Raw genomic sequence first — 56,913 nt, forward strand, 5'->3', positions numbered from 1 at the left:
ATCGAAAGCGCCGTCGACCAGGCCAGCCGTCAGGATCTGATAGTTTGTCGAAAGGCCATAAGTGCCGCTTGCTGCACGCAATTCGACCACACCGCCCTGCAGACGCGCCGTGCCGGAGACATTGAGACGATCGGAGCGACCGGTGGCATCGATATCGACATCATAAATGGCCCCCGCCTGAAAGGTTGCATCGCCGCTGACAGTCATCGTCGCGATGCCGGGTCCCGGCGCGAGCACCCCGCCAGCGCGAACCAGCAGACCGCCCGACACACCGGTACCGCTCAACAGACCGCCATCGAAGATGTCCACGGTGCCGGAAATCGTGCCGTCGTTTGTGATTTCGCCTCCTGTGATGGCGGCCTGACCGGCGATGGTCCCTGTGTTGGTGAAGCGCCCGGCGGCGTTGGTGAGAGATGCGACCGTGCCGTCATTCGTCGCCGCTCCTTCATTCACGACGGCATCCACTGTCGCACCGAGGTTGTTGATGAAGCTGCCACCTGCTCGGTTCTGAACATTCCCGAGCCTGTCGTTATTGACCACGGTACCGCCACTGATCGTCGTCGCCCCAGTCACCGTTCCACCCGTATTGTTGGTGAAGAGCCCGGCCTGATTGTCGAGTGAGGCGACCGTCCCGGCGTTGGTGGTCGCGCCCCGGTTGGAAACGGCCCCGGCGGAGGCTCCGGTATTGTTGACGAAGGCGGCGGCGGCCGCAACATCGACATCCGTGACGACGAAATTGTTGGTAACCGTGCCTCCCGCAACCGTGGTCGTGCCGGTGATCCTGCCGCCTGCATTGTTGGTGGTCGTCCCAGCGTCGTTCCGTAGCGAGGAGATCGTTCCGGCATTGGTGACGGAACCGGAATTGCGAACATTACCAGCCGTCGCGCCGGCATTGTTGGCAAAGGCCGCCGCCGCTGCAACATCGACATCCGTCACCACGAAGTTGTTGGTGACCGTCCCGCCAGCAATCGTCGTCTGGCCGTTGATCCTGCCGTCCACATTGTTGGTAAAGCTTCCGCCATCATTTTGAAGCGAGGCCACAGTGCCGGCGTTGGCGACAGTGCCTGAGTTGCGGACATTGCCAGCCGTTGCGCCAACATTGTTGGTAAAGGCCGCGGCGGCTGCGACATCCACATCCGTCACCACGAAATTGTTGGTAACGCTGCCGCCCGATACCGTCGTCTTGCCAAGGACTTCGCCGCCGGCATTGTTGGTGAAATTGCCGTCGGTGTTTTGCAGCGTTCCGACACGACCCGCATTCGATGCCGTACCGGCGTTGTTCAGGGTAGAGAGTGTCGCGCCGCCATTGTTGGTGAAGGTGCCGCCTGAGGCGACGGAAGCGCCTGTCATCGTGCCGTTGTTGGAAAGCGAGGTTCCGTTTCCGACGACGGCATCCCGGAGCGTACCATTCACAGTCACGCTGCCATTTTGTAGCGAGAGCTTGCCGTCCAGAGTACCATCGACAGCAAGGCTGCCGCCGACAAGGTCGACGTCCGATGTCAAAAGGCCACCAGAGTTAATGGTGACGCTGCCCGACGTCATCGTGGTACCGCTGGTAACGGATAGTGCGCCGGTGTTGGTGACGGTGACGTTGCCACCGCCAACGTTCAGCCGATCGATTGTCTCACCTGTCGATACTTGCGGCGAGCCGGTGCTGACCGTGGCGCTATCGCTTGCGGCGGGCGCGCCCGGCGTCCAGTTCGCGTCATTCTCGAAGGCATTGTCCGCCGTGCCCGTCCATACCGATTGTGCAGCCGCATAGGTTGCCATAAGGGCGACGGGCGCAGTTGCGGCAAGCAAGGCTAAAAATCTGGGTGCTACGAAGAGCTGGTGGCGAACCATAAGCATACCGACAGTCGTCACGTCGCATCATGCCGACGTTGTCGCCCACCCTATCGAGGTTATGGTTAATCAACGATTAAACCCGATCGGAGAGAGGCACGTGTCCCCTATCAAAACCATGTATATTAGCCGCTTGTCAGGGTGATGCAGGCGGGGCGAAACAGGAAAAGCTTTCGATCGCCAAGCAGATTCTACATTTGGGAAAGGCATGGCCGGACGTCGTCCGGTCGCAACGCAGGCTCCTGATTTCAGAGGGAAATCCGCTCTGCTTGCCGGAGAGATCAACCTTGCCAAAATTTCATCTTTGGACCGCTTGACTATGACGCGGTTCAGGCGCACCACACACATCACGTGCAGGGGTTCGACAGCCTCCTGGCACGGATATCCACGGAGCATCGTTTGATGTCTAGCGACAGTAGTAGTCGATTGCCTTTGCCGAGACCGGCGAGACGTGCTCTGATCTGACTCCTGTCGGCTCACCACGGCCCGCCGAGATCGGCGGATCGACTCGAAGGTGAGCAATCATGAACTTTCACACCCTCTCCCAGAGAGCCAGCAAGGCCGCACGTCTTTTTCGCAGCGGTGATGCAGGTCTTTCCACCATTGCAGAACGTGTCGAGCAACTGAACGCACTCGACGTCAACGACGCCGTCGACGCTCTGCTGAAAATGCCGCAGCCCAAAGCCGTTGCCATTCTGGACCGTCCGGAACTGCACCACGCTGCCGATATCATTGCCGCCATTCCACTGGAACAGGCCACTCGCTTCGTCAACCTGATGTCGGACGACCGCGTGGCGGACGTCATGGCCGAGATGGACGAGGCGCACCGCACCAAGCTCTTCTCGCGTCTGGACCGGGCAACGGCTGCCGCCATTCAGCATCTGATGACCTATCCGCCGCGCACGGCCGGCTCCATCATGACGACGGAGTTCGTCAGCGTGCCGGACAACTGGACGGTGGAACAGACCCTTTCGCACATTCGCGTCGTCGAGCGTTCGCGTGAAACGGTCTATGCCATCTATGTGCTGGCCGAAGACGGCACCTTGAGCAAAGTGGTGACGCTGCGCCGCCTCGTGACCGCCGATCCCCAGGCATCGATCCTGTCCGCCGCATCGCGCGAAAGCGTCGTCTATGCCGATCCTCAGATGTCGCAGGAGGATGTCGCCCGCCTCATCCGCAAGCACGATCTTCTCGCCATCCCAGTGGTGGATGAGCATGCCCGCATTCTCGGCATCGTCACCGTCGATGACGTGATCGACACGATGATTGCAGACACGACGGAAGATGCCCACAAGTTCGGCGGTATGGAAGCGCTCGGCAAGCCTTACATGGCCATGGGCTTCATGGACATGATCCGCAAACGCGCCGGCTGGCTGTCTGCCCTCTTCCTGGGTGAAATGCTGACGGCAAGCGCCATGCAGCATTTCGAAGGGGAACTGGAAAAGGCCGTCGTGCTGACGCTCTTCATTCCGCTGATCATGTCGTCTGGCGGTAACTCGGGCTCTCAGGCTACGTCGCTCATCATCCGTGCTCTGGCGCTCGGTGAGCTGAAGCTTTCCGACTGGTGGCGCGTGCTGCTGCGCGAACTCCCAAGCGGCCTCGCCCTCGGTGCAATCCTCGGCGCCATCGGCTTCCTGCGGCTCACCATCTGGCAGCAGGCAGGGTTTTATGACTACGGCGAACACTGGCTGCTGGTTGGCTTCACCGTCTTTGCGGCGCTGATCGGCATTGTCACCTTCGGCTCGGTCTGCGGCTCGATGCTGCCCTTCATTCTCCAGCGCCTGCGTCTGGACCCGGCAAGCGCATCGGCCCCGTTCGTCGCGACGCTGGTGGATGTCAGTGGTCTCGTCATCTACTTCTCGGTGGCGCTGGTCATCCTCAGCGGCACGTTGCTCTAAACCCGCCACCAGTCCGGCCGCCTCCGGCGGCTGGGCTCCACCATCGCGCGACATCATTGCGCAGGCTTTTCAACTGCTTGTAGACTTGCTCTCGTTTTCTGATTCAGGATGATGAGGCTTCACATGCAGATATCGAACCTTCGCCACCAGCCATCCTTCGCCGATACGATCGCCCATCGCGGCTGGAATGCCTGGTGGACGGAAAGCGGCGTACCGCTTGAAGATTATCGAGCCCATCTCGATCCGATGCTTATAACGGATGCCATCCCATTCGCGCTCGTAGCGCATGACGGTGAGACCTATGTCGGCTCCGTACTCGTCATCGACAACGATCTCGACGCGCGACCAGACTATGCGCCCTGGATTGCCGCGCTCTGGGTCGATCCCGATTATCGAAAGCGCGGTGTTGCCGCAGCTTTGATGACACAGGCCCGCCAGCATATTGCGACGCTTGGCCATGGCACATGCTATCTCTGTGCCACCGCCGAAAAGCGACCCTACTATCTGAAGCAGGGGTTCACCCTGCTGGAAGAGAACGTTACCGGTCTCGATGTATTTTCAATCGAGACGCGGTAGGTGTCACGACGCTCACAGCGGAGGTCCGAAAATCGGAGTCGATTTTCGGACAGCACAATGCGTAGATCAAAGAAGATAGAGCTTCCTTTGTGCGTCCGATAGGACGCGTGGCGGTCTAAAGCGTGTCGCGATCTTCCAGATTCGCTCCATATGCTTTAAGTCCTTGTTTTGTCGCATGTCGTTATCGCAAAACCGGTGACCACTTTTGCGCGACATGCTTTAAAGAGCGCGTAACGCTCCGGCGACCTTGTGGATGTGGGCAGCACCGATACCGCAGCATCCGCCAATCATCGTCGCACCGGCGTCAGCCCATGTGCAGGCAAAGCGGGAATAGATATCGTCGGTCAGGTCGGCGCGGGTGCTGTGGAGCCCCTCGTTGGCGGCTGTCTCCCCCTGCTCTCCTTCGAAGGCATTGGCATAGACGCCAATCTCGAGCGAGGCGTCCTTTTCCTTGAAGGTGGTGGCGGCGGTCTCGACGGCAGCCTTCATCACCTCGGGCTTGCTGCAGTTGAACAGCAGAGCGGCAGCACCCGAACCGGCAGCCCATTCGGCAGCAGCACGCACGGCCTCACCGGAGCGCAGCTTCGGCTCGGCGCCGCTTACCTGCGCCGTGTCGTCATCCAAGGTGAAGGAAATCCAGAACGGCTTGCCGGTCTTTGCCACCGCCTGGCGCACTGCTTCACCTTCGGCGATCAGGCTCAGCGTTTCACCAAGCCAGACGTCGACGAAGGGATCGAGATTTTCGACGAGCACGCCGAGATAATCCTGAACGCGGGACGCGTCGAAATTCTGCGGCTCGTAGGAGCCGAAAATCGGCGGCAGCGATCCGGCCACCGTAACCTTGCGGCCAGACGCATCTGCTGCTTCACGCGCCAGGCGTCCTGAGAGTGCGATCAGCGACGCGCCCTCTTTGCGAAACCGGTCTTCGCCGATGTGGAAGGGCACCAGCGCGTAAGAGTTGGTGGTGACGACATCGGCACCGGCCTCGATGAATTCGGCATGAACCTGACGGACAATGTCCGGCGCGTTGATCAGCGCTAGTGCGGACCATTCAGGCTGTTTCAGTTCCGCGCCCAGCCGCTGCAATTCGCGGCTCATGCCGCCGTCGAGAATGCGAATATTGCCCATGAAGAAACTCCTTGAATTGGCGAAGCTGAACGGGCGTCGCCCGTTTAGCGTCGTACTGGCACCTGTGCTTCGATGATGCCGAAGCAGCGGGCAATGATGGCTGTGAGAATGAGATAGAAGACGGTGACGACCAGAAGCGGCTCGTAGACCAGAAGCGTGTCCTGACGGACCTTGTAAGCGACGGCATAGAGATCCATGACCGTGACGGTGAAGGCCAGCGGCGTGGCTTTCAACTGCATGACGACCTCACCTGCGATGGTGGGAAGCGCATTGCGAATGGCGCGCGGCAACCAGATGCGGCGGGCAAGCTTGAACGGGCTCATGCCGAAGGCTCGCGCGGCCTCCAACTCACCCTTCGGGACGCCGAGCAGCGCACCGCGCAGCACTTCCGCCTCATAGGCCGCGTAGTTCAACGTGAAGCTGACCGCGGCGAAGAAGAAGCCTTCCCTGAGGATTGGCCAGAGAAAACTCTGCCGCAGACCGGGGATCATCGGCAGAAACGAACCGACGCCGTAATAGAGAAGCCAAAGCTGGATCAGCAGCGGCGTGCCGCGAAAGAAGGTGCAATAGCCCCGCGCCAAAAGCCGCGTCACTCTGCCACCACTGACCTGAGCAAAGGCAAGGCCGATTGCCAGAATGAAGCCGAGACTGACGGAGATGACGAGCAAGGCGACGGTCTGCCATGCTCCAGTGAGGAGAAGCGGCCAGTATTTTTCAATCCAGGAAAACGTCATCGCCCCTCCTCACGCCAGCGACGGCTGGCCACGGCGCACGCGCCGTTCGAGCAACCGGAAGAGAAAGTTGGAGACAAGGGTGATCGCCAGATAAATCAGCGCGGCGGCCATGAAGAACAGGAAATAATGCTTGGTGCTGGCGCCAGCGAGACGCGTGGCAAGCGCCAGTTCCTGATAGCCGACGACCGCCACCAGGGCGCTATCCTTGGTGACGGACAGCCAGAGATTCGAGAGCCCCGGCAGCGCATTCGGCAGGAGAGCGGGAAGGACGACGCGGCGAAAGCGCAAGAATGGCGACATGCCGAAGGCCTTGGCGGCCTCGATCTGGCCGTTCGGGATCGCAAGGATCGCGCCGCGCAGCACTTCCGTCATATAGGCGCCCTGCACGAAACCAAGCACGGCGACTGCGGCGACGAAGCCGTTGACTTCGAGCGGCGGCAGGCCCGCCATCTGCAACAGACGGTTAAGGCCGTCCGTTCCGGCATAATAGAGGCCAACGATCAGGATGAGTTCAGGCACCGAGCGGATCAGCGTCGTGTAAAGATTGAGGACGACGCCGAGGACCCGATTGTCGGAAAGCTTGCCGAGGGCACCGGCCATGCCAATGACGATACCAATCAGGTAGGCACCGGCAGAAATGGCAAGCGTTGCGGCGGCACCAGACAGCAGCGTGCCGCCCCATCCCGGAGGATAGGGAGACAAAAGCTCCAGGATGCTGTCAGGCGTTGCCATCTGCGATAAGAGCCCGGCTTACTTTGCGCCGTAGATATCGAAGCTGAAGTATTTCTTGGTGATCTCGTCATACTTGCCGTTGGCGCGAACGGCAGCGATCGCAGCATTCAACTTCTGCTTCAGTTCCTGATCGTCCTTGCGCACGCCACCGGAAACACCAAGGCCCATGATCTCAGGGTCGTCGGCAACATTGCCGGCATCGGCGCAGCAATCTTTGCCGGTGTCGGTCTTGAGGAAATCGTCGAGTACCAGCGAGTCGCCGAAGACATAATCGATGCGGCCGGCGGCCAGATCCTGAAAGGCTTCGTCCAGCGTCTGGTAGGTCTTCTCGTCGGCCACATCCTTGAAGTACTTGGCGTAGTAATTGGACTGGATGGTAGCGACCTGGATACCGATCGTCTTGCCCTTCACGTCTTCTGCTGTGGCACCCGGCTTACCGTCTTTCGCGCCGATCAGCTTGCTTGGCGTGTTGTAGTATTTGTTGGTGAAGTCGATGACCTTCTGGCGTTCTGCCGTATTGGACATGGACGACCAGATCACGTCGAATTTCTTGCTTTCGAGTGCCGGAATCAGGCCATCCCAGGAGAGTGCGACGATGGAGCATTTCTCCTTCATTTCCGCGCAAACGGCATCCATGAGATCGATTTCCCAGCCGTGCCACTTGCCACTGGCATCCTGTGCGAAAAAGGGCGGGTAGCTTTCATTCATCACACCGAAACGAACTTCGGCGCTGGCGGTGAAGGCCGATAATGCGAAAGCCGTACCGGCGAGCAGAGATGCAACAAATTTCATATCAAACTCCTGTGAGATTATCAGTTGGCGAGCGCGCCGGTAAATTCTCGGGTCCGCGCGCTCACGGGATTGTTGAAGACCTGCTGTGGAGACCCCTCCTCCTCCACCCGGCCCTGATGTAGAAACATGACGTGGCTCGACACGTCGCGGGCAAAGCGCATCTCGTGGGTGACGAGGAGCATGGTGCGGCCCTCTTCGGCCAGATCGCGGATCACCTTCAGCACCTCGCCGACGAGTTCCGGGTCGAGCGCCGATGTCGGCTCGTCGAACAACATCACGGCAGGCTCAACGCAAAGCGCGCGGGCAATGGCGGCACGCTGCTGCTGTCCGCCCGACAGGAACGCCGGATAGGCATCCTTCTTCTCATAGAGGCCGACTTTTTGCAGCAGGGCCTCTGCCTTTTCGACCGCTTCCGCGCGCTTGACACCCATGACATGCACGGGCGCTTCGATGACATTTTCCAGAACCGTGAGGTGAGCCCAGAGATTGAAACTCTGAAAGACCATGCCGAGGCCGGTGCGCAGGCGTTCCACCTGACGCCAGCTTTGCGGGGCAGACTTGCCATCACGCCCACGTTTGACCGCCACCTCTTCGCCATTGACAGTGACGCGGCCGGTGTCTGGTGTTTCCAGGAAGTTGATGCACCGCAGAAAGGTGCTCTTTCCAGAGCCGGAAGAACCGATGATGGAGATGACGTCGCCCTTCTTTGCCGTCAGCGAAATGCCCTTCAGAACCTCGTGATTGCCGAAGCTCTTGTGGATGTCCTCCACAGCAAGGGCGCAAGGAACGTCGGCGGTCATTCATTCTTCCTGACAGGATCGAGGGGTCACAACAGCCTAAGCGGAGGTGATGTTGCAGCGGAAATAACCGCTCTGTCACATTATCGAAAGGAAAATCATTCTACGCGGGACAAAAGACATAAAAATAATCCGGCACGGAGGACCGTGCCGGATGAAACCGCTCGCCGATCTCACGCTGGACGCGTCAGATCGGATTGATGACACCGGTAAAGAGCAGGCCCAGCAACGCGACGCCAATGACGATTCGATACCAGACGAAGGGCATGTAGCTCTTCGTCGAAACCAGCTTGAGGAAGACGACGATGACGGCATATCCGACGACAAAGGATATCAGCGTCGCCAATGCCGTCTGGCCCCAACCGACCGGGTTCTGCTGTCCGATGCTCTTGAAGAGCTGGTAGAAACCCGAGCCGAAAACGGCTGGAACGGCCAGGAGGAAGGAGTAACGGGCAGCTGCTTCGCGGGTGTATCCAAGCAGCAAGCCTGCGGTGATCGTTCCGCCGGATCGCGACACGCCGGGGATCAGCGCCATCGCCTGGGCGAAACCGAAGATGATGGCATCACGCCAGATCAGCTTCTTGATCGGATACTTCTTTTTGCCGATGCGATCGGCAAAACCCAGAATGATACCGAAGACGATCAGCATGACGGCGGTGATGTAGAGATTGCGCAGCGAATGCTCGATGGCGTCCTTGAAAAGGAGCCCGAGCAGCACGATTGGTACCGAACCGACGATGATCATCCAGCCGAGGCGGACATCCGCCGGATCATATTGTCCGCCGAGCCGCAAATGATGGCGAAGCCAGGCAAGGGCGATCCGCATGATGTCGGACCAGAAATAGACCAGGACGGCCAATTCCGTGCCGATCTGAATAATTGCAGTGAAGGCGGCGCCAGGATCTTCCCCTGTCCCTAGAAACTCGCCCGCGATTCTCAAATGTGCGCTGGAGGAAATTGGCAAAAATTCCGTAAGCCCTTGAATAAAGCCGAGGATCGCGGCTTCTATCCAACCAATACCCATGCTGGTCCGTCCCTGAACTGACAATCACTGCGCGCGAAATTATGAACCAATCCGGGCAGTTCGATGTTGCGGTGCAAAAAAATGTGAATGATGAAGAGCCGGCGAATGCCGCGGCAAAATCCTTCCTCCTAAATTGTGCGAAAATCAAGGGTGCATCCGCAAATGGAATGGGCCAAATAGTAAGCAGAAAATTCAGGCCTGCAGTTAATCTGCGATCCCTAAAGTAAGACCCTAATAATATTGGCATCTTTGTCATAAGCGTCTTCAAAGTAGTGCGGTTTAATCAAGCATTTTATCCATTAGACATTTAAAGGCAGGATGCCTATATCTTCCAGATATTGCCGTTGTCGCAGACACATGGCCTTCTTTTTCGGGATGGACTGGGCCGTTGATAAACACGCTGTCGGTAACGTCGGATCTTCTCACGGCAGAGCGGGATATTCTGTCACGCGTCGCACTTGGCGGCCCGCTGAAAGATGTGTTGCGTGATATCGTGCTTCTCGTGGAAAAGCCTGCGGGCGGCGAGTTGCTGGCGTCCGTCCTGCTCACGACGGAGGATGGCAAGCATCTGACCCAGGGGGCGGCACCGAGCCTGCCCTGCGATTACAACGACGCGATCGAGGGCATCGCCGTCGGTCTCGGTATCGGATCCTGCGGCACCTCGGCCCATACGGGCAGCCCCGTCATCGTCAGCGATATTGCAACGGACCCACTTTGGGCAGATTTTCGCAAACTCGCCCTCTCCCACAATCTCCATTCTTGTTGGTCGATGCCGATCCGGGCAGCGGATGGCCGTGTTCTTGGGACCTTCGCCAATTATTACCGGGAGCCGCGCAAGCCCTCCGAACGCGATCTCGAGGTCATCGGCATGGTCTCACGGACAGCGGCCATCGCGATCGAGCGTTCGCAGAACGAGAAGGCGCGCGATCGGGCCGAAGAGCAGCGTATGCTTCTTTTGCGAGAATTAAACCACCGGGTGAAAAACGTCTTCGCGCTGGCCGATTCGATGCTGGCCATGACCGCGCGAACGGCAACGAGCGCGGAACAGCTCTCCTCCACCGTCCGAGGCCGTCTGCGCGCCCTGGGGCGTGCGCATGATCTCGTTCAGCCGACGTTTTCGGCCGAACATGTGGCCTATGCGCCTGACGTTCCCTTGCGCCAGATCATCGGCGACATTCTGGCGCCCTATACGGATGCGGCGACCGACCGGGTCGCCTTCGTCGGCACCGATGACGTGCGCATCCGGGCCGATCACATTACCAGCGTCGCCCTCGTCTTGCATGAGCTTGCCACCAACGCAGCCAAGTACGGATCGCTCAGCAGCGAAGAAGGCCGGCTCGTGGTCGCCTGCACGACGGGTGAAACGATGCAGATCATGTGGAGCGAGCGCGGCGGACCCGTTGTCCGCGCTCCGACCAGCAAAGGCTTCGGCTCGACCCTCATCCAGCGCACGATCACCGGCATGCGCGGAGAGATTTGCTATACTTGGTCGCCGGATGGGCTGGACATCACCATCTGCCTGCCCATCAACACGATCTCCGCCTCGCCTGATCGCACCTCCTTATCGTAGCAGGTGATCAAGCCCGGCTTTGACCATCCGTCCGAAAGGTGGGCGTAGAAGGCTTGGCACGCTGAAACGTCCTCGCGAAAACACGCCCTTGGCATGGCTCATGCGGCGAAAGCCTTCTATACCGTGATAGGCGCCCATGCCGCTAGGCCCCACCCCGCCGAAGGGCAGGTCATCCTGCGCAACATGCAACACCGTGTTGTTGATGCCGACATTGCCCGACGTCGTGCGGGACAGGATCGCTTTGCAGTCGTCGCCACCCGCCTCTCCGAAGACATAGAGCGCCAGTGGCCTTGGCCTCTCGTTGATATAGCCAATCACCTGCGAAACATCGCGGTAGCTCAGCACCGGCAGGATCGGCCCAAAAATCTCCTCCTGCATCACGGCCATGTCGTCGGTTGGGTTGATGACGAGCGTCGGTGGAAAAACGCGGGTTCTCGTTGCCGCGTCCGTCTCTATTCCGACTCGCCGCAACGTCGCGCCTTTGCTGACCGCATCGTCAAGAAGCCCATTGAGGCGAGAGAAATGCCTGTCGCTGATGATCGAAGCGTAATCGCGGCTTGCTACCCCATCTGGATAGAATTGCGCGACTGCCTTGTCGAAGGCATCGACAAAGGCATCGACCTCCGTTTCGTGGACAAAGACGTAGTCCGGGGCAACGCAGGTTTGGCCGGCATTGGCGAGCTTGCCGAACACGATGGAGGTCACGTTCCTGGGAATGACGTGACCGGGCAAGATAATCGTCGGGCTCTTGCCGCCAAGTTCCAACGTGACAGGAACGAGGTTTTCACTCGCAGCCTTCATGACCTTGCGCCCCACGTCAGTGCTGCCGGTGAAAAACAGATGATCGAAGGGTGAGCCGCTGAACTCGGTGCCAATGCTGGCATCGCCGAGAACCACCGCAACCTTTTCCTCCGGGAAGGCCTCGGCCAGCATTGTCTTCATCAATGCGCTGGTTTCCGGGGTGAGTTCGGAGGGCTTCAGCATGGCCCGGTTGCCTGCTGCGAGTGCTGTGGCAAGTGGCACCATGGCCAGCAGAAACGGATAGTTCCAAGGCGACAGAATGCCGATCACGCCGAGCGGCTGATACTCCACCCAGGCCCTTCCGCGTTGTGAGAGCGCTTCAACTTTTCGTCGCTCCGGCTTCATGAAATGTTTCAGATTTCGGTCGAGGTAATCAATGGCGTTGACGACGCCGACCAAGTCGAGAAGCGCCGTCTCATTCGGCGAACGTCCACCGAAATCCGCATCGACCGCCTGTTCGATCCTGCCTCTACGAGATGTGACAGCTTTGCGCAAGGCCTTGAGATCGGCTCTTCGCTGGTCCAGCGACGGCGGTCCATCCTGGAGAAAGGCATGACGCTGCCTTCCCAAAAGATCATCGATGGTGCTCATTCGGCGGCGGCGAGCGTTGTGACACGATCCGCAGGCACAGCGAGCGTCTTCACCCCGTCCTTGCAAACCACATGGGCTTCGCCCCAGGATTTAAGCGCCGATATGACCGGCGCCATGCTCTGGCCCAGTGCCGTCAGGCTGTAATCAACCCTTGGCGGCACGACGGGAAAGACGGTGCGGGAAATCAGGCCGGCATCTTCCAGCTCGCGAAGCTGCTTCGTCAGCATCCGCTGCGTGACGCTTGGAATGTGGCGACGCAGTGCATTGAAGCGCAGCGTTCCCTCGTTCAGCAGATGATAGAGGATCACGCCTTTCCATTTGCCATCGAGATAACAGAGTGTCGATTCCACCGGGCAGCCGGGAAAATTATCCTTCAGTTTGGCGCGAGGACGGGACATGAAAAGCTCCGTTTTTCAGGATCTGCAGGCGGCCACAGTATCCTTTTTGTCGGTATAGACACAAAATGTGCATTCTTGCAGCCTTAGCTCATAGCTATCAAATAGACGCCGAAGCAACAAGCGAAGGAGAATGAACATGCGCGCTGTCGGTTACAAGAGCTGCAAGCCCGTGACGGAAGCAGACGCTTTGGTGGATTTTGAACTTCCTGCACCAGAGGCAAAAGGCCTCGATCTTCTGGTGGACGTGAAGGCAGTCTCGGTCAATCCGGTCGATACCAAGGTCCGTCGCAATCAGGCACCTGAGGCAGGTCAAACTCGGGTTCTTGGCTTTGACGCCGCAGGTATCGTCAAGGCGGTAGGTGAGAAGGTCAGCCTGTTCAAGCCCGGTGACGAAGTCTTCTACGCCGGCGCCATCAACCGCCCCGGCACCAATAGCGAGTTTCATCTCGTGGATGAGCGCATCGTTGGAAGGAAGCCGAAAAGCTTGAGCTTCGAGGAAGCTGCCGCCCTGCCATTAACCGCCATCACTGCCTATGAAGCGCTGTTCGATCGCCTCAAGGTAAAGGACCCGGTTGCGGGCGGCGCCAATGCCATCGTCATCATCGGTGGGGCTGGCGGCGTCGGTTCGATCGCGATCCAACTTGCGCGGCACCTGACGGATCTTACCGTCATTGCGACAGCATCGCGGCCGGAAACAAAGGAATGGGTCGAGCAGTTCGGTGCGCATCATGTGCTCGACCACAGCAAGCCGCTTGCGCCGCAGGTGGAAGCGCTAGGTCTTGGTGCGCCAAGCTTCGTCTTTTCCACCACCCATAGCGATCTCCACCGCGCCGACAGCATAGAGTTGATTGCGCCGCAGGGGCGCTACTGCCTGATCGACGATCCAGAGGGTGGTTTCGATATTCTGCCTTTCAAGCGCAAGGCCATTTCCGTTCACTGGGAGATGATGTTTGCCCGTCCGGTCTTCGAGACCGCCGATATTCTGGAACAGCACAAGCTGCTGAACCATGTGTCAGAGCTGATTGACCAGGGCAAAATCAGAACGACGCTGACGGAGACGTTCGGCACGATCAATGCCGCAAACCTTATCAAGGCACATGCGCTGATCGAAAGCGGCAAAGCCAAGGGCAAGATCGTTTTGTCAGGCTTTTAAGCCAAGAGCTTAGACTGCCCTGTGACAGACCAGTCGGACCATTGTCCGGCTGGTCTTCTTGGTCAATCATCTTCCGGATCGGCGGGACAAGGCCAGGTGGCCGGCTTGGTCAAGCCTTGTGGCAGCTTGGTCTTGTCGTCGCCGCAGGCAATATCGATCTGTTTTTGACCGAGCCCGGTGGCGGCGGATAAGTCCAGCCCTTCAATGCGGGCAAGCAGCAGGAACGAGTCGGAGAAATCGATCGGCCCGGTGAACTTGGCGCCGGTGAAGCTGGCGCGAGAGAGGTTGGCCTTGGTGAATTTGGTGCCCGTCAACACCGCGCCATTGAAATCCGCCCGCCCGAGTTCCGCCTTGGAGAAATCGGCATTGACGAGCTTGGCGTTCTCAAAGTTGGCGCGCTGCATTTCAGCGCTATTGAACTTGGCGTTTTCGGCATTGGCATCGCTGAAATCGCTGCGATAGGCCTCGATCTTGATCAGATTGGCGCCCTCAAGCTGGGAGGACGCAAGCGAAGTGCGGATCAGCTTGGCCTTCTCCAAATTGGCCTTATTGAAGGAGGAGCCGCGCAGATCGGTATAGGTAAAGTCCGTCCCGTGCAGATCAGCACCATCCAAGACGCTGCCGCCCAGCATCAGGAGACGCTTGTTGCATTCGCTCCAGTCGATGCCAGCCGATGCATCGGCGCGGCAGCTTGCCGCCATCGCGGGTTGGCCGCTCGTCGATATCGTGCCGATCACTGCTGCAACCGCGGCCAGCAGATGATGGCTGCGCAAAGCCGAGACCATTCCGGCAAGTTTCCTCATTGGCTCACTCCCAACCCCTTCAGGGGTACATTGATCCTCTTGATCTAAGAGGGACCCTCTTAACATATAGGGGCTCCGTTACTTTTAAATGATCCAGCCTGCGACTGTAAACGCCTCCCTGATGACCATCATTGGCAGCCTAACCCCACAGGTTGCAGGTTGTTCACTCGCAATATCTCCCTGGACAGTCAGATGACCTCATATGCTCTTCAACATCGCCACGCGACGCTCTGGATCAAGACCAGAATCGATCTGAGCCTTCAGCCTTCTGCGGAGAAAGGCCGGGGTCTCCGCAGCCTCCAGGATGCGAAAGCCGAGCCGTGTGTAAAAGGGTGCGTTGAAAGGCACGTATCGATCCGTGGTGAGAGCGACCTTAGCAAAGCCTCTTTCACGTCCGCGATCCAGCATAGCCAAGATCAGCGAAGTGCCGACGCCCCTACCCTGTGCCGCACGCTCCACATCGACCTCGACAATATAGAGGGTATCTCCCTCACTCAGCCCAAGCGTGAAGCCGACGACACGTCCCACTTCCTCAGCCACCAGAAGCAGCTCCTCGTGCAGGCTCTGTTCAAGGAGGAATACCGGCGCGGAGACAGGCTCCTGCGTCACCCCGCAGGCTTCTGCCCAGACAACAAACGCATCCAGCTCGATTTCCGCAAGACGCGGAAAGTCTTCCCTCTGTCCGGCGCGGATCGTGACCAAGTGGGCATTCCCTCTGTCTGCTTTGCCGTCTCATTCTCCATGAGACAGCGGGCCTCGCCAATATTACATATTGGCGTAGACGGGCCCTTCACCGAGCATCCTTGCTGACGGCGGTCCGTGCGGGCCGCGCCAATATTACATATTGGCGTAAACCGGCCCTTCGCCGCCTTGTGGCGGTACCCAGTTGATGTTCTGGTTCGGGTCCTTGATATCGCAGGTCTTGCAGTGGACGCAGTTCTGCGCGTTGATGACGAAGGTCGGTTCGCCTTCCTTCTCCACCCACTCATAGACCCCGGCGGGACAGTAACGCTGCGATGGGCCGGCATAGACATCATGCTCGGAGCGCTTCTGCAGCTCCATGTCCTTCACCTGAAGATGGACCGGCTGGTCCTCTTCGTGATTGGTGGAGGAAAGGTAGACGGACGACAGACGGTCAAAGGTCAGCACGCCATCCGGCTTTGGATAGGCAATCGGCTTGTGGTTTGCTGCTGGCTCCAGGCTTTCCGCATCCGTCTTGCCATGCTTCAGCGTACCGAAGATGGAGAAGCCGAAGAGCTGATTGGTCCACATGTCGAGACCGCCAAGGCCGACGCCAATCGCCGTGCCGAACTTCGACCAAAGCGGCTTGACGTTGCGGACCCGCTTCAGGTCCTTGCCGATATCGGTGCCACGCCATTCGTTCTCGATCTCGATCACTTCATCGTTTGCGCGACCAGATTCGAGAGCTGCTGCAATCTTGTCTGCCGCCAGCATGCCGGAGAGAACCGCGTTGTGGCTGCCCTTGATGCGCGGAACGTTGACGAGACCGGCCGAACAGCCGATCAGCGCGCCACCCGGGAAGGTGAGCTTCGGCACAGACTGGTAGCCGCCTTCGGTGATGGCTCGCGCACCGTAAGAGACGCGCTTTCCGCCTTCGAAAGTTGGGGCGATCGCCGGGTGCGTCTTGAAGCGCTGGAACTCTTCGAACGGATAGAGGTACGGATTCTTGTAGTTCAGGTGGACCACGAAGCCGACGGCAACGAGATTGTCTTCCAGATGATAGAGGAACGAGCCACCGCCCGTTTTCATGCCGAGCGGCCAGCCGAAGGAATGCTGCACGAGGCCTTGGCGGTGGTTCTCAGGCTTGACCTGCCACAGTTCCTTGATGCCGATGCCGAACTTCTGAACGTCGCTGTTCTTCGACAGATCGAATTTCTTGATGAGCTGCTTGGCAAGCGAGCCGCGCACGCCTTCGCCGATCAGCACATATTTGCCATGCAGTTCCATGCCGCGGGTGAAGGCAGGGCCGGGCTCGCCATTCTTCTCGATGCCCATGTCACCGGTGGCAACACCGATGACGGCGCCTTCGTCATTATAGAGGACTTCGGTTGCGGCAAAACCCGGGTAAATTTCAACGCCAAGCGCCTCCGCCTTCTCCGCCAGCCAGCGACAGACGAGACCGAGCGAGACGATATAGTTGCCGTGATTGTTCATCAGCGGCGGCATCAGGAAGTTCGGCAGGCGAATCGAGCCGGCAGGTCCCAGGAACAGAAACTGGTCATCCTTGACTTCGGTCTTGAAGGGATGCCCCTCTTCTTCGCGCCAGCCGGGCAACAGACGGTCAATACCGATGGGATCGACAACTGCGCCGGAGAGGATATGCGCACCCACTTCCGAGCCCTTTTCCAGCACCACAACGGACAGATCCGGATTGACCTGTTTTAGCCGAATAGCTGCAGAGAGGCCAGCAGGTCCCGCGCCGACGATAACGACGTCGAACTCCATCGATTCACGTTCCGGCAATTCCATTTCTTCCGTCATAAGATCCTCGTCAGTACGCCGGTCCCGTCCGGCTTTTCGTTATCCTGCCCTACACCATCACGCAGCCAAAGACGTGTGAAAAAACGTCGTCGCAACAAGCAGTTCGCGTCATCTGTCTTGGCAAAGGACAAGCGCTTTGTCGAGACCAATAGCAAGCAAGCGCGGTCGCAGCCATCGAATTGTCTGACAACCTGATGACAACCGCTTACTTTTACGTGCACGTAACAAGAAGAATAGGATTGGTTGATGAGATGGTCAAGAGAAGAAGGTGGGCTGAGGAGTTGCTTTAGGCATCGCGTCTACAGGTAGCGAATCTCGCTGATTGCGAAGCTGCTTTGGAGGCATCCAACAGTCGAAGACAATTTGCTGACCGGAACGCTTGGCAGTTCCAGGAGAGACTATTAAACCTGTTCCCGTGAATGGCATGACAAAACGGCAGTGGAGATAATGGACGTACCGACGCTTACGACGCAGCGCTTTACTATGCGGGGCTTGATTGAAAGCGATGCAAAAGCTTTGTTCCCAACTTTTTCAAGTGCCGACCAGTGCCGATTTATGTCTCAGCCTCACTTTGAAGATATCGCGACATTTTCCGATTGGCTGAACGATAAAGAGTGGCCCGGACAAACCTGGATCGCCATTGACCGCGTGACCGAGGAGGTTGCAGGTCGCTACGTCGCTTTTCCTGGTCGCGACGACGCCGTTCTCGAGCTTGGATATATCACAGCCACTGAGCGGCAGAGACAAGGAGTGGCGCGCGAATGTATGACCGCGCTCATCGCCCATATCTTTACCATGGGCCGATATCGCAAACTTTACATGGAGATCGACGCCGAAAACCGCTCCTCCATTGCTCTGGCGGAAAGTTTGGGCTTCCTGCGCGAGGCGTACCTTCGCCAGCACGAAACAACCCATAACGGCGTCTGCGATCTGCTTGTCTATGGTCTACTCATCCGCGAGTGGCGCCAGCGGCAGGGAGAAGCAAGCTAGAGCGTTCCCCGCTCAAATTTCCAGAAGCGTCGATGGGCTTAGCCCGGTTAAAGCCTGTCGAACACGGAACCTGCCCCTGGTGAAAAGAGGCGCTCATAGGTCCTGATGAGATACCCATCCGTCATTCCGGCAACGAAATCGCAGATGATGCGCAAATCCCCGCCGGATTTTTCATAGAGCGGGAAGACATCCTCCGGCAGCAGCCGTTCGGGATCGGACTGGAGCGCTTCGAAGACGGCAACGACCATCCCCTGCCCTTTGAACTCCATGTGCTGGACGCGCGGGCTTTTGATAACATGTTTGCGCACGACATCCTGAAACGCCTTCAGCAATCGCACTCTGTCGTCCCCAAGTCTCACCCGGTGACGCAAGAGCGGCGTTTCAAACCGGTCGTCGTCCACGTAGCGAGCATCCGTGATGAAATAACCGACCAGCATGCTGATGAACATTTTGCGATCACCGCTAGGGCCGAAGAGCCCATCCACGATTTCGCGATGGACATCGTTGCCGCGCTTATCCTTGTGGTTCTTGTTGAGCATGGCGATAAAGCTCTCGCAATCCCCCGCCGTCACCTCCTTCTCGAAGGCATCTCGGGTGATGAGTTGCATGGCGATTGCGTCCTCGAGATCGTGGACCCCGTAGGAGATATCATCTGCAACATCCATGATCGTGCAATCGAGCGATTTGTAGAGCGACTTCGCGTGCTTGCCGTCTTCACCCGTCACCGTCTGGAAAAGATCGCGGTCGGACTGCGGCAGAGGATGAAGGATCCAGTCCACCACATCCGTCTCGCAATCCATGTAACATTTTGGCGGCTTGGAAGCCTGCGTATCGATAACGCGCAGCGTCGAAGGTCCGTCGTGCAATTTTGGCACGCGCGCGGGATGGGCGGCTTTCGAATAGGCTACGGGGTATTTCAGGATACCAAGCAGGGTGCGCCGCGTGAGATTGGCGCCATGGGCTTTTGAAAATGCCTCAAGGCGACTGAGAATGCGTAAGGTCTGGCCGTTTCCTTCGAAGCCCGCCTTGGCGATGTCGGTAATAACGCCATTGCCGTTTCGCCCTGCTTCATTCGGATTTGCCGCCACGCGCATGCAGTAATTCAGCGCGACTTCGCCACCGTGACCGAAGGGCGGATGGCCGAGATCGTGGGCGCTGCCGATCGCCTGGATGAGGCTATGCTCTGGCAGTTCAGCCGTCACCGGATGATTGGGAAAGGACTTGCGCAAGTGCTTGACCAGACCCGCGGCGATCTGCGCCACTTCGAGAGAATGCGTGAGGCGGGTGCGGTAGAAATCGCTGTCGCCGAGATTGAGGATTTGCGTCTTGCTCTGCAGGCGCCGAAAAGAGGTGGAGTGAATGATCCGCCCATAATCGATGTCGCTTTCGCTGCGGGCGTCGTCACTTTTGCGGTTTTCGACTTTTTGACGCTCGTTCCACACGTTCAAGCCCGTCCTTTCCAAACACAAATTCACGGGGCTGTCTTACCGAGGCGCAACAGGGCGCGCAAGCAAACGGGTCAATGCCCAGCCGATGAACACTTTTCAGGGCCGGACGCAGACGCTACAAGCGTGGGCAATCGTCATGAGCATGAAAGGACACCGTCATGGATTTGGGTATTTCCGGCAAGCGCGCATTGGTTCTGGCCTCATCTCGCGGCCTGGGTCTCGGCATAGCGACCGCGCTTGCGAAAGAGGGTGTCAACGTGCTGATGGTGGGCCGTAGCGGCGAAAAGCTGGACGCCAATGCCAAGACGATCAACGCGCTCGGCAAGGGCAAGGCAGAATGGGTCTGGGGCGACCTTGGCGAAGAGACCTTCGTGCCGTCCATGATCGAGGCGGTGAAGACGAAGCTCGGCGGTATCGATATTCTCGTCAACAACACGGGCGGCCCCACACCAGGGCTGGCGCAGGACATCACCACTGACAAGCTTGATACGTTCTTTCAATCCATGGTGCTCCGCGTCATCACCCTGACCAACGCGCTTGTCCCGCAGATGAAGGAGCAAGGCTGGGGCCGTATTCTGACCGTTGCTTCCTCCGGCGTGTTCGAGCCCATTCCAAATCTCGCGCTCTCCAACACGCTGCGCGGCGCACTTGTTGGCTTTAACAAGACGCTGTCCAGTGAAGTCGCAGGCTTCGGTATCACCGCCAATATGCTGCTGCCCGGTCGCATCCACACCGATCGTATCGATGAACTGGATGGCGCAAACGCCAAGCGCCTTGGCAAGAGCATGGAAGAGGTTCGTGAAGCCTCCGTCAAGAGCATCCCCGCCGGCAGGCTTGGAACGGTGGAAGAATTCGCCGCCGCAGGTGCATTCCTCTGCTCGCAGCCAGCGAGCTACATCACCGGCACCATGCTTCACGTGGATGGTGGAGCGGCAAAGTCGATCTGATCATGCCGATCGCCTATAGGTAACGCTTTGAATTGGAAGCCTTTCCGGATAACATTCGGAAAGGCTTTGCTTTTGGGAGACGATCATGCAGGCACTTCGCACGATTTTAAGCATACTGGGTGTTCTGATCGTGCTGATGGGCCTGGTCTGGATCGGACAGGGCAGCGGCTATTTCCCCTACCCCGCCTCCAGTTTCATGATCAATCAAAGCCCGTGGATGCTACGCGGCGCGCTGACTGCCGTGGCAGGCATTATCCTCATCGTAGTTGCGCGCAGGGCGCTTCGCTGATCGTCATTTGATGCGTTTGGGTAGATCGGCAATCAAAGCGTCGCGGGTTGCAAAGCTGATCGGCTCTTTACTCTTCCAATCATCGATATTCAGGCTGGCAAACACGACCTTGCGTTCGCCCTTCTGCGCCCAACCCACAAACCAGCCGAGCCACCAGTTGCCATCATAGGTGTTGGCCTTGGTGCGCATGCGCCCGGATCCCGTCTTGCCGTAAACCTGCCATCCATCCGCGGCTGAAAACTGCGGAATGATCACCTCCGTTTTCGCGATCGCCTCCTTCGATACGGGCAGATTTCCGGTGACGAAGCGACGGACGAAATCTGCCTGCTGATCGGCGGAGATTTTCAAAGAGGACATCAACCAGGACTCGGTCAGGCCATCCGTCTGCCCTGGAACTCCGCGGACATCCGTATTGCCATAACCGAAGCGCTGCACATAGTCAGCAAACTTGGCCTTGCCCAATCGCCGGGTGATTTCCTGCGAATACCAGACGATCGAATCCCGCTCCCATATGGTCGGATCGACAGATTTCTGTTCGCGCTTGGGTCGTTTCCATTCAAGCTTGTAGTTCCAGCGCGGGTTCGTAGCGTCCTTCAGGATCCCGGCGTCATATCCCATGATGGCGAGAGGAAGCTTGAAGCTGGATTGTGGGGCGAAAGCTTTATCGCACGTCCCGTCGCGGTAGAGAGCTGTGCCACTTTCGGCGTCCAGAACGACCGTACAATGCAGCTTTTCGGCTGCTTTGGTTTCCATCGAAGCAAGGCTCGCAACGGCCAGCGTCACGACGAAAGCCGCTGTTCTTCGCTTCTTCATTACCATTGGACGATGCATGACTATCTCCTCTATGCGTCAACGCGAAAGTTTCGATGAGAGAGACTTACGGTGGTTTGCGCGGGCGGCACAAATGATGATATCTGGCTTGAGCCATGAATTAAACTTGGCCTTCATCCCTCTGGAGCTGATCTTTCATGGTTCGCCCTCACCTTCCGCTGAATGCACTGCGCGCCTTTGAGGCCGCTGCCCGGCACCTGAGCTTCACCCGTGCGGCCATCGAGCTTTGCGTGACGCAGACTGCGATCAGCCACCAGGTCAAACTGCTGGAAGAGCGTGTTGGCGCGACGCTGTTCAAGCGTCTGCCACGCGGCCTGATGATCACCGATGAGGGCCTGGCGCTTCTGCCAACGCTTCGCGATTCCTTCGACCGCATGGCCGATATTCTCCAGCGTTTCGAGGACGGGCACCTGCAGGAGGTGTTGAGCGTCGGCGCTGTCGGAACCTTTGCCGTGGGCTGGCTCCTGCCCCTGCTCGCTGAGTTCCAAGACCTCTATCCCTTCATCGATATTCGCCTCTCCACCAACAATAACCGCGTCGATATCGCTGCCGAAGGGCTCGACTTTGCAATCCGCTTCGGCAACGGCGCCTGGCACGACACCGAGGCTGAGGAATTGTTTTCCGCACCGCTCTCGGCGCTCTGCATTTCAACGATGGCCGCGCAACTCAAGAGCCCCCATGACGTGGCGCAACAGACGTTGCTGCGCTCCTATCGCGCCGATGAATGGCCGGACTGGTTTTCCGAGGCTGGCGTTGCCTCGCCAAGGATCAAGGGCATCGTCTTCGACTCATCGGTTCCCATGGTGGAGGCGGCCCTGCAGGGATCTGGCGTCGCGCTTGCGCCACCCTTGATGTTCCAGCGCCACCTCTCCGCAGGCGATCTCGTCCAGCCCTTCCCGGTCTACGTGTCGAAGGGCTGCTATTGGCTGACACGGCTCAAGTCGCGACCTGTCACCAGTGCTATGACAACATTTGCTGCATGGCTGAAAGAGAAGGCTGCCGCGATGCCACAGCACGCCTGAAAAATCTGCACCCGCGCGCTTGCCATTCACAATTCGCTGTGCCATCACGCGCCCTCTTCAAAACAGGCGGGCGCGGTTGCGCCTTTTATTGCCCGGATGCCTGCATTCCGGGAATGCTCTCTCGTTGACTGACAAGGATCCTCTCCATGGCACGGACACTCGGGCTCGATTTTGGCACGACCAACACAGTTATGGCGCTTTCGGACACCGGCAGCAGCAGCCACTCCATGCGCTTCACCTCCAGTGCCGGAACGACGGACAGCATGCGCACCGCGCTGTCTTTCATGAAGGACAAAGGACTTGGTGCAGCAGCGCTGCATGTCGAGGCAGGCCAGGCAGCGATCCAGCAATTCATCGAGAACGCCGGGGAATGCCGCTTCCTGCAATCGATCAAGACGTTCGCTGCCTCGCCTTTGTTTCAAGGCACGCTGGTCTACGCCAAGCGTCAGAGCTTCGAAGATCTGATGGAGGTGTTTTTGCGCAAGCTGAAGACCTATGCAGGCGACGAATGGAAAAACGATGTGTCGACCGTGATTGCCGGTCGCCCCGTGCGTTTTGCCGGCTCCAACCCGGATGAGGCTCTGGCGCTTACCCGCTACAATGAAGCCCTGACGCGTGCCGGCTTTCCCGAAATCCATTATGTCTATGAGCCGGTGGCAGCCGCCTATTACTTCGCCCAGAGCTTGAAGAAGGATGCCAATGTTCTGGTGGCGGATTTCGGCGGCGGCACCACCGACTACTCGCTGATCCGCTTCGAGACGCATGCCGGCAAGCTCTCCGCCACTCCGATCGGCCATTCGGGCGTCGGCGTTGCGGGCGATCACTTCGATTTCCGCATGATCGACAATCTGGTGTCGCCGGAAATCGGCAAAGGCAGCAAGTTCAAAAGCTTCGACAAGGTTCTGGATGTGCCATCCGGTTACTACGTTAATTTCGGTCGCTGGAACCAGTTGTCCATCTTCAAGACGTCCAGAGAGTTTTCCGATCTGAAGTCCTTGCTGCGCTCGGCGCTTGAGCCGGAAAAGCTCGAGCTCTTCGTCGAACTGGTCGAACATGATGAGGGCTACCCGCTCTACCAGGCAATCTCTGCCACCAAGATGGCGCTATCCTCACAGGAAGAGGCGGAGTTCAACTTCTCGCCGCTTGGCGCCGCAGGCAAGAAGATGGTGAAGCGGTCGGACTTCGACCAATGGATTGCCGACGATCTCGCCAAGATCGAAGAGGCTCTGGACGAGGTCCTGACCAAGACGAACACCGCGCCGCAGACCATCGACAAGGTCTTCCTCACCGGCGGGACCTCCTTCGTTCCTGCTGTGCGACAGCTCTTTACCCGCCGGTTCGACGCCGACAAGATCGAAAGCGGCGGCGAACTTCTTTCGATCGCCCATGGTCTGGCGATGATCGGCGAAAGCGGCGACGTTGCGCGCTGGACGGCGTGAGAAACGTTTTGCAATAGCAGGCTTCGACAGATCGAAGGGCGTTTGGCGAGTGGCCTATCCAAAGCTACGGTCGAGCATGTCGGCTTTAAGCCCGGCAGAAACATGCCTGGCGGAACTGCTTCCATTTCATAAGGAAACGCTCTAGTTTGCGGGTCATGATCTCGGCACAAGACCTCTCCCCGGCAGAACTGGCGGCGCTTCTGCATTTCCATGCGGATGCTGGCGTCGACTGGCTGCTGGAAGACGAGCCGATGGATCGATTTGCCGAATTTGCGGCAGGGCGTCAGGCGCGTGCTCCACAGAGAAGCAGCGAGCCGCAACAGCCGGAGATACGAAGCGCACCGCAGCAGGCCGCCCCCTCTCCCCAGCAAGCTGCCCGTGCGCCTGCATCTGCGCCCCCCGCGCCGGTCAACGTTGCACTGCCGGACGATCAGGCGATCGCTTCGGCACGCTTCGCGGCCGAGAGCGCGCGATCGCTTCTCGAACTGAAAACCGCGCTCGAAAGCTTCAACGGCTGCAATCTCAAAAACAGTGCCCGCAACACGGTGTTTGCCGAAGGTGATCCTTCATCCGGCATCATGATCGTCGGCCCTATGCCTGATGCGGATGACGATCGGGAAGGCCTTCCCTTTACCGGCAAGACTGGATTGCTTCTCGACCGCATGCTGGCGGCGATCGGTCTTGATCGCGGCAAGCTGATGCTCACCAATGTCGTTCCCTGGCGCCCGCCGGGCAACCGTTCGCCGTCGGGTCCGGAGATGGAAATCTGCCGCCCGTTCATCGAGCGACAAATCGCTTTGGCCGAGCCGAAAGTACTGTTGCTTCTCGGCAACTTCACAGCGCGTTTTTTCTTTGGCGGCTCCGGCACGATCCATACGATGCGCGGACAGTGGCGTGATGTCGCAGTTGGCCCCAGCACAGCGCCTGCCATTGCAACCCTGCATCCACAGGAGCTTTTGAATGCTCCGGCGAGTAAGTCATTGGCCTGGAACGATTTATTGGCATTTCAGGCGCGCTTGCGCGATTTATGAATGCTTCCTTTTTGATCATTGTAAATAGATTATGAAAAAAGCCATGCAAATGGCGCATAACAGCGACGCATTCGGTCGGATTGCCGAATCTATGCCGCACTGCAATAAGAAACCCGTCTTGGGAGGAAAAGGTTTAAGGAACCAAGGCAATGACCACGCGCTACCGTCCGGTTCATTCCGGCTTTGAAACGCTTCGACTGGCGGGCCTCGGCCCACGCTCCAGTCAGGGCTACCACCGTTTCGGTGTTACAAACGAACAGCTGACCGCTCGTGCTTCGACGCAGCAGGTCCGCACAACCCGTCCTTCGGCGGTTTTTGCAGACTTTCGCGAACGCTGAGACGATCTTTGTGCGGTCACGTCCGCACATGCTGCATGCGTTGCCATGCTGATGAGGCGCCTTTCATGTGGAAGGCGCTTTTGCATTTTCAGACGGTGAGTTTACGCAGCAGCCCTGCCCAATGGAGCAATAGACCCGATTATTCGTGGGCGCTAACCCGTTTCTCGGGCGGAGAATGCTTCTCGAGCCGTCGCGCTTCACCGTGCCACGTTCACTTGGTCCCGTAGCAGTGATTTCGCTTCGAAGAACGCGTCTTCCACGTGCGTGAACTTCCTCGCTTGCCAGCCACAATACTCGCTAAGATAGTCGCGCGACAGCCACATGGGGCTGCGTGGTGTATCATCCACCCAGCCGACGCTGCCTTGGTCGGCGGCTTTGTTCAGAAGCCTTTGCAAATGCGTGCGCGACATCATGAATGTTGAGGCCATCGCCCGAACATCGACATAGCCGATATCGATCTGCTCGTTCTCGGTGTCTCGAACACGACTGACGATCTCGTCCATCACCAAGCCGCCCGCTTCCACCCACTGGAATTGTCCGACGCGCTTTGGCGGCTCGACCCAATGCGGGTCAGCAAGGCAAGCGCGCGCTGCGGCGGGTTGCGCATGCACGACGATCTCGGGATATGCCATCAGAGTTGCAGCGCGGTTTCCATTGTCCATGCCGTCGATGGCGGAGAGGTTTGCAAGGTACCAGTTGAATATTCCCTGCTCGCTGATCTGCGTGGCGCGGTACCGCTTAGGTCTCGTCGCCGCAGAGCGGTTTGCCTTCTCGAGATAGCGATAGATCTCAAGCTGATCCAAATAGTTCTGCACCGTGTTGCGGCTGGCAACACCAGTAGAGGTGACGACATCGCGCAGTTGCGCGACGGTGAAACCCTGAGCCCGCTGTTCGGCGCTGAGGCCCATCGCCATTTGTGTTAGCAGCCATTTCTGATGGGCGGAGAGCAAGCGCGCAAGACGGGGATTTTCATCGAAACGTCCGCGCAACGTGCGCGCCAGGTGTTGAATCGCACCTAGAAGACCTGGATGAGCAATGAAGTCGTTATAGGAGAAGCTCATCGGCGCGTCTCCGGACTCGATGAGCCTGCGACACTTCTTTCAAACGGGAAAAGAGGGCGCATGACATTTTTCCCGCCCCTTTGATTGATTTTCCTTGGCTTGAAATCCCAACGCAAGATGCATCACCCAAAACCCACAACCTAGAAGGTACATACCACATTTTTGCGTGTGACTATGATTTTTTCTTAAAATTCACAGGTGTTTATTCATAGTCGGACAGGGTCAACCGGATGGTGTCGAGGCCTTGCGTGCAGCCTTACGCTGAAGCCCCAGCTGATGCTCGCGGAAGATGATGAAGATGCCTGCGCAAACGACAATGCTGGTTCCGATCAGCATGGTGAGGGTCGGCACATCGCCGAAGAGAATGTAGGAAACGCCGATACCGAGAAGGATCGAGCTATATTCGAAGGGCGCGATGGTCGACACTTCCGCGTGACGATAGCTTTCTGTCAGCAGGATTTGGGCTATCCCGCCGGCAATGCCTGCAGAAATCAAGAGAACGGCCTGCTGCATATCCAACCATTCCCAGCCGAACGGCATGCTGAAGGCGGAAATGAGCGTGCCGGTCAGTGAGAAGTAAAGCACGATCGTCGGGGTACGTTCGGTCACAACCAGTTGGCGCACCTGCACCATCGCCAGTCCACCGAGGACGGCACCAAAAAGAACGGCGAGAGCCCCAATGCTTTCGCTCGCCTCAAGGCCGCCATTCTGCAACAGCGTCATCTTTGGCCACAGGATGATGACGACGCCCATCATGCCGACGACAACCGCCGACCAGCGGTAGATGCGCACCGTTTCGCCCAGCATCACGGCGGCGAAGACGACAGACATCAGCGGCGAGGCATAACCGATTGCAATGAATTCCGGAAGCGGCAGCAAGGTGAGGCCGTAAAATCCGCACATCATCGACAGAATGCCAAGAAAACCGCGCTTGAAATGGCCAAACAGATTGCTTGTGTGAAAGGCTCGCGTGAGCCTGCGGAGCCATGCCAGATAAAGGATGATGGGAAGGATGGCGAAAGCCGAGCGGAAGAAGGTGATCTGTCCCGCAGGAACATCCGGCCCGGCTGCCTTGATGCAGGTCTGCATGACAAGAAAGAAAGCGACGGAGGTGAGTTTGAGGACAATACCCCGGACGGGATTGTACGTATCTGCACTCATGGGAATTTGCGATCGGGATTTGCAGACGAGATGCCCGCAGATTGGAGTTTGACCCGAGCGCACAGCACAGCAGATCGACTTTCATGTTCATTAGATCATGCTGGCCAACGGAGGTAAACCGATTCGGCGGCCCCTGCCGGCCGGTCCCATCGTCTACAGCATCGTCCCGAACATCGGAATCGATTTTCGCAAAGCACCATCCGTGGATCAAAGACGATAGAGCGTTCCTTGTGCGTTCAATAGGACGAACGGCGCTCCAGGGTGGCTGTGGCTGCGCGGAGCGAGGCTCATTTTCAGCATATTCTCTTTCTGCGTGTCCACAGCTTCAGTAATCGTTCAACATTTCATGAAATCATGCATCGATCAGAAATGCTCAGACGCGGGTTAAAACTTCTGTCTGGTAGTATTTTAGGGACGCATGTGCCCCGCCTCTCCATGATGGTGACGCGTGTCGACAAGTTTACTTTCACCCATCATGCCCGCATGATGGTCAGGCAGCGGCAGAAGCAAGGTTCATTCGGGAATAGTTATGCGAACAGATACGGGTCAGATTGTTCAGTTGGCGGATTATCGCCCAACGGATTTCGTGCTTGAACGGGTTGACCTCACATTTGAACTGGACCCACAAAACACGAAGGTGGAAGCGCGACTGATCTTCCATCGCCGCGAGGGCGCCGACAAGGCAGCACCGCTCATTCTCGACGGCGACGAACTGACGCTTTCGAGCCTGCTTCTCGACCAGATTGAGATGCCGACGGCACAATATGACGTGACGCCAGAGCGACTGACGATCCGCGATCTTCCTGAAGAGATCCCCTTCGAAATCTGCGTCACCAATTACATCAATCCGGAAAGCAATACCCAGCTGATGGGTCTCTATCGCACCAATGGCGTCTATTGCACGCAGTGCGAGGCAGAAGGCTTCCGCCGCATCACCTATTTCCCGGACCGGCCGGATGTGCTGGCGCCTTACACGATCACCATCATCGCGGCCAAGGAAGGCAATCCCCTCCTCCTGTCGAACGGTAATTTCCTAGGCGGCGGCAATTACGACGAAGGCCGCCATTTCGCTGCCTGGTTCGATCCTCATCCGAAGCCGAGCTACCTTTTCGCACTGGTCGCTGGCGATCTTGGCGTTGTCGAAGACAGCTTCACGACCATGTCGGGCCGCGAAGTCGCGCTGAAGATCTATGTCGAGCATGGCAAGGAGCCGCGCGCGACCTACGCCATGGATGCGCTGAAACGCTCCATGAAATGGGATGAAGAGCGCTTCGGCCGCGAATACGACCTCGACATCTTCATGATCGTCGCCGTATCCGACTTCAACATGGGCGCGATGGAGAATAAGGGCCTCAACGTCTTCAACGACAAATATGTTCTGGCCGATCCGGAAACCGCGACCGATGCCGACTACGCCAATATCGAGCGCATCATCGCACATGAATATTTTCACAACTGGACCGGCAACCGCATCACCTGCCGTGACTGGTTCCAGCTTTGCCTGAAGGAAGGTCTGACCGTCTATCGCGATCAGGAATTTTCCTCCGACATGCGCTCGCGCGCGGTCAAGCGTATCGCAGACGTTCGCCACTTGAAGTCGGAACAGTTCCCCGAAGATGGCGGCCCGCTGGCGCATCCACCCCGTCCGGATAAATATCGCGAAATCAACAACTTCTACACGACCACCGTCTATGAGAAGGGCGCCGAAATCACCGGTATGATCGCAACGATCCTGGGAGAAGACGGCTTCCGCAAAGGAACCGACCTCTACTTCGAGCGTCACGACGGTGACGCTGCGACGGTTGAGGATTTCGTCAAGTGCTTCGAGGATGCGACCGGACGCGATCTGACGCAGTTCTTCCGCTGGTATATCCAGGCCGGAACGCCGCTTGTCAGCGCCTCCACCGCTTATGATTCGGCGTCCGCGACCTTCACCTTGTCGCTGGAGCAGACGGTTGCACCGACGCCCGGCCAGAGCCGCAAGGAGCCGCTGCACATTCCGCTCTCGACGGCGCTCATTCTGGGTAACGGTCAGATCGCCACGCCGATCAAGGTTGAAGGCGGTGAGTTCAAGGACGGTGTCCTGCATCTGACAGAACGCAGTCAGCGCTTCACCTTCACAGGCATTTCGTCGCGACCGGTTTTGTCGATCAACCGCAGTTTCTCTGCCCCGATCAACCTGCACATGGAGCAATCGTCGGACGACCTCATCCAGATCGCCCGTCACGAGACAGACCTCTTCTCGCGCTGGCAGGCACTGACGGCCCTTGCCTTGCCGAACCTGATTGCGGCAACGCAGGCCGTGCGGTCGGGCAACGAGGTGAGCGTCGATCCAGCCTTCATCTCGACCCTGATCGAGATCGCTGGCAATGATGAGTTCGAACCGGCCTTCCGCGCTCAGGCGCTGACACTGCCGAGCGAGGCGGATGTGGCGCGCGAGATGGGCAAGGACAATGATCCCGACGCCATCCACAAAGCGCGCAATGCCGTCATGCGTGCGGTCGCCAAAGCCGGTATCGAAACCTTCAAGAGCCTCTTCTCAGGCTTCGAAGAGAAAGACGACTATTCGCCGGATGCGGCAAGTGCCGGACGCCGTTCGCTGCGCAATATTGCCATGAGCTATCTGTCCTATGCGGAAGAGACACCCGAGCGGGCTGCCCAGGCCTTTGCCAACGCCTCCAACATGACCGACATGGCGTATTCGCTTAGTGTCCTGACACAGCGTTTCCCTGACTCGGCCGAGGCATCCGACGCGCTGGCGACATTCGAGACGCGCTTTGCCGACAATGCACTGGTGATGGACAAGTGGTTTACGCTTCAGGCTGCCATCCCAGGTGATGGCGCATTGGCACGCATAACGTCTTTGATGGCGTCCAAGCACTTTATCGCCACCAACCCGAACCGTGTGCGTTCGCTGATCGGCACCTTTGCCTTCGGCAATCCCACCGGCTTCAATCGTGCAGATGGCAAGGCCTACGACTTCCTGGCCGAGCAGATCATCGCCATCGACAAGCGCAATCCGCAACTGGCAGCCCGCATTTTGACATCCATGCGCTCCTGGCGGTCGCTAGAGGCAGTGCGCGCCGATCACGCGCGCGAGGCCCTCACCACGATCGAGCGCAGCGCTGGGCTCTCCACCGATGTTCGCGACATTGTCGAGCGTATGCTCAAGGGCTGAGAGGCTCCCCTCCTCTATGTGAAAAGGCCGGACGTCCGGCCTTTTCTTGTTTTAGATCAAGAACAGCATCGCCCTCTCCTCGTAGATTTGCCTGATCGATCGGCATAGAGGAGACGTGACATGACCATCAGCCCAGCATTCCAGAGTTTTGCCAAGCAAGCGCCTGCCCACCACGCAGCCTGGCTACAGGCCGTGGCCGGGCTTGGCACCGCGTCAGCGCTTGACGGCAAAACCCAGAGTCTCGTCTATATTGGCATGCTGGCAGCCGCGCGGCTGGAGAGCGGCCTTGCCTTTCACGTTCAGGAAGCCAAGGTGCATGGCGCCTCGCGAGACGAGATTATCAGCGCCGTTCTTGCCGGCCTCCCGGCCGTCGGAAACTGCGTCGTGCAAGCCCTGCCCATCGCGCTTGACGCCTTCGACCACAACTGACGTAAGGGCAGTCAAAACCGTCTTTTCGGACGTTCGAAAAAAAGCGCGAGTCGGTTCAAAGGGTTAAAAATCTTTTAACTTTCAGCTCTGGACAAGGCGAATCAGCTTTGATTCATTAGGCGCAGATTCGAGCAGCGGCGCTTCGAATTTACACGAGGGACATCAAGGCGGGACAATGACGAACGTGCGGCGGGCGACTGCGGGCGATGAGCGACCGTATGCCAGATTTGCTGAAATGGCGGCGTTGGTTCACAGAACGGCGGAGAGCTTCTCCTCAGCCGGAAATCTGCTCGCAAGGTTGTGGCAGGTCCGCAGGCTTGAGACACTGCTCAAGCGTCTCATCCCCATTCTCATTCTGGCATTTCTGGTCGTCATCGCAGCATCGCGCATGTTCGGCATTACCGCGGAATATGGCCGCATGGAGAATGCCGCCCGGCAGACGACGGCGCTTTCCGCGCTGACCGCGCGTGCAGCCCTTTCCGGCGTTGAGACCCTGGCAGCCACGCAGGACCGGGCAGCCGTAGAGCGCCGCCTCAATCAATCCTTTCCCGCCGGCAGCATGGATGACGACACCGTGGTGTTGGTGGCCGGCATAAATGGCCGCGTCTTCGGTGGCGTCGGCCTGCATGCCGCATCCTATGTCGGCACGTCGCTGACTGCCCTCCTTCCTGAAATCGCGATCGTTCGCAGATTCCCCGGTGCGCCAGGAACGATCGAGACGAATATTGACAACACCCCGCATTACGCCACGATGCTGCCGCTTGGTTCCGATGGCGGCATGATCATCACGGCGCGGTCTTTGGAGCCGATGCGCGCGTTCTGGCGCAGCGAAGTGGCGATGAATGTCACACTCTTCGCCGGCATCTCCTCCATCCTGCTCGTCATTCTCTATGCCTACTACATGCAGGTGAAGCGGGCGCGCACCGCCGACGAAGTCTTTGTTGAATCCAACCTTCGCGTCGAGACGGCCCTGTCTCGCGGCCGTTGCGGCCTGTGGGACTTCGATCTTTCCACGCGCCGCATGTTCTGGTCCACCTCGCTTTACGAAATCCTCGGTCTTCCGCCGCGTACCGAACCGCTCTCCTTCAGCGATGCGGCGCGCATGATGCATTCCGAAGACGGAAACCTCTATGAGTTGGCACGCTCGGTCGGCTGCGGTGATCTGCGCCAGATCGATCAGATTTTCCGCATGCGCCACACCCATGGTCATTATGTCTGGCTGCGCGCCCGTGCGCAGGTGATCCACACGGCAAACGGCCCGCGCGTCATCGGCATCGCCATGGACGTGACCGAGCAGCACCGTTTGGCACAGCGTTATGCCGAGGCCGATCAGCGCCTTGCCGACGCCATCGAATGCACGTCCGAAGCCTTTGTCCTGTGGGACAAGAACGACCGCCTCGTGATGTGCAACACGCACTTCCAGCAGGCCTATGGTCTTCCCGACAGCGCACTTGTGCCCGGCACGGAACGCTCCGTCGTCTATAGTGCTGCAGCCCGCCCGATCGTCGAGCGCCGCGTGGCGGACTCCGATCAGTCGGGATTGTCGCGCACCACGGAAGTGCAGCTTGCGGATGAGCGCTGGCTGCAGATCACCGAACGCCGCACCCGCGACGGCGGTCTCGTCTCCGTCGGTACGGACATTACGCTTCTGAAGCGCCATCAGGATCGCCTGCGCGAATCCGAGCGCCGCCTGATGGCAACGATCGGCGATCTCTCCGCCTCCCGCCACAAGCTCGAGCGGCAGAAGACCGAGCTTTCGGACGCGAACGCGCTCTATCAGGCGGAAAAGGAACGCGCGGAAGCCGCCAACAAGGCGAAGTCCGAATTCCTCGCCAATATGAGCCATGAGCTGCGCACCCCGCTCAACGCCATTCTCGGCTTTTCCGAAATTCTCGTCGCCGAAATGTTCGGCCCGGTCGGCTCGCCGAAATACAGCGAATATGCCCGCGACATCCATGATAGCGGCCAACATCTACTGAACGTCATCAATGACATTCTCGACATGTCGAAGATCGAAGCAGGCCATATGCGCATCAACCGCGAGAAGGTCGATCTTGCGCCCTTGGTGGAAGAGACACTGCGCCTGACTGCCATTCAGGCAGCGCAGAAGAACATCACCATCCAGCAGCGGCTATGCAGGAATATGTATATGAGCGGCGACCGCCGTGCCATGAAGCAAATCATGCTCAACCTGCTGTCCAACGCCGTCAAGTTCACCGACGAGGGTGGCCGCGTCGAGCTTCGCACCCATGTGCACGAGAACGGCTTGATGATGACGATTGCCGATACCGGCATCGGTATTCCGACAGCAGCCATCAACAAGATCGGTCAGCCATTCGAGCAGGTGCAGAGCCAGTATGCCAAGAGCAAAGGCGGCTCGGGCCTTGGTCTTGCCATTTCCCGCTCGCTGGTCAGGCTCCACGGCGGCAAGATGAAGATCCGCTCCTGCGAGGGGAAGGGAACGGTGGTCACCATCCTCATCCCGCATGTGCATGTTGCCAAGGATATGCCCTATCTCGCCTATCAGGCGAGAAACAAGCTGGAGCTCCTGCGCTCGCACAAGCTGAACTGACGGCTTTCGCTTGACCCGTTTGGGATCGCAAAGCCGCCGAACGGCTTAGCGCGACCGCAAAGTGATCCTGGTCAGTTCGGAGGGAATGCCGAGCCGCAGCGCAAAGCCTGGCCAGAGCGCCGTGCCGTTGTTGACGTAAAGCTTCATGCCCCCGACATCGTAGAAACCGGAGACGAAGCCGTTATTGGGCCGTGCCACCATGCGATCGAGCCCAACGACCATGCCCCCATGCGTATGGCCGGAAAGCTGGACCGCGACACCCAGTGCTGCATTGGCTGCCGCCTGACCGGGCTGGTGATCCAGCAGGATCACAGGTGCACCGGCAGGCGCGCCTCTGAGCGCCGCCGCCGTGTCATGCGCGGGAAACGCCGTTCTCGTGGATGAAAGATCGGTGACGCCTGCGATTACAAGCTTGGCGTTGCCGCGCTCGATGACAGCGTTGCTGTTGGCAAGTGTCGTCATGTTGAGGCCCTGATAATAGGCCATCCACTCCTTGTAGCCGAAGAAGTATTCGTGGTTTCCGGGAATGGTGTAGACGCCATCGCGAGCCTTCAGCTCTGCCAAGGGCGCTATGTCGCTGCTTCTCGCTTCAACCTTGCCGTCGATGAGGTCACCAGTGATGACGATCAGGTCGGCATTGAGGGCATTGGTCTTTTCGACCACAGCCCGCGTCCAGGAGGCGGGAAAGAGGCGACTGATATGCAGGTCCGTCAACTGCACGATCTGATAGCCATCGAAAGCCGGATCAAGCCCCGGAACAGCGATCTCGATGTCCTTCAGCGGCGGCACACGGATCGCCTGGCTGACGGCAAAGGCGGAGAGAGCCAGAGCAACAGCGGCCATTCCATAGCGGACACCGGCAGGCACCAGCGGGAAGTGCCCCTTGAACAGCATCAAGACCAAAGACACCACATCCAGTGCAATCTGGAAGACGGCAAGCAGCAGCATGAAGCCGAAGAGAAGGTTGAAGCAGATGATCAGCGGTCTTGGAAATTCAGGCGAGAACACCGAACCAGACGAGAGGCGACTGAAGAGGTGATATTGCGAAGCGACGAGAAGCAGCAGCGCTAGGGCGAGCTTCAACGGCCAAACCCAGGGCAGTGGCTGAATGAAGCGCACAGCGACCACGAGCCATGGAATTCCGAAAATAAGGTGAAACATCAAGACGCTTTCGTTTTAGCTTTCGCCATAGGTGGGGATGCCGCCTTCATCAATCCAGCCCGGCAAAATCCGTTCCACTGCACAGAGAACGGATTATCTCCTTGCGCCCAATGATCATGCGGTGGCTTCACAAATCCCCTTTTGAGGACACCAATGCCAAGAATGCCTTCCGGACGGCTTTCGACAGGCGCTTTACCTCGCCCTCCAGCGTCGCAATATCGGGGCAGTCCCCTGCTCTGCAAACGAGATCGATCAAGCCTGCAGGCGCCTGTTTCGGATCGAAATCCGTATCGATGCACAGCCTTATGATCTGCGACAGTTCGGTGAAGAGCCGCATTGCTTCGATGCAATCGTCATGTGTCTGGGGCTCCATCGCCTCTGAGGCCATGCGTTTGAGCGCATCGGACGTGCTCTCTCCCGGCTCATGCAGAGGCAGACCCTTTGCCGGCGCGACAAGTGTCAGATATTGCGCAATGAATTCCAGATCGACCAGTCCGCCGGGGATGAGCTTGAAATCCCAGAGGCTTTCGGCAGGCTTTTCCTTGTCGATCAGCTGGCGCATCTCGCGAACGTCGGCGGCGACCTTGGCGACGTCTCGCTTTTGCGACAGGACCGAGGCAATGATCCGATCGGCATCTGCAATCAAGGTTGCCTCACCGCAGATCAGTCGGGCTCTGGAGAGTGCGAGATGCTCCCACGTCCAGGCTTCTTCGCGCTGGTATTTTTCGAAGGTCGAGATGCGGGTCGCCACCGGTCCTTTGTTGCCGGATGGTCTGAGGCGCATGTCAACCTCATAGAGCACGCCTTCGGCCGTTGGGGCGGAAAGAGCCGCGATCAATCGCTGGGTGACACGGGTGAAGTAGCGAACCGCATCGAGCGGCTTGGCGCCGTCGGATTCGGCAGCCTCGTCGTCGTAATCATAAAGCAGAATGAGATCGACGTCGGAGCCGGCGGTCAGCTCGAAGGAGCCGAGCTTACCCATGCCGATGACGGCGACGCGCCCGCCCGGATAGGCGCCATGCGTCGTCGCCATTTCGACCAGGACGGCATTCAAAGCCGCTTCGATCACGAGATCGGCAAGGTGAGTGAAGGCGCGGCCCGCCACCTCGCCGGTAATCGCACCGGTCAAGAGCCGAACGCCGATCAGGAAGCGCTGCTCGGCAGCAAAAATGCGCAGCCGGTCGAGAATGTCCTCGTAATGCCGCGCAGGCGAGAGGAAGCCCTTCATGCGCTGGGAAAGATAATCACGTGTCGGGATCTCGGTCATCAGCGCCGGGTCGAGCATGCCGTCGAAGACATGCGGTCGTGCCGCGATGATTTCGGCAAGTCTCGGGGCGGACGACATGATCGTGACCAGCAGCGACAGGAGCGCCGGATTGTTACCGAGGAGGGAGAAGAGCTGGATGCCCGCCGGCAGCCCGGAAAGGAAGTTGTCGAAGCGGAGCAGCGCCTCGTCGGCGCGTTTGCTCTCGCCGAAGGCCTTCAGCAGGTCCGGCGTCAACTCGGTCAGCCTTTCGCGCGCCTCGACCGATTGTGTCGCGCGGTAGCGGCCATTGTGCCAGGTGCGGATCACCCGTGACATGTCTTCAGGACGTTCAAAGCCGAGCCGCTCCAGCGTCTTCAATGTGTCGGGGTCATCCTTTTGACCGGTGAAGACAAGGTTGCCGCTCTCGCCAGACAGCTTCGTTTCCTGCTCGAACAGAGCGGAATATTGGCGCTCTACCAGCCGCAGCACGTCCTCCAGTTTTTCGGAGAATGCTTTGGTGTCGGCAAAGCCGAGCATGAAAGCGATACGCTTCAATTCGGTTTCCGTATCCGGCAGGATATGCGTCTGCTCGTCGCGAACCATCTGGATGCGATGCTCGACCTCGCGCAGGAACCAATAGGCTTCGGTCAGACTGTCACGCGTCTCCGCATCGATCCATTTGGCATCCGTCAGCGCCGCAAGCGCTTCTTCGGTCGAGCGGACACGCAAGGGTGCCATACGCCCGCCTGCGATCAATTGCTGCGTCTGGGCGAAGAATTCGATCTCACGAATGCCGCCGCGTCCAAGCTTGACGTTATGTCCCTTTACCGCGATCGCCCCGTGGCCCTTATGCGCATGAATTTGTCGCTTGATGGAATGGATATCGGCAATTGCAGCGTAATCGAGATATTTGCGGAAGACGAAGGGCGTCAGTTCCCGCAGGAAGCCCGCGCCCGCCTTGATGTCACCTGCCACAGGTCGCGCCTTGATATAGGCCGCCCGCTCCCAGTTCTGCCCCCTGCCCTCATAGTAAAGCAGCGCCGCATCGACCGGTATGGCAAGCGGTGTGGAGCCAGGGTCGGGGCGAAGACGAAGGTCGGTTCGAAACACATAGCCGTCGGCGGTACGCTCCTGCATGATCCGGATCAGCCGCCGCATCATCCGCCCAAAGATCTCGAGCGCATCTAGCGGATCGGGCACGATGCCAGCCATGGGTTCGAAGAACACGACAGCATCGATATCGGAGGAATAATTGAGCTCGCGCGCGCCGAGCTTGCCCATGCCGAGCACGATGAGACCCGAGCCTTCGCTCGGTGCCTGCGGATCTTTGAGCGTAAGCCTGCCGCTATTATGGTTGGCGAGAAGCAGATGATCGATTGCGGCCGACAGCGCTGCGTCGGCCATGTCGCTCAGCCATCGTGTCGTATCGCGGGCGGTAAAGATGCGGCCGAGATCGGCCAAGGCTGCGACGAAGGACAGGCGGCGTTTGGCGACGCGTAGCGTCGTCATCACCTCCGCCTCCGTCGGAATGGCGCCATCCTCACCCGGTCGCCAGCAATTGCGGGCCTGTTCGACCAGTCTGCCGAGCGATGTCTCGACCGGCTCAGAAACAGCGAGCGTCAGCAGCCCCTCGTCGGCGTTAGCTGCGTCGCGAAGATAGGGAGACAAGGTGAAGGCGTTGGCAACGAAATCCTTGAGCGGGCTGTCGCCCGCCATCATTTCGGCGATTCCGGGTTCGCGCTTGGCAATGTCTTTCAGAGACGAGAGAACGGATTTCAGTTCGGTTTGGGTGAGTGCACGGATCGTTCCTGGTTGCACTTCATCAAGCCTTGTTGCTGCGGATACCGCACCTGTCATGGTCTCTCCTCCTGCATGTCACCCTGTTGGACGGGCTTTTTCTCTCCCTGCATCGCTGTGCGTGCCACAGGCTTCAGGGAAAGAGACATAACCTTACGGCTTGGACGCCGGAAAGACCATGGACACGGTGAGACCAGGCGACGCTGGATTGCCCGGATCGGTATCCGAGAGACGCAGTTCACCGCTATGAAGCTCCATCACCGCCTCCACCAGCGAGAGACCGAGGCCCGTTCCGGGCTTGGAGCGGCTCTCATCCAGTCGTACGAAGCGTTTGATCACCTCGGCGCGCTTTTCAGCTGGAACGCCTGGGCCGGTATCGGCAACCGAAAGGATGACGCCTTCTTCGCTTCGACCAAGCTTTACGACGAGCCGCTTTTCACCGTCATGCCCAGCCGAATATTTGATGGCGTTGTCGATGAGATTGGTCAGTGCCTGACCGATCAGCTCGCGATTGCCCTGTACGACCAGTCCCGGCTCGATGGCCGCAGTCAGCGTCAACCCTTCCTCATCGGCCACGGGTTCGTAAAGTTCGGCGCTGTCATCCGCAATGGCGGAGATATCCACGTCGGTCATCTCCGCGGCAATCGAGCCGGCCTCGACGCGCGAGATCATCAAAAGCGCATTGAAGGTGCGGATCAATTGGTCGGATTCGGCGATGATGCCTTCGAGCGCCGCGCGCCGCTTGTTGTCGTCGGGATCATCAAGCGCATCAGCCGCCCTGTTGCGCAGTCGCGTCAGCGGTGTCTTCAGGTCATGGGCAATGTTGTCGGAGACCTGACGTAAGCCCTCATTCAGCTTTTCGATGCGGCCGAGCATAGCATTCAGCGAACCGGAAAGCCGATCGAATTCATCGCCGGACCTGCCCTCGGGAAGCCGTTGCGAGAGATCGCCCGCCATGATTTTCTTCGTTGCGGCCGACATGCGATCAAGGCGCTTCAACGCATTTTGCCCGATGGCAAACCAGATGATGAGCGCACCGCCGCCCATGATCGCCAGCGCCACCATGAGCGCGCTGCGCACCAGCAACCGGAACTTCGTGGGCTCGCCCAAATCGCGGCCGACGAGAATGCGCAGGCCATTATCAAGGACGAAGATATTGGCGGTCGCCAGGTGTTTTACGCTGTCGCCGCTTTCGGAGTAGCGCTCATAGGTGAAAGGAAATTCGGTCCAGCCTTCATTGTCAAACACGCCGGGCTGTACCGAGGCGACGTTACCGCCGAGGATTTCACCATTGGGTCCGGCGATGACGTAAAGGCTTGCACCCGGCTGGCGGGCGCGTCGTTCCATCATCCGCAAAAGCGGATTGATCCCGCCACGCTCATAGACACGCTGAACGTCGTTGACCTCCTGCAGCACGGCGTCGCGCGTTTGCTGGTTGAGCAGACGCTCCGAAAGTGCGGTGACGTAGAAGACGAGAAACGCCGCGCAAAGCGCAAACAACAGAATGTAGAGCGCGGAAAGACGGACAGCAGTGGAGCTGAAAAGAAGGCGCAAGCGCGAAGGCATCGTTTAGCCTTCGTCCTTCATCATATAACCAGCACCGCGGATCGTCTTCAGCAAAGGCTTGTCGAAATCCTTTTCGATCTTGGAGCGCAGACGCGAGACGTGAACGTCGATGACATTGGTCTGGGGATCGAAATGATAATCCCAGACATTTTCCAAGAGCATGGTGCGGGTCACCACCTGGCCGGCATTCTTCATCAGATATTCCAGCAGGCGGAACTCACGCGGCTGCAGCAGGATCTCCTTGCCGTTACGGCGCACGTCGTGTGAAAGCCGGTCGAGTTCGAGATCGCCGACGCGATAGATCATGTCCTGCTCGGGCTTGCCCTTGCGGCGACCAAGCACCTCGATCCGGGCAAGAAGCTCGTTGAAGGCATAGGGCTTGGGAAGATAATCGTCGCCACCGGCGCGAAGGCCGGTTACGCGGTCATCCACCTGACCAAGTGCCGAGAGAATGAGCACGGGCGTCTCGACGCCCTTCCTGCGCAATTCTGAAATAACGGAAAGGCCGTCACGACGCGGCAACATGCGGTCAACGACCATAACGTCGTAAACATTTTCGCAGCCCATAAAAAGGCCGCTTTCGCCATCACTGGCGTGGTCGACAACAATACCAGCTTCACGGAATGCCTTCGTCATATAAGCGGCGGCTTCCAAATCATCTTCAATAACAAGTATTTTCATGTGGGGAACATTAACGTCGATATCATCCAGCGCACAACTGGAAAGAGGTTCGCCCGCAGCATTATGCAGATGACTTTCCACGGATTGGCTGATGTGTTCTGCCATGATGATGTCTCCTGTCTGCCTGGCCTGCCACCCTCGCAATAAACGGCGTGCCGCTTCGGGTAACTTAGGCCTTGGATGGCCGAGAGCCGGCCACCGGATTGTCGATCGCAAAACACGAGGCCGCCGCAGATATCCTTGGCTTCCTTGCTGTTCTACGGCTTTAAAAAAAAGAGAGGGGCAAAGCGCCCCTCTCGTATCTCCTCCCTATCAACCCTGATCGATGTCGAGGGCGATGAAGCGGCTGCCCTGCTCGGTTTCGATCTGGAACAGGGCCTTGGTGCGGCCGTCCTTCTTGGCCTGATTGATCACCTTCTCGACATCGGCAGCGGATGCGACCTGCTGATTGTTCACCGAGGTGATCTTTTCGCCCGTCTTGAGCCCGCGGGTTGCGGCGTCGGAGTCCGGATCGACATCAGTGATGGCAAGACCCTTGCCATCTTCAGCAGGAGCAACCGTCAGGCCGAGGCTCGAAAGAGCCTTCTCGCTGGAGGACTGACCGCCGCGATCATTGTCGTTTTGACCCTGCGCACCTGCGGACGCGTCATCATTTGCCAAATCACCCAAGGTGACACTGACCGACTGCGACTTGCCATCGCGCCAAAGCGACAGTTCGACCTTGGTGTTGGGCGCCAGCGCGCCAATGCGACGGGACAGTTCGCGTGCATCCTTGATCGGATCGCCGTTGACCGCGGTGATAATATCACCCTGCTTGATGCCGGCCTTGTCACCGGGAGAACCCGGCTGCGGAGCCACGACGAGCGCACCCTTGGCTTCGGAGAGGCCGAGCGATTCAGCAATATCCTTGCTGACGGGCTGGATCTGCACGCCAAGCCAGCCGCGCTCGACCTTACCGTCCTGCATCAGATCCTGAACGACATCCTTGGCAACGGATGCGGGGATCGCGAACGCGATACCGACATTGCCGCCGGAAGGCGAGAAGATCGCGGTGTTGATGCCGACGACTTCCCCATTGAGGTTGAAGGCGGGGCCACCGGAGTTACCGCGGTTCACGGCCGCATCGATCTGCAGATAGTCGTCATAAGGACCGGAGCCGATATCACGGCCGCGGGCAGACACGATACCGGAGGTGACCGTGCCGCCAAGACCGAAGGGGTTACCGACAGCGACGACCCAGTCACCGACGCGGATTTTGCTGTCATCGGCAAATTGCACGTAGGTGAACTTGCGGTTCACATCGACCTTCAGCACAGCCAGGTCGGTGCGCCGATCGCGGCCGATAAGCTTGGCGTCGTATTCGGTGCCGTCGTTGAGCACCACTGTGTAGGCGGAGCCGTCATCGACGACGTGGTTGTTGGTGACGATGTAACCGTCTTCCGAGATGAAGAAGCCGGAGCCCTGAGCGACGGGGCGCAGCGGGCCTTTACCTTCGCGGTGGCGATTGGGGCCACGCTTGTCTTCGTTTGCGCCGGGGCCACCGAATTCCTTGAAAAAGCGCTTCAGCGGATGGTCGTCAGGAAGCTGATCCAGACCGCGACCGCCGAAGGAAAAACCGCTGCTGTCGTCAGAAACCGGCTCGACATTGGATTTGACGCGGACCGAAACGACTGCGGGAGAAACGGCATCAACGACGCTGGCAAAGCTCGGTACCTGGGGTGCATTCACCTCGACAGGTGCTGCAAAGGAACGGGCGATTGGGCCAGCGACGCCGGTGGTCAGCATCAGCGCGGCAAGACCGCCGACGGCCGAAGACTTCAGAACTGTCTTCAACGAAGAGCGTCCGTTTTGCATTTGAGACATTTGATTTCCTTCTTTCTTCATCTGACTGGAGCCTCCGAGGAGGATCGGAGCAGCGGTGGATGACAAAAGATATAGGAACTCCCACCTTACAGCGAAGTGTCTGCCTTATGAAAAATTAGTAATATTGCCGCATTGAACGATATGGCGGCGCAAACCTCAGCGTTCCAGCAAGTCGCGGATCCTGGCTTCTTCATCCGCCGTCAATTTCTGGCCTTCCGAGAGCGCGGCACGGCGACGGGAAAAGACGAACACCGCCACTCCGCCGATCACAAGAAGACCGATCGGCGCCCCCCATAGAGCCAGAGTCCTTGCGCTGAAGCGCGGTTTCAACAGCACGAACTCGCCATAGCGCGAGACGACATAGTTGATCACCGCATCGTCGCTGTCGCCCTTGACCAAACGATCGCGCACCAGAAGACGCAGATCGCGGGCAAGCTCCGCATTGCTGTCATCGATCGACTGGTTCTGGCACACCATGCAACGCAATTGGGCCGTAAGGTTGCGCGCGCGTGCTTCGAGCGCAGGATCGGCAAGGACCTCGTCCGGGTTGAAAGCGAAGGCGGGAAAGGCGCTGAGCGCCAGAATGATGAGCAGCGATAATCTTGCGAGCATCGCTCTCATTCCGCCGGCTCCAGGCTTGCAGCTTTCGCAGGCTTTGACTTGCGGCTTGGCGCGCCCACACGCAGGCGGCGGTCGGAGAGCGAGATAAAGCCGCCCAGCATCATGAACAGCGTACCGCCCCAGATGCAGAGGATGAAGGGTTTCCACCAGATGCGCACGACGATACCGCCATCCTGCATCGGATCGCCGAGGGACACATAAAGTTGTGAGAGACCGAAGGTCATGATGCCGGCTTCTGTCGTCGGCATGCGGCGCGCGGTATAGAGGCGCTTTGAGGACCAGACATCGCCCACCTCCACGCCCGCCTTGCGGGCGGTGAAGTGGCCGCGATCTTCGGTGTAATTCGGGCCGACGTAATGACGGATGCCATCAAAGGTCAGGCTATAGCCGCCCGCCTCGACCACCATGCCCTGCTTCATCTCGACCACGGTTTCCGTCTCGAATGTGGTGACGGTGACGATGCCAAGTACCGTGATGCCGAGGCCGATATGCGCAAGCGCCGTGCCGAACGCCGAACGAGGCAGACCTTTCAGGCGGCGAAACGCAACGCCAAGCGTCAACTTGCCGAAATTGGCACGGTACCAGAGATCGGCAAGCGCGCCGAAGATCAGCCAGAAGCCTGCAGCTATGCCAAGCGCTGCCAATACCGGTCCGCCATTTTGGATGTACCAGAGCGCCAGTCCTGCGAGAGCCGCAAGAGCCGCGGCCACGTAGAGCCGCTGGAAGGCCCCTAGCAGATCGCCACGCTTCCAGGCAAGCATCGGCCCGAAGGGAGTGACGATCAGGATCGGGATCATCAACAGGCCGAAGGTGATGTTGAAGAAGGGCGCGCCGACAGAGATCTTTTCACCGGTCAGGGTTTCAAGAACCAGCGGATAGAGCGTGCCGATCAACACCGTGGCGGTGGACACCGTCAGGATCAGGTTGTTGAGAACCAATGCGCCCTCACGCGAAATCGGCGCAAACAGACCGCCTGCCTTCAGCGTCGGGGCGCGCCAGGCAAAAAGCGAAAAGGCGCCGCCGATGAAGATCATCAGGATGCAGAGAATGAAGATACCGCGGCTCGGATCGGTGGCAAAGGCGTGGACCGAGGTCAGCACGCCGGAGCGGACGAGGAAGGTGCCGAGCAAGGACAGCGAAAAGGTCATGATCGCCAAAAGCACGGTCCAGATCTTCAGTGCCTCGCGCTTCTCCATGACGAGCGCCGAATGCAAAAGTGCCGTTCCTGCAAGCCAGGGCATGAAGGAGGCATTTTCGACCGGGTCCCAGAACCACCAGCCTCCCCAGCCGAGTTCGTAATAGGCCCAGTAGGAGCCCATGGAGATGCCCGCCGTCAGGAAGGTCCAGGCAGCCAGTGTCCATGGACGCACCCAGCGCGCCCAGGCGGCATCAATGCGGCCTTCCATGAGGGCGGCAACGGCGAAGGAAAAACAGACGGAAAAGCCGACATAGCCGAGGTAAAGCAGCGGCGGATGAATGGCGAGACCGAAATCCTGGAGGATGGGGTTCAGATCCTGTCCCTCAGCCGGCACAGGGTCGAGCCGCAGAAACGGATTGGAGGTCAACAGAATGAACAGCAGGAAGGCCGTGCTGATCCAGGCCTGGACCGAGAGCACATTGGCTTTCAACGTATCGGGCAGATTGCGGCCATAGACGGAAACCAGCGCACTGAAAAACACCAGGATCAGCAGCCACAGAAGCATAGAGCCTTCATGGTTGCCCCAGACACCGGTCAGTTTGTAGATCATCGGCATCAAAGAATGCGAGTTCTCGAAGACGTTCTTCAACGAGAAGTCGGACACCGCATAGGCGTGCGTCAACGCACCGAAGCTGAGACCAACCAGGAGAAACATCAGAAGAGAGCCGGTGGACGCGACATCCATCAGCCCGCGATCGTGACGACGAACGCCGATAACCGGCAGGATGGAGACGACCACGGAAACCGCGAGCGCAAGGATGAGACAGTAGTGACCGATTTCACTGATCATTTGGTCGCCCCGGTCTTGTTGCCATCTTGCGTCTGCTGCCAAAGCCCCTTGTCTTTCAGCCGGTCGGCCACTTCCTTCGGCATGTAGTTCTCGTCATGCTTGGCAAGCACACTGTCTGCCATGAAGGCATGGGTTGCGGCATCGAAGACACCTTCCGTCACCACGCCTTGTCCCTCGCGAAACAGATCCGGCAGGATGCCGGTGTAGCTGACTGGAACGCTTCCAGAGCCGTCCGTCACGGTGAAGCTGACGGTGCGGCCTTCCCCACGCTTGACCGATCCTTCGGCTACCAGGCCGCCGAGGCGGATGCGCGTTCCTGGCGCAACGGAGGTCTTTTCGAGATCAACCGGCATATAGAAGTAAGCGATGGACTGGCCGAAGGCGAACATCACCAGAAAGACAGCCAGCATGATGAAACTCACGCCACCGCCGATGATCGCCAATCGCTTCTGTTTGCGCGTCATTGCGTCACTCCGTCGGCGGAAATTCCAAGTTGCTGCGCCAGGGCGAGCAGTTTCTTGCCCTGCTCGCCGTCCGGCGGAAAGGCCTTCAGCCCGTTTTGCAGTGCTTCCTTCGCCTTACCGTCATTGTTCAGCATGGCATAGGAGCGCACGAGCCGCATCCAGCCCTCAAAATTGTCGGGTTGCTCGCGAAGCTTGCCGTCCAGACTTTCGACCATACCGGCAATCATCGCCTGGCGATCCTCTGGGGCCATGGCGTTGGCAGCCTCTATATCCTCAGCCGTCGGATTGCCGGGTGCTTCGGGTTTTGGCACGGCAGCAAGCGCCGCATCGCCGCCGGTTGCCTCAAGATGTGCCTGAACGAGCGGTATCCAGGGCGCGCCGGCTGGAGAGGCCTTCAAGATCGCCGCGAATGCGTCGCGCGCCTCATCCTTCTTGCCAGCCTGCTCCAGCGCAAGCGCCAGATAGAAGCGCGCTCGCGGATTGCCGGGCCGCAATTTCTCCGCATCAGCGAAGGCGGATTGAGCTTCCTGCGTGACGATGCCCTGATTGGCTGTGACAAGTGTTTCAGCCAATCCGGTCAAGCGCTCGGGACTATCGCCCAGCAAGCGGATGGCGTTTCGGTAGGCCATTTCGGCATCGCCAAAGCGCATCGTCTTGAAGTAGATCGGCGCCAGCACATCCCATCCCGCGCCGTCCGCAGGGTTCTGCGCCAGATGGCGTTCCGCCTTGGCGATCAAAAGGTTCATATCGCTGCCGGGATTTTCCAGACGTGCTTCCAGCGGCATGTCCGGATGATTGGGGCTTCCCATGAACAAGTAAAGACAGAGACCTGTGATCGGTAAAGCCGCCGTTACAAGGCTTGCGATCACACTATGTCGGCGAGCGGTCAAGGCAGTGTCCTGCTCACTCTTTCCCGACGCCGCAGCCAGAAGGCGTCGCCCGATCTCGGCGCGCGCATATTCCGCTTCCGTTTCTCCGATCAGGCCGGATGCACGTTCGCGCTCAAGCTCTGAAAGCTGATCGCGATAGACGGCAACCTCTCCTTCTCCATCGACAATGGCAGATTGCTTGCTGCGCATCAGAGGATGGGTGAGAATAATGGCGACAGCCGCCGTCAATATGGCAACGAGAATCCAGAACATTCCCACTCAACTACTCGAATGCGCGCTGCTTTGAAACAAGCCGCAACGGGATGACACGAATTTGAGGCCATCGGCCGCGCGACGTTCTCTCACAGGAAGACGTACGACTTCCTTGACACAAGTCAAATGGAAGAATTCCATTCCGCCAGGACGATGACCCCGGACCCCGTCGCGAGCGCCGACAGAAAGGCAAGAACCCGAGAGCGCTCGCTATCGAAATGATCCTGCGGGGCAGACGTCAGGTCAGCGGCGTCCAGGTTCCATCCGCGTTGCGGCAGGCCGCCCCGCGCACCTTTGCCTCGCGGCCATTGTCGTTGATGGTGTGGGAATATTGACGGCAATTCTGGTTGCCGACTTGATAGGGCGCGTTGGCGATCACCTCACCATTTGCACTGCCGCTCCAGGTCACGGCCTGTCCGCCGGGCGCGGTCTCGAGCGCGCGATACTCGGCTTCCAGAGCCTTGTTGTAATCGCCGCGGCTCAACTGGATGCCGCTGCGCGACACGATGCCGCCCTGGAGGTTGGCGATATAGGAGACGGAAGACGATCCGCGACCGCTGAAAAGGCCTCCGCCGCTTGCAGGTCCGCGCGTATTGGATGTCGTGCAGGAGCTTAAAACGGAAACGACAATCAGGGACAGAACGGCAGGTCGCGCCAAGCGAGACCCTGTTGCTCTCACACCTGCACTGCACATCGCTTCCATCAAAATACTACTCCTTGCCAACGTCTAATCACTGAGTCCTGCTGAGCAACGCCGCAATGCCGCGCATCAACAGGCACATCGTCATCACTCTTCTGGCTTGAATTAATTGCCTTTTCGCTTGTCTTAAGCAAGCTCTTTCGACAGGCCCGGCAAAAGCAGTGTGGCCTTCAATCCACCGAGTTCGCTGCGCGACAGAGTGAATTTTCCGTGATACTCAGAAACCACTTCGCTGACGATCGACAGTCCAAGACCGGTGCCAGGCCGGCTTTCATCCAGCCGTCGCCCACGCTTCAGCGCCTCGGTGATCTGGTCGGGCTCTAGACCAGGCCCATCATCCTCCACCGTCAATTCGATCCAGGCACGGCGGGTAATATCGGGATCGGAGGACGGATGGCTGCCGGTTGTCATGCGAACGACAATACGCTTGTCCGCAAAGCGGGCGGCATTTTCGAGAAGGTTGCCGACGACCTCCTCCAGATCCTGCTGCTCCATGGCCAGCAGCGTGCCCGGCTGGTGAAGATCAAGTTCGAAGGCCTTGTCGGGGTTGAGGCGGCGCATCACCCGGATAAGGCGCTCCAGCGCCGGTTCGGCTTCGGCACGCGCCAGGATCGAGCCGCGCTGGGCGGCGATGCGGGCCCGCGACAGATAGGACTGGACCTGCGCCTGCATGGCATCCACCTGGGATCGCACCAGATCGCCGTGCTGATTGTCCAGCGTGCGCGCCTCGTTCAACAGTACTGCGATCGGTGTCTTCAGCGAGTGAGCCAAGTTGCCAACCTGCATGCGCGCGCGTTCGACGATGCGGCGGTTGCTTTCAATCAGCGCATTGATCTCATGCGCCAACGGCTGGATTTCGCGTGGGAATTCACCCTCCAGCCGCTCAGCCTCACCGCCGCGAATCTTGCCGAGCGCCACGCGTGCATGGTCGAGCGGACGAAGACTGTAGAGGATGGCGAGGCCATTGACCACGAGACTACCGACGCCGAAGACGGCGAGCGCGAGATAGAGGCTGTTGGAAAAGTCGCGCACATCGTCCTCGACGACGTTCAGGTTGCCGGTCACGCGAAACCGTGCCGCCCTGCCCTCACCATCCAGCACGACTTCGGTCTCGGCCACCTGAATGCGGTTTCCGGCCTGATCGGTCAGCGTGTAATAACGTTCATAGCGGTTGTCGAAGGGCACGTCGAGAATGCTGGGAACGGCAAGCTTGGAGGCGCCAAGTGATGAGGAGACCAGCGGTGCAGTCTGGAAGTTGCCGAGCGGCTCCACGAGCCAGTACCATCCCGTATCCGGCTGGGAGAAACGCAAATCTCCGAGCTGCGGACTGCCGGCCAGCGTGTTCTCATTGGAAATCGTCACCGAATTGATGACGTTGTAGAGCTGGGCACGCAGCAGATCGGTAAAGCTGCGCTCGACACCCTGGCGGTAGAGCGTCGAAATCACCACCGCGATCACCACCAGCGCCAGCACAGACCATGCCGAGGCGAGTAGCAGAACGCGGGCGGTGAGTGAATTACTTCGCATCTTGCGGCGCTTGCATCCGGTAGCCAAGACCACGAATGGTCTCGATGAGGTCAACACCCAGCTTCTTGCGCAAGCGTCCAACGAAAACTTCGATCGTGTTGGAATCGCGGTCGAAATCCTGATCGTACATGTGCTCGACCAGCTCGGTGCGCGAAACGACCTCGCCCATGTGATGCATGAGATAGGAAAGCAGCCGGAACTCGTGCGAGGTCAGCTTCAAGGTCACGCCATTGACGGTTGCCTTGGATGACTTGGTGTCGAGCCTGACAGGACCACAGACGATCTCGGAAGACGCGTGGCCTGCGGCGCGACGGATGAGCGCGCGCACACGCGCAAGCACTTCTTCCACATGGAAGGGCTTTGTCACGTAATCGTCGGCGCCAGCGTCGATACCGGCCACCTTATCGCTCCAGCGATCACGTGCCGTGAGAATCAAGACGGGCATTGACTTGCCGGCAGAGCGCCATTTTTCGACAACGGTAATGCCATCCATCTGCGGCAGGCCAATATCGAGCACGATCGCGTCATAAGGCTCGGTATCGCCGAGGTAGTGACCTTCTTCGCCGTCGAACGCCTGATCGACCACATAACCCGCTTCTTTCAGCGCGTCGGTCAGCTGTCGGTTGAGGTTGGTATCGTCCTCGACCACGAGAATGCGCATCGTCTGCCCCTTTTCAGTCCAACCGGCAGCAGAGCCGGCATTCGATACTTGTCTATCGCAGATGTATGGAGATTTCGATCAAGGTTCAACTACATCGGCACGCGCATCGTGACCTTGCGGGGGCGCTCGCCATTGCCCTGCACCAGAACTGTGACGACGCAGGATTGACCGTCGCCGGACGGGTAGACGGACAGGAGCTGTCCACCGGTTTCGCGAACGACGCGGGAGACGGCGCTGGTGCAGTCGCTCGCAATGCGAACAATCGGCGCCTCGACGGCAACGGCCCGCAAATCAGCCTGCGGCGCGGGGAAGCCGGACATTCCGGCTGCAAGCGTCGCGATGATTAGAGGTGATGCCATTTGCAAAAACTTCCACAAAAAGTCGGATGCACGTCGAAATAGTTTGTTGAGGCAATATTTAGCCCAAAGCGTCTGAATGGCAAATGAATGTGGGCTTTTGCGTCCGTTCAAGCTGGGGATAGCAACCCGACCGAAGCAGCAGCACCATCATCTTTTCAGAGATATGTAACCATTGCTGCGTAGAATGAAGAGAGTTCTTGTTGTGGCAGCCATGAGCCCGCGGCGGCTTTCCTTTGCCATTTCGTTAAGTCTTCTGAATCACTTGCGACCGGGACTTAACAGACTGAATCTCCTCGTTAAGAAACCAGTTGAGCAACCCCAAGCGACCGCGTACTTTCTGAAAAATTCAATTCCTATCAGCCACTTACGGCCTTGGCATTTAGCATTCCCTGCGGTTGACCTCGCCGAAACAGGGCTTATCTGATCGGAGAGGTCACCGCATTATCGGCATCGAAGTCCGCTGCAATTCGCGTATCGCGGAGAGGCCTTACGGTTCTGGTGGATAGATCATAGGCTGGGTCGGCCTTGTAGGCGGCGAGCGCCTCTTGGCTCTCGAACTCGCCGTAAACGATGAAGTCGACCGAGTTGCCCCACTGGTCCTTCTTGACGTTCTCGCCGATCTCGAGCTTCGAAGCGTGGGGAATAGCCGTCAGGCCTGAGAGCCCCTTGCGCACGGCGTCTCGATTGGCTTCAGGAACGGTGAAGAAAACGATGTGGCGGATCATGGGCATGCACCTGTCAATTGAACGTCGCGGCAGAACACTGGAGCAATCGCCTATCATCCTGTCGCAACGGGTTCAATCCAGCTTACAGGGTGGAGGACGACACGCGGCGCCCTTTTCTGAGCCGGCCTGTCAGAAGCGGAGAAGGGCAGCGACTGCCGCTTCTTGCGGAGCGGGTTTGAGCGCTGGCGAAACGGCTCGTGACGACCGGGAATCAGGGTCAGCGGATAATCGGATGGGGTTTCGAAAAGCGACCTTCGACAAGTCGCGGATTTTCCACATGCTGGCAGCGCCAGTTAAATCGATTTGAAAATTTCTTAATCGATTTTAATATCTGCGAACCGATTTAAGAGAAAATTATTGCTTGAATCTGGGAACCTCTCACCCTCTAACTTGGTTTCAGAGCCCGCAAATGGAGCTGCATCAACCCAGTCAGGAGGAATGCCATGACAGCGACAATTCCCCAGAACATTTACGACCGCCTCGAGAGCGAATGGCGGCAGATGCGCGAAGGTGGCAGCCAGCCAAAGCCTTCGCAGTCTCCAAAGAAGTGATCGCCTCTTGCACGCCTTAGGGCGTGCTCCGGCAGATGGAAATAGCCCGCGACATGACGATCGTCTGTCGCGGGCTTTTTGTTGGGCGTGATTCTTTCCACCGTCGCAAAGCTCGTATTAGACTGGCGCTTAGACCGCAAATCACGCGGTCGGCTGGGGCCGGTCTCCCGTGGTGCCCAAGATCCTTGGAGGAACATATCATTGCGGTGGATCAGGCGCTTTTTCGGACCGCTGTCCAGCACCGGCATCGTCTTCGGGACATTGCTGTTTTGTGCGTCGCTGACGCCCTCGCTTCTCCCGCGCAGCTTCGTCATGCAAGGCGTGCTCTGTGGCTTTTCCTTTGCCATCGGGTACCTCATCGGCGTGGTGGTGAAGGAGGTCTACCTCTATTTGGAGCTGCCGCATCTTTCCCGGCATGATCGGCGCGGTGTCCACTTCGTCCTGTCGCTTGCCGCCGCCATCGCTGCGGTCGGCTTCCTGTGGCAGGCGGCCACCTGGCAGAACTCCATCCGTATCTTGATGGAGATGAGCCCGCTCGATAGCAGTCACCCGTTCAGGACAGGCGCGATCGCAATCGCCGTTGCAGCAATCCTGATTGGTTTCGGGCGCCTCTTCCAACTCGTTCGTCGCCTGTTGGCCTTGCGCAGTCGTCGCTTCCTGCCTCGCCGGCTGGCGAATGTCGTGAGTGCCGTTGCGGCGATCGCGCTTGCTTGGATGGCACTGAACGGGCTGATCTTCGACATCGGCCTGCGATTTGCTGACAGTTCGCTGAAACAGGTAGATAGTCTGATCGAGCCGGACGTTCCGCAACCGACGGACCAATTGAAGACAGGCAGCGACACCTCCCTGATGACGTGGCAATCGCTCGGCCGGCGCGGACGGGAATTTGTGGCGACGGGCCCTACAGCGCAGCGGATTTCGAGCTTCACCGGCAAAGCCGCGCTTGAGCCGATCCGTGTCTATGCCGGGCTCAATTCCGCGGATACGCCGGCTGCGCGGGCGAAACTTGCGCTTGAAGAGTTGAAACGCACAGGCGGCTTCGAGCGCCACGCCCTGCTCGTCGTCGTGCCTACCGGCACAGGCTGGATCGATCCCGAGGCCATGGATACCGTCGAGTATCTGCACAATGGCGATATCGCCAGCGTTTCGGTGCAGTATTCCTATCTCTCCAGTTGGATCGCTCTTCTGACCGAACCGGATTACGGGGTCGAAACGGCACGCGCGCTGTTCGAGGAAATCTACGGCTACTGGACGACGTTGCCGAAAGAGACGAGGCCGAAGCTCTACCTTCATGGGCTTAGCCTCGGCGCGCTGAACAGCCAGAAGTCGTCCGACCTCTTCGACGTGCTTGCCGATCCGTTTCAAGGCGCGTTGTGGAGCGGGCCGCCATTCGCAAGCGCCACGTGGCGGATGGCGACCAACGGGCGGGTGCCCGGCACGCCGGAATGGCTGCCGAAGTTTCGCGATTCGTCCGTCATCCGATTTGCAGACCAGTATCAAACAGCGACGATGCCGAACGTTGCCTGGGGGCCGATGCGGATCGTCTATCTGCAATATGCAAGCGACCCGATCACCTTCTTCCAGACCTCATCGGTTTATCGGCGACCCGAATGGATGAACCAGCCCCGTGGCCGTGATGTCTCCTCCTCGTTCCGCTGGTTCCCGCTCGTCACCTTTTTGCAATTGACCCTGGACGTGGCTGCCGCAACCACCGCGCCCATGGGCTACGGCCATGTCTACGCTCCCGAACACTACATCGATGCATGGATGGAGGTGACAGCACCGGAAGGCTGGAGCGCGGACGATCTTCAACGATTGAAGGTGTTCTTCAAGGCCCGCCGCGGAAGCCTCGACGAGGCATAAGACCTTGGAGAACAACGGTGTGAACCGGGCTGGATAGCGCCTCAGCGGGAGATGCGCGTCGACAGGATAATCGATGAGAGCGTCCGCTCCACTCCATCCAGCGCGCCGATCTTGTCGATCAGCCCGTCCAGGTCGGAGATGGACGGAGCGGCAAGGATTGCAATCAGGTCGAAACTGCCGCTGACGGAATGAAGTGTCGTGACTTCCTTGATGGCGGACAGTGCGACGGTGACGGTTGCCAATGCCTTGGGGCCGATCGTGATCAGCACATGGGCGCGCACCAGGCCGGACAAATAGTTCTCCGACAGTCTCAGGCCGTAGCCGGCAATGACGCCTTCCGCCTCCAGCCGCTCGATGCGCGCCTGGACCGTCGTTCGCGACAGGCCAAGCTTACGCGCCAGTTCGGCAACGGGCATGCGGGCATCGCTTCCAAGCAGCGACAGCAACGCGCGGTCCTTATCAGTGATTGTCATTATGCGCATTCCCTTTGGCGGTATGCACAAATTTATACGGCTATGTGAACAAAGTGAAGCTACGAATCGTCTCGCGAAAGCGGCATTCTGTTACCTCAACACATGTCTTGAGGGGACGGATCATGAAACATATCGTTGTCGTTGGTGCTGGCAATATTGGCTCGGCTATTTCCTGGATGCTTGCGGTTACAGGCGACTACCGCATTACCGTCGCCGACCGCGCGGTCGATCAACTGGCCAATGTCCCATCCCATGAGCGGATTGACACCGAGGTGGTGGATATCACCGACCGACTGAGCCTTCAGGCCTTGTTGAAGGACAAGTTCGCGGTTCTTTCAGCCGCTCCTTATCATCTGACTGCGGGCATTGCCGAGGCAGCCGTCGCGGTCGGCACACACTATCTCGACCTCACAGAGGACGTCGAATCCACCCGCAAGGTCAAGAAGCTCGCCGAAACGTCGGAGGTGGCTCTCATTCCCCAATGTGGCCTGGCACCGGGCTTTATTTCCATTGTTGCCGCCGATCTGGCATCGCGCTTCGACAAGCTGGACAGTGTGCGCATGCGCGTTGGCGCTTTGCCGCAGTACCCGTCCAACGCCTTGAACTACAATCTCACCTGGAGCACGGACGGCCTGATCAACGAATACATCGAGCCATGCGAGGCGATCGTCGAAGGGCGCCTGACGGCCGTTCCAGCCTTGGAAGAGCGCGAGGAGTTTTCCCTCGACGGCATGACCTACGAAGCCTTCAACACGTCCGGCGGGCTCGGCACGCTCGCCGCCACGCTGGAGGGCAAAGTGCGGACCATGAACTATCGGACGATCCGCTATCCCGGCCACGTCTCGATCATGAAGGCGCTTCTCAACGACTTTAACCTGCGCAACCGTCGTGACGTGCTGAAAGACCTGTTCGAAAACGCCCTTCCCGCCACCATGCAGGATGTGGTCATCGTGTTCGTCACCGTCTGCGGCACCAAGAACGGTCGGTTCATGCAGGAGACTTACGCCAACAAGATCTACGCCGGTCCCGTCTCCGGGCGCATGATGAGCGCGATCCAGATCACCACTGCCGCAGGCATCTGCACGGTTCTCGATCTTCTTGCCGGAAACAAGCTGCCGCTGCGCGGCTTCGTGAAGCAGGAAGATGTGGCTCTCGATGCTTTCCTCGCCAACCGCTTCGGCCAGTATTATGTGCCGCGAGAAGGTCTGGCAAAGGTCGGCTGACAGGTACCCTCACCTCTCTCAGCAGAAAGTTAGAACAAATTTCCGAGGCTGGCGCGATCGAAACTTCGCTCCAGCCTTTTGATTGCCTATGAACGCACTCGGCAACTCGCTCCAGAAACGCAAAAAGCCGACCCTGAGGTCGGCTTTGTATCTTCGCCAATGCTGATTGCGAAAATGATCAGCGGCCGGACTTGCGGCGCTGGCCGAGGCCCATTTCCTTTGCCAGACGCGAACGCGCTTCTGCATAGGCCGGGGCAACCATTGGATAATCCACAGCAAGATCCCACTTTTCGCGGTATTCTTCCGGGGTGATATTGTGATGCGTCGTCAGATGACGCTTGAGCGACTTGAAAGAACCGCCACATTCCAGGCAGATGATCTGATCATCCTGCACCGACTTGCGAACAGAAACCGCAGGCTTCTGCTTTTCGACGCTGACCGATGCCACTGCCGGGGCAGACGTGCCGTTCAGCGCGTTGTGGACGTCGGAAATCAGGCTTGGAAGTTCCGCAACCGGAACGACGTGGTGGCTAACATATGCGGCAACAATGTCCGCAGTCAGCTCAACGAGCAGATTCTGCGCTCCGCCATATGTAGTTTCCGTCATTTAATGTCTCCTGTTCATGTCACGCGTAGCGACGGGCAAAGCCACATGCGCCAGTAAAGCAAAGTAGGCCAGCGAAACTGCACTTGTGTCTGTGACACGAAGCCAGCCCCGAGCCTCATGCAGAAAAGATGGAATATACTGACGCGATTTACATCATCCGTGACTGTATTTCCGGCAAATCGCCCAGCAAGACTTCTCAGTCCAATGTAGGCAGCGGCCGAACGCCAATAACGAAAAGCAAATCAACATCAGCAACTTTGCGTATCGTGGATAGCATCAAACCAAAAAAAGTCCAGATATTATTTTGGAACAACTCAGGCAAGTTTCACATAAACTCATATATAAAAAATAACGGGTAACAAAATTTTTCAGTAGAAGAAAAGCATACAAGTTTAGGGCGAAGATGTTTTTCTAGTTGGACTTTCGATCTGCTTCCAGGTCGTCTTTGACAGCGTGGAAAGACAATTTATATCCAGCGAGATGCGCGGATTTAGCAAGCAAATGTGCCGATATTGGAGCGGTCAAAACAACAAAGAGGAAGCCGACGAAAGCGCATCCAAATACCGCAAGCTCTTGGGAATAAAGGCCAACTGCCAAGAGAAGCAGACCGGAGCCCACGGTGCCTGCTTTTGAGGCAGCGTGCATGCGAGTATAGAAATCCGGAAGGCGGTTGAGACCGATCGCCGCGGTGAGCGAAAACAGGGCGCCGCCAATACACAGCACAGCTACAACCAGAGCGATTGTCCAACTCATTTCGTCTTGCCCTTCGCTTTTTTTTCTTCGACCTTTGGCTGACCTCTTTCGGACTTCACCCGTTACATTTCGTAGTGCCGGAGGCGCTGCGAGAACGTCCGTGCCGTCAAGAATTTGTCTTTTCCCCAGCCCATTTTTAGGTTGGCGCGACAAAATGAAGCGTGCAAAAGCCACTGTCGCCAGGAAACCGACCAAGCAAAGTGCCACCGCGATGTCGACATAAAGGTTGAAGCCAGTGCGAATCGCGATGACTGCAATGAAACCGATGGCGATTCCCACCAGCATGTCGAGAGCGACAACGCGATCCGCTAGTGTCGGGCCGACAGTCACCCTGTACACGGTGAGCAAGAAAGCGACGCACAGTATCAGGAGAGCCGCAAAAGAAGCGTAGGAGACGAGGAGTTCCGGCGTCATCTCGTAAAGGCCTCCATGATCTTGCGCTCGAACCCGTCGGCAATCGACCTTCTGGTCGCCTCAACATCGCTGCAGTCCAGCGCGTGGACATAGAGCACCTTGCGATCCCCGCTCACATCGACCGACAGCGTGCCGGGCGTTAAGGTGATGAGATTAGCAAGAAGAGCGATTTCGAAATCACCCTGAACGGCGAGCGGATAGGCAAAGATGCCCGGCTTCAACTCCATCCTTGGCTGAACGACCAGCTTCGCGACGGTCCATGCCGACAGCGCCAGTTCTTTGATGAACAGCACGATCAGCCCCAGAAGCGGAATGAGATGGACCCGTCTGCTATCGCTCCTGACCAACTGAAGGCGGACAAGGCCGAGCGAAAGGGCCGCAAGGACAGCGCCGAGAAGCAGATTGGGAAGCGTGTAGCTGCCCGAAATCGCAAGCCAAACGATGACAAAAA

Annotated in this window: 50 protein-coding genes and 1 pseudogene (2 of these 51 running past the window's edge); 16 read left to right on the forward strand and 35 right to left on the reverse strand. The window is 58.5% G+C overall.

Going from position 1 to position 56,913, the window contains the following annotated elements; all coding sequences use genetic code 11:
* Positions 1-1,863, reverse strand: the 5' portion of a protein-coding gene (locus ACTJK5_RS07670; RefSeq protein WP_440612112.1) for an autotransporter outer membrane beta-barrel domain-containing protein. It extends 1,140 nt beyond the left edge of the window; 1,863 of the gene's 3,003 nt are visible here — the first part of the coding sequence; the start codon lies at positions 1,861-1,863; the stop codon falls past the left edge of the window.
* Positions 1,864-2,366: 503 nt separating this feature from the next.
* On the opposite strand from ACTJK5_RS07670, the gene mgtE reads away from it, so the two are divergent.
* Both mgtE and ACTJK5_RS07680 read left to right on the forward strand, forming a co-directional pair.
* Entirely contained in the window at positions 2,367-3,740 is a 1,374-nt protein-coding gene (gene mgtE, locus ACTJK5_RS07675; protein WP_440612113.1) for a magnesium transporter, read from the forward strand.
* A gap of 123 nt (positions 3,741-3,863) precedes the next feature.
* Positions 3,864-4,316, forward strand: coding sequence for a GNAT family N-acetyltransferase (locus ACTJK5_RS07680; RefSeq protein ID WP_440612114.1), 453 nt, complete (start codon positions 3,864-3,866; stop codon positions 4,314-4,316).
* Between the two features lie 219 nt (positions 4,317-4,535).
* On the opposite strand, the gene ACTJK5_RS07685 is transcribed toward ACTJK5_RS07680, so the two are convergent.
* From ACTJK5_RS07685 to ACTJK5_RS07710, 6 genes are all read right to left on the reverse strand, one after another.
* Positions 4,536-5,444, reverse strand: coding sequence for a homocysteine S-methyltransferase family protein (locus ACTJK5_RS07685; RefSeq protein ID WP_440612115.1), 909 nt, complete (start codon positions 5,442-5,444; stop codon positions 4,536-4,538).
* Between the two features lie 44 nt (positions 5,445-5,488).
* Complete coding sequence (locus tag ACTJK5_RS07690; protein ID WP_062425709.1) at positions 5,489-6,178, reverse strand: ABC transporter permease; 690 nt, start codon at positions 6,176-6,178, stop codon at positions 5,489-5,491.
* Between the two features lie 9 nt (positions 6,179-6,187).
* Positions 6,188-6,910, reverse strand: coding sequence for an ABC transporter permease (locus tag ACTJK5_RS07695; RefSeq protein WP_440612116.1), 723 nt, complete (start codon positions 6,908-6,910; stop codon positions 6,188-6,190).
* An 18-nt stretch (positions 6,911-6,928) separates the two neighbouring features.
* Positions 6,929-7,702: a transporter substrate-binding domain-containing protein gene (locus ACTJK5_RS07700; RefSeq protein ID WP_313591554.1), complete on the reverse strand. Its 774-nt coding sequence runs from the start codon at positions 7,700-7,702 to the stop codon at positions 6,929-6,931.
* 20 nt (positions 7,703-7,722) lie between these two features.
* A complete protein-coding gene (locus ACTJK5_RS07705) occupies positions 7,723-8,502 on the reverse strand; it encodes an ABC transporter ATP-binding protein (RefSeq protein ID WP_440612117.1) in 780 nt (259 codons plus the stop codon).
* 184 nt (positions 8,503-8,686) lie between these two features.
* Positions 8,687-9,523, reverse strand: coding sequence for an undecaprenyl-diphosphate phosphatase (locus ACTJK5_RS07710; protein ID WP_111847747.1), 837 nt, complete (start codon positions 9,521-9,523; stop codon positions 8,687-8,689).
* A 388-nt stretch (positions 9,524-9,911) separates the two neighbouring features.
* Here ACTJK5_RS07710 and ACTJK5_RS07715 point away from each other — a divergent pair, with 388 nt between their 5' ends.
* The gene (locus ACTJK5_RS07715) at positions 9,912-11,093 is read left to right on the forward strand and encodes a sensor histidine kinase (protein ID WP_111847745.1); all 1,182 of its coding nucleotides are present in this window, start codon (positions 9,912-9,914) and stop codon (positions 11,091-11,093) included.
* On the opposite strand, the gene ACTJK5_RS07720 is transcribed toward ACTJK5_RS07715, so the two are convergent.
* Both ACTJK5_RS07720 and ACTJK5_RS07725 read right to left on the reverse strand, forming a co-directional pair.
* Positions 11,085-12,485 carry a coniferyl aldehyde dehydrogenase gene (locus ACTJK5_RS07720; protein WP_112952293.1) on the reverse strand — a complete coding sequence of 467 codons (1,401 nt, stop codon included), beginning with the start codon at positions 12,483-12,485 and terminating at the stop codon, positions 11,085-11,087. The two genes, ACTJK5_RS07715 and ACTJK5_RS07720, sit on opposite strands and share 9 nt — an antisense overlap.
* Positions 12,482-12,883 carry a winged helix-turn-helix transcriptional regulator gene (locus tag ACTJK5_RS07725; RefSeq protein WP_111847743.1) on the reverse strand — a complete coding sequence of 134 codons (402 nt, stop codon included), beginning with the start codon at positions 12,881-12,883 and terminating at the stop codon, positions 12,482-12,484. Before ACTJK5_RS07725 ends, ACTJK5_RS07720 begins: the two co-directional genes overlap by 4 nt.
* A gap of 136 nt (positions 12,884-13,019) precedes the next feature.
* On the opposite strand from ACTJK5_RS07725, the gene ACTJK5_RS07730 reads away from it, so the two are divergent.
* A complete protein-coding gene (locus tag ACTJK5_RS07730) occupies positions 13,020-14,036 on the forward strand; it encodes a zinc-binding alcohol dehydrogenase family protein (protein ID WP_440612118.1) in 1,017 nt (338 codons plus the stop codon).
* Between the two features lie 62 nt (positions 14,037-14,098).
* Here the strand turns inward: ACTJK5_RS07730 and ACTJK5_RS07735 are convergent, their stop codons facing one another.
* The 3 genes from ACTJK5_RS07735 to ACTJK5_RS07745 all read right to left on the reverse strand — a co-directional run bounded on the left by ACTJK5_RS07735 (position 14,099) and on the right by ACTJK5_RS07745 (position 17,341).
* The gene (locus ACTJK5_RS07735; protein ID WP_440612119.1) at positions 14,099-14,839 is read right to left on the reverse strand and encodes a pentapeptide repeat-containing protein; all 741 of its coding nucleotides are present in this window, start codon (positions 14,837-14,839) and stop codon (positions 14,099-14,101) included.
* Positions 14,840-15,037: 198 nt separating this feature from the next.
* Positions 15,038-15,541, reverse strand: a complete 504-nt coding sequence (locus ACTJK5_RS07740) for a GNAT family N-acetyltransferase (RefSeq protein ID WP_112952291.1) — start codon at positions 15,539-15,541, stop codon at positions 15,038-15,040.
* Positions 15,542-15,676: 135 nt separating this feature from the next.
* Entirely contained in the window at positions 15,677-17,341 is a 1,665-nt protein-coding gene (locus ACTJK5_RS07745) for an electron transfer flavoprotein-ubiquinone oxidoreductase (RefSeq protein ID WP_112952290.1), read from the reverse strand.
* A gap of 447 nt (positions 17,342-17,788) precedes the next feature.
* On the opposite strand from ACTJK5_RS07745, the gene ACTJK5_RS07750 reads away from it, so the two are divergent.
* A complete protein-coding gene (locus ACTJK5_RS07750; RefSeq protein WP_153311178.1) occupies positions 17,789-18,331 on the forward strand; it encodes a GNAT family N-acetyltransferase in 543 nt (180 codons plus the stop codon).
* A 47-nt stretch (positions 18,332-18,378) separates the two neighbouring features.
* Here ACTJK5_RS07750 and ACTJK5_RS07755 read toward each other — a convergent pair whose 3' ends face one another.
* Positions 18,379-19,773 (reverse strand): anti-phage deoxyguanosine triphosphatase, encoded by a 1,395-nt coding sequence (locus ACTJK5_RS07755; protein ID WP_440612576.1) that lies wholly within the window; start codon positions 19,771-19,773, stop codon positions 18,379-18,381.
* Between the two features lie 164 nt (positions 19,774-19,937).
* On the opposite strand from ACTJK5_RS07755, the gene ACTJK5_RS07760 reads away from it, so the two are divergent.
* Positions 19,938-20,726, forward strand: a complete 789-nt coding sequence (locus ACTJK5_RS07760) for an SDR family oxidoreductase (protein ID WP_062598303.1) — start codon at positions 19,938-19,940, stop codon at positions 20,724-20,726.
* A gap of 85 nt (positions 20,727-20,811) precedes the next feature.
* On the forward strand, positions 20,812-21,015 hold the full coding sequence (locus tag ACTJK5_RS07765; RefSeq protein ID WP_116493998.1) for a hypothetical protein: 204 nt from the start codon (positions 20,812-20,814) through the stop codon (positions 21,013-21,015).
* Between the two features lie 3 nt (positions 21,016-21,018).
* On the opposite strand, the gene blaOXA is transcribed toward ACTJK5_RS07765, so the two are convergent.
* Entirely contained in the window at positions 21,019-21,768 is a 750-nt protein-coding gene (gene blaOXA / locus ACTJK5_RS07770; RefSeq protein WP_376782044.1) for a class D beta-lactamase, read from the reverse strand.
* A gap of 215 nt (positions 21,769-21,983) precedes the next feature.
* On the opposite strand from blaOXA, the gene ACTJK5_RS07775 reads away from it, so the two are divergent.
* The 4 genes from ACTJK5_RS07775 (at position 21,984) to ACTJK5_RS07790 (ending at position 25,676) form a co-directional block, all read left to right on the forward strand.
* On the forward strand, positions 21,984-22,868 hold the full coding sequence (locus tag ACTJK5_RS07775) for a LysR family transcriptional regulator (protein WP_440612120.1): 885 nt from the start codon (positions 21,984-21,986) through the stop codon (positions 22,866-22,868).
* A 146-nt stretch (positions 22,869-23,014) separates the two neighbouring features.
* Positions 23,015-24,307, forward strand: coding sequence for an Hsp70 family protein (locus tag ACTJK5_RS07780; protein WP_113262054.1), 1,293 nt, complete (start codon positions 23,015-23,017; stop codon positions 24,305-24,307).
* A gap of 155 nt (positions 24,308-24,462) precedes the next feature.
* The gene (locus tag ACTJK5_RS07785; RefSeq protein ID WP_440612577.1) at positions 24,463-25,338 is read left to right on the forward strand and encodes a uracil-DNA glycosylase; all 876 of its coding nucleotides are present in this window, start codon (positions 24,463-24,465) and stop codon (positions 25,336-25,338) included.
* A 149-nt stretch (positions 25,339-25,487) separates the two neighbouring features.
* A complete protein-coding gene (locus ACTJK5_RS07790; RefSeq protein WP_062425727.1) occupies positions 25,488-25,676 on the forward strand; it encodes a hypothetical protein in 189 nt (62 codons plus the stop codon).
* Between the two features lie 197 nt (positions 25,677-25,873).
* On the opposite strand, the gene ACTJK5_RS07795 is transcribed toward ACTJK5_RS07790, so the two are convergent.
* On the reverse strand, positions 25,874-26,737 hold the full coding sequence (locus tag ACTJK5_RS07795; RefSeq protein ID WP_313591564.1) for a hypothetical protein: 864 nt from the start codon (positions 26,735-26,737) through the stop codon (positions 25,874-25,876).
* A 222-nt stretch (positions 26,738-26,959) separates the two neighbouring features.
* Positions 26,960-27,898, reverse strand: coding sequence for a DMT family transporter (locus ACTJK5_RS07800; RefSeq protein ID WP_113262057.1), 939 nt, complete (start codon positions 27,896-27,898; stop codon positions 26,960-26,962).
* A gap of 529 nt (positions 27,899-28,427) precedes the next feature.
* Here ACTJK5_RS07800 and pepN point away from each other — a divergent pair.
* The 3 genes from pepN to ACTJK5_RS07815 all read left to right on the forward strand — a co-directional run bounded on the left by pepN (position 28,428) and on the right by ACTJK5_RS07815 (position 34,077).
* Positions 28,428-31,076, forward strand: a complete 2,649-nt coding sequence (gene pepN, locus ACTJK5_RS07805) for an aminopeptidase N (RefSeq protein ID WP_113262058.1) — start codon at positions 28,428-28,430, stop codon at positions 31,074-31,076.
* 120 nt (positions 31,077-31,196) lie between these two features.
* A complete protein-coding gene (locus tag ACTJK5_RS07810) occupies positions 31,197-31,505 on the forward strand; it encodes a carboxymuconolactone decarboxylase family protein (protein ID WP_113262059.1) in 309 nt (102 codons plus the stop codon).
* 175 nt (positions 31,506-31,680) lie between these two features.
* The gene (locus ACTJK5_RS07815) at positions 31,681-34,077 is read left to right on the forward strand and encodes a PAS domain-containing sensor histidine kinase (RefSeq protein ID WP_082546418.1); all 2,397 of its coding nucleotides are present in this window, start codon (positions 31,681-31,683) and stop codon (positions 34,075-34,077) included.
* 45 nt (positions 34,078-34,122) lie between these two features.
* Here the strand turns inward: ACTJK5_RS07815 and ACTJK5_RS07820 are convergent, their stop codons facing one another.
* The 14 genes from ACTJK5_RS07820 to ACTJK5_RS07885 all read right to left on the reverse strand — a co-directional run bounded on the left by ACTJK5_RS07820 (position 34,123) and on the right by ACTJK5_RS07885 (position 50,578).
* A complete protein-coding gene (locus ACTJK5_RS07820; RefSeq protein WP_113262060.1) occupies positions 34,123-35,238 on the reverse strand; it encodes a metallophosphoesterase in 1,116 nt (371 codons plus the stop codon).
* Between the two features lie 127 nt (positions 35,239-35,365).
* Positions 35,366-38,341 carry a bifunctional [glutamine synthetase] adenylyltransferase/[glutamine synthetase]-adenylyl-L-tyrosine phosphorylase gene (locus ACTJK5_RS07825; RefSeq protein WP_113262061.1) on the reverse strand — a complete coding sequence of 992 codons (2,976 nt, stop codon included), beginning with the start codon at positions 38,339-38,341 and terminating at the stop codon, positions 35,366-35,368.
* Between the two features lie 93 nt (positions 38,342-38,434).
* Entirely contained in the window at positions 38,435-39,847 is a 1,413-nt protein-coding gene (locus tag ACTJK5_RS07830) for a sensor histidine kinase (protein ID WP_440612121.1), read from the reverse strand.
* A 3-nt stretch (positions 39,848-39,850) separates the two neighbouring features.
* On the reverse strand, positions 39,851-40,633 hold the full coding sequence (locus ACTJK5_RS07835) for a response regulator transcription factor (RefSeq protein WP_113179366.1): 783 nt from the start codon (positions 40,631-40,633) through the stop codon (positions 39,851-39,853).
* A gap of 207 nt (positions 40,634-40,840) precedes the next feature.
* A complete protein-coding gene (locus ACTJK5_RS07840) occupies positions 40,841-42,391 on the reverse strand; it encodes a Do family serine endopeptidase (RefSeq protein WP_440612122.1) in 1,551 nt (516 codons plus the stop codon).
* Positions 42,392-42,547: 156 nt separating this feature from the next.
* On the reverse strand, positions 42,548-43,012 hold the full coding sequence (locus ACTJK5_RS07845) for a cytochrome c-type biogenesis protein (protein WP_113179365.1): 465 nt from the start codon (positions 43,010-43,012) through the stop codon (positions 42,548-42,550).
* Positions 43,009-45,000 (reverse strand): heme lyase CcmF/NrfE family subunit, encoded by a 1,992-nt coding sequence (locus ACTJK5_RS07850; protein WP_144621028.1) that lies wholly within the window; start codon positions 44,998-45,000, stop codon positions 43,009-43,011. The genes ACTJK5_RS07845 and ACTJK5_RS07850 overlap by 4 nt, the downstream gene beginning before the upstream one ends.
* Complete coding sequence (ccmE, locus tag ACTJK5_RS07855; RefSeq protein WP_062425737.1) at positions 44,997-45,464, reverse strand: cytochrome c maturation protein CcmE; 468 nt, start codon at positions 45,462-45,464, stop codon at positions 44,997-44,999. The genes ACTJK5_RS07850 and ccmE overlap by 4 nt, the downstream gene beginning before the upstream one ends.
* Complete coding sequence (gene ccmI / locus ACTJK5_RS07860; protein ID WP_144621029.1) at positions 45,461-46,606, reverse strand: c-type cytochrome biogenesis protein CcmI; 1,146 nt, start codon at positions 46,604-46,606, stop codon at positions 45,461-45,463. Before ccmI ends, ccmE begins: the two co-directional genes overlap by 4 nt.
* Before the next feature lie 238 nt (positions 46,607-46,844).
* Positions 46,845-47,300, reverse strand: coding sequence for a hypothetical protein (locus ACTJK5_RS07865; RefSeq protein WP_111847992.1), 456 nt, complete (start codon positions 47,298-47,300; stop codon positions 46,845-46,847).
* Between the two features lie 132 nt (positions 47,301-47,432).
* Positions 47,433-48,833: an ATP-binding protein gene (locus tag ACTJK5_RS07870; RefSeq protein WP_062598319.1), complete on the reverse strand. Its 1,401-nt coding sequence runs from the start codon at positions 48,831-48,833 to the stop codon at positions 47,433-47,435.
* Complete coding sequence (locus ACTJK5_RS07875) at positions 48,823-49,494, reverse strand: response regulator transcription factor (RefSeq protein ID WP_062425741.1); 672 nt, start codon at positions 49,492-49,494, stop codon at positions 48,823-48,825. The genes ACTJK5_RS07870 and ACTJK5_RS07875 overlap by 11 nt, the downstream gene beginning before the upstream one ends.
* An 89-nt stretch (positions 49,495-49,583) precedes the next feature.
* Positions 49,584-49,853, reverse strand: coding sequence for a hypothetical protein (locus tag ACTJK5_RS07880; RefSeq protein ID WP_144621030.1), 270 nt, complete (start codon positions 49,851-49,853; stop codon positions 49,584-49,586).
* A 416-nt stretch (positions 49,854-50,269) separates the two neighbouring features.
* A complete protein-coding gene (locus ACTJK5_RS07885) occupies positions 50,270-50,578 on the reverse strand; it encodes a Dabb family protein (protein ID WP_144621031.1) in 309 nt (102 codons plus the stop codon).
* Between the two features lie 746 nt (positions 50,579-51,324).
* On the opposite strand from ACTJK5_RS07885, the gene ACTJK5_RS07890 reads away from it, so the two are divergent.
* Positions 51,325-52,992 (forward strand): alpha/beta-hydrolase family protein, encoded by a 1,668-nt coding sequence (locus ACTJK5_RS07890; protein WP_144621168.1) that lies wholly within the window; start codon positions 51,325-51,327, stop codon positions 52,990-52,992.
* A 41-nt stretch (positions 52,993-53,033) separates the two neighbouring features.
* On the opposite strand, the gene ACTJK5_RS07895 is transcribed toward ACTJK5_RS07890, so the two are convergent.
* Positions 53,034-53,465 (reverse strand): Lrp/AsnC family transcriptional regulator, encoded by a 432-nt coding sequence (locus tag ACTJK5_RS07895; protein WP_062425744.1) that lies wholly within the window; start codon positions 53,463-53,465, stop codon positions 53,034-53,036.
* 122 nt (positions 53,466-53,587) lie between these two features.
* Here ACTJK5_RS07895 and ACTJK5_RS07900 point away from each other — a divergent pair, with 122 nt between their 5' ends.
* Entirely contained in the window at positions 53,588-54,688 is a 1,101-nt protein-coding gene (locus ACTJK5_RS07900; protein WP_440612123.1) for a saccharopine dehydrogenase family protein, read from the forward strand.
* Between the two features lie 178 nt (positions 54,689-54,866).
* Here ACTJK5_RS07900 and ACTJK5_RS07905 read toward each other — a convergent pair whose 3' ends face one another.
* From ACTJK5_RS07905 to ACTJK5_RS07920, 4 genes and pseudogenes are all read right to left on the reverse strand, one after another.
* Entirely contained in the window at positions 54,867-55,295 is a 429-nt protein-coding gene (locus ACTJK5_RS07905; protein WP_062425746.1) for a MucR family transcriptional regulator, read from the reverse strand.
* 411 nt (positions 55,296-55,706) lie between these two features.
* Positions 55,707-56,048, reverse strand: coding sequence for a monovalent cation/H(+) antiporter subunit G (mnhG, locus tag ACTJK5_RS07910; RefSeq protein ID WP_440612578.1), 342 nt, complete (start codon positions 56,046-56,048; stop codon positions 55,707-55,709).
* A gap of 24 nt (positions 56,049-56,072) precedes the next feature.
* Positions 56,073-56,462: pseudogene (locus ACTJK5_RS07915) on the reverse strand (cation:proton antiporter); the annotation flags it as partial.
* Positions 56,459-56,913, reverse strand: partial view of a Na+/H+ antiporter subunit E gene (locus ACTJK5_RS07920; RefSeq protein ID WP_440612124.1) — the 3' portion only. Its footprint extends 25 nt past the window's final position; only the last 455 of its 480 coding nucleotides appear in the window; its start codon lies beyond the right edge, outside the window; it ends in the stop codon at positions 56,459-56,461. The pseudogene ACTJK5_RS07915 and the gene ACTJK5_RS07920, both read right to left, overlap by 4 nt.

It is taken from the genome of Agrobacterium sp. 22094, assembly GCF_052046015.1.
Lineage (GTDB): Bacteria > Pseudomonadota > Alphaproteobacteria > Rhizobiales > Rhizobiaceae > Agrobacterium > Agrobacterium cavarae.

What these genes read in the sequence shown, in the direction of transcription:
- ACTJK5_RS07905 (WP_062425746.1), bottom strand. Translation starts at nt 55,295, where the DNA reads ATGACGGAAACTACATATGGCGGAGCGCAGAATCTGCTCGTTGAGCTG.
- ACTJK5_RS07780 (WP_113262054.1), top strand. Translation starts at nt 23,015, where the DNA reads ATGGCACGGACACTCGGGCTCGATTTTGGCACGACCAACACAGTTATG.
- ccmI (WP_144621029.1), bottom strand. Translation starts at nt 46,606, where the DNA reads ATGTTCTGGATTCTCGTTGCCATATTGACGGCGGCTGTCGCCATTATT.
- ccmE (WP_062425737.1), bottom strand. Translation starts at nt 45,464, where the DNA reads ATGACGCGCAAACAGAAGCGATTGGCGATCATCGGCGGTGGCGTGAGT.
- ACTJK5_RS07765 (WP_116493998.1), top strand. Translation starts at nt 20,812, where the DNA reads ATGCAGGCACTTCGCACGATTTTAAGCATACTGGGTGTTCTGATCGTG.
- mgtE (WP_440612113.1), top strand. Translation starts at nt 2,367, where the DNA reads ATGAACTTTCACACCCTCTCCCAGAGAGCCAGCAAGGCCGCACGTCTT.
- ACTJK5_RS07900 (WP_440612123.1), top strand. Translation starts at nt 53,588, where the DNA reads ATGAAACATATCGTTGTCGTTGGTGCTGGCAATATTGGCTCGGCTATT.
- ACTJK5_RS07750 (WP_153311178.1), top strand. Translation starts at nt 17,789, where the DNA reads ATGGACGTACCGACGCTTACGACGCAGCGCTTTACTATGCGGGGCTTG.
- ACTJK5_RS07870 (WP_062598319.1), bottom strand. Translation starts at nt 48,833, where the DNA reads ATGCGAAGTAATTCACTCACCGCCCGCGTTCTGCTACTCGCCTCGGCA.
- ACTJK5_RS07710 (WP_111847747.1), bottom strand. Translation starts at nt 9,523, where the DNA reads ATGGGTATTGGTTGGATAGAAGCCGCGATCCTCGGCTTTATTCAAGGG.
- ACTJK5_RS07845 (WP_113179365.1), bottom strand. Translation starts at nt 43,012, where the DNA reads ATGAGAGCGATGCTCGCAAGATTATCGCTGCTCATCATTCTGGCGCTC.
- ACTJK5_RS07700 (WP_313591554.1), bottom strand. Translation starts at nt 7,702, where the DNA reads ATGAAATTTGTTGCATCTCTGCTCGCCGGTACGGCTTTCGCATTATCG.
- ACTJK5_RS07875 (WP_062425741.1), bottom strand. Translation starts at nt 49,494, where the DNA reads ATGCGCATTCTCGTGGTCGAGGACGATACCAACCTCAACCGACAGCTG.
- ACTJK5_RS07825 (WP_113262061.1), bottom strand. Translation starts at nt 38,341, where the DNA reads ATGACAGGTGCGGTATCCGCAGCAACAAGGCTTGATGAAGTGCAACCA.
- blaOXA (WP_376782044.1), bottom strand. Translation starts at nt 21,768, where the DNA reads ATGGAAACCAAAGCAGCCGAAAAGCTGCATTGTACGGTCGTTCTGGAC.
- ACTJK5_RS07775 (WP_440612120.1), top strand. Translation starts at nt 21,984, where the DNA reads ATGGTTCGCCCTCACCTTCCGCTGAATGCACTGCGCGCCTTTGAGGCC.
- ACTJK5_RS07725 (WP_111847743.1), bottom strand. Translation starts at nt 12,883, where the DNA reads ATGTCCCGTCCTCGCGCCAAACTGAAGGATAATTTTCCCGGCTGCCCG.
- ACTJK5_RS07830 (WP_440612121.1), bottom strand. Translation starts at nt 39,847, where the DNA reads ATGCCTTCGCGCTTGCGCCTTCTTTTCAGCTCCACTGCTGTCCGTCTT.
- ACTJK5_RS07735 (WP_440612119.1), bottom strand. Translation starts at nt 14,839, where the DNA reads ATGAGGAAACTTGCCGGAATGGTCTCGGCTTTGCGCAGCCATCATCTG.
- mnhG (WP_440612578.1), bottom strand. Translation starts at nt 56,048, where the DNA reads ATGAGTTGGACAATCGCTCTGGTTGTAGCTGTGCTGTGTATTGGCGGC.
- pepN (WP_113262058.1), top strand. Translation starts at nt 28,428, where the DNA reads ATGCGAACAGATACGGGTCAGATTGTTCAGTTGGCGGATTATCGCCCA.
- ACTJK5_RS07885 (WP_144621031.1), bottom strand. Translation starts at nt 50,578, where the DNA reads ATGATCCGCCACATCGTTTTCTTCACCGTTCCTGAAGCCAATCGAGAC.
- ACTJK5_RS07785 (WP_440612577.1), top strand. Translation starts at nt 24,463, where the DNA reads ATGATCTCGGCACAAGACCTCTCCCCGGCAGAACTGGCGGCGCTTCTG.
- ACTJK5_RS07685 (WP_440612115.1), bottom strand. Translation starts at nt 5,444, where the DNA reads ATGGGCAATATTCGCATTCTCGACGGCGGCATGAGCCGCGAATTGCAG.
- ACTJK5_RS07795 (WP_313591564.1), bottom strand. Translation starts at nt 26,737, where the DNA reads ATGAGCTTCTCCTATAACGACTTCATTGCTCATCCAGGTCTTCTAGGT.
- ACTJK5_RS07880 (WP_144621030.1), bottom strand. Translation starts at nt 49,853, where the DNA reads ATGGCATCACCTCTAATCATCGCGACGCTTGCAGCCGGAATGTCCGGC.
- ACTJK5_RS07815 (WP_082546418.1), top strand. Translation starts at nt 31,681, where the DNA reads ATGACGAACGTGCGGCGGGCGACTGCGGGCGATGAGCGACCGTATGCC.
- ACTJK5_RS07850 (WP_144621028.1), bottom strand. Translation starts at nt 45,000, where the DNA reads ATGATCAGTGAAATCGGTCACTACTGTCTCATCCTTGCGCTCGCGGTT.
- ACTJK5_RS07840 (WP_440612122.1), bottom strand. Translation starts at nt 42,391, where the DNA reads ATGTCTCAAATGCAAAACGGACGCTCTTCGTTGAAGACAGTTCTGAAG.
- ACTJK5_RS07730 (WP_440612118.1), top strand. Translation starts at nt 13,020, where the DNA reads ATGCGCGCTGTCGGTTACAAGAGCTGCAAGCCCGTGACGGAAGCAGAC.
- ACTJK5_RS07810 (WP_113262059.1), top strand. Translation starts at nt 31,197, where the DNA reads ATGACCATCAGCCCAGCATTCCAGAGTTTTGCCAAGCAAGCGCCTGCC.
- ACTJK5_RS07720 (WP_112952293.1), bottom strand. Translation starts at nt 12,485, where the DNA reads ATGAGCACCATCGATGATCTTTTGGGAAGGCAGCGTCATGCCTTTCTC.
- ACTJK5_RS07690 (WP_062425709.1), bottom strand. Translation starts at nt 6,178, where the DNA reads ATGACGTTTTCCTGGATTGAAAAATACTGGCCGCTTCTCCTCACTGGA.
- ACTJK5_RS07760 (WP_062598303.1), top strand. Translation starts at nt 19,938, where the DNA reads ATGGATTTGGGTATTTCCGGCAAGCGCGCATTGGTTCTGGCCTCATCT.
- ACTJK5_RS07835 (WP_113179366.1), bottom strand. Translation starts at nt 40,633, where the DNA reads ATGGCAGAACACATCAGCCAATCCGTGGAAAGTCATCTGCATAATGCT.
- ACTJK5_RS07745 (WP_112952290.1), bottom strand. Translation starts at nt 17,341, where the DNA reads ATGACGGAAGAAATGGAATTGCCGGAACGTGAATCGATGGAGTTCGAC.
- ACTJK5_RS07820 (WP_113262060.1), bottom strand. Translation starts at nt 35,238, where the DNA reads ATGTTTCACCTTATTTTCGGAATTCCATGGCTCGTGGTCGCTGTGCGC.
- ACTJK5_RS07800 (WP_113262057.1), bottom strand. Translation starts at nt 27,898, where the DNA reads ATGAGTGCAGATACGTACAATCCCGTCCGGGGTATTGTCCTCAAACTC.
- ACTJK5_RS07895 (WP_062425744.1), bottom strand. Translation starts at nt 53,465, where the DNA reads ATGACAATCACTGATAAGGACCGCGCGTTGCTGTCGCTGCTTGGAAGC.
- ACTJK5_RS07705 (WP_440612117.1), bottom strand. Translation starts at nt 8,502, where the DNA reads ATGACCGCCGACGTTCCTTGCGCCCTTGCTGTGGAGGACATCCACAAG.
- ACTJK5_RS07790 (WP_062425727.1), top strand. Translation starts at nt 25,488, where the DNA reads ATGACCACGCGCTACCGTCCGGTTCATTCCGGCTTTGAAACGCTTCGA.
- ACTJK5_RS07865 (WP_111847992.1), bottom strand. Translation starts at nt 47,300, where the DNA reads ATGTGCAGTGCAGGTGTGAGAGCAACAGGGTCTCGCTTGGCGCGACCT.
- ACTJK5_RS07695 (WP_440612116.1), bottom strand. Translation starts at nt 6,910, where the DNA reads ATGGCAACGCCTGACAGCATCCTGGAGCTTTTGTCTCCCTATCCTCCG.
- ACTJK5_RS07680 (WP_440612114.1), top strand. Translation starts at nt 3,864, where the DNA reads ATGCAGATATCGAACCTTCGCCACCAGCCATCCTTCGCCGATACGATC.